A 54,040-nucleotide genomic window follows, 5' to 3' on the forward strand; every position below is an offset into this window, starting at 1 on the left:
TGAATAACAACATTTTGATTAATAAGAAACAGCCTGTTTCTCAACCAGTAATGCACTAAATAGAGGTTATATACCATGTCTATGTTAGATGACGATTTAAACAAGCTTGAAGAAGAAAAGAATGGCGAAGGCTACCTCATTTTTACGCTTGGTGAAGAAGAGTACGGAATCGAAATTTTAAAAGTGCAGGAAATTCGTGGTTATGAGCAAGTGACTCGTATCGCGAACACCCCTGACTTTATTAAAGGCGTCACCAACCTGCGTGGCGTCATTATTCCGATCATCGATCTGCGCATTAAATTTTCCCATGAAAACGTGGTTTACAACGACAACACCGTTGTCATCGTTGTTAACTTAAAAGACCGTGTTGTGGGAATTGTAGTTGATGGCGTTTCTGATGTGCTGGTGCTGCATGAAGAACAAATTGCACCACCGCCAGATTTCGCTGTGACATTATCCACTCAGTATCTGACCGGGCTGGGAACAGTTGGCGAACGTATGTTGATTCTGGTTGATATTGAAAAATTATTGACCAGTGAAGAGATGGCGTTAATCGACAATATCGCGGAGTAACGTGTCATTTGATGCGTTAAATACGCTGATAATTTGCTCAGAAATGGTAAGTGTCTGACTAAAGTTTTTGAGCAACTGTCCGATATCCAAACTACAACAACACTATGTTAGTAAAACACCATGTACAGTCGAATTAAAATCGTATCAGGACTTTTGTCCGTTATTTTTGTGTTTATTTTATTGCAGCTGGTATCGAGTGGTTTGATGTTTACCAAACTCGGCGATAACAGCGACAGTATTAATTATTTGAATTCTCTCCAACGCCAAAGACTCGTTCTGACTCAAAGCTGGGTCAATTTATTGCAAGCTCGTTCTGACTTAAACCGCGCAATTAACGCGTATTTATTAGAAGAGTTAAGCATTAAAGATGATGCTTCTGCTGCGGATCTGATTGCTTCAGCGAAAGGTAAATTCAAAGCTGCCGATGAAGCGTATGACAGCTACAGAAAGTTGATGGCAAACGCAGATGTGGATAAGGGGTTATTTGATAACTTACTGAAATCCTATGAGGATTATCGTGTTGCATTAACCAAACTGTCGGAATATGCAGAGAAGGGGGACTTAAACGGTTTCTATGCGCATAGAACGTCAGGGTTACAAGCCAAATTTGAAGAGCAATTTGGTCTCTATTTTGCTGAAATCTCCTCAGATTTTGAAAATGAAGTGGTGAATGCAGAATCCAATTACCGCCAATCTCTGTATTTGCTGGTTATTTTATCGGTACTGTTGGCGGTGATCAGCGTGATTAGCTATCGCTATGTGCGTAAAGGGATCACTGAGCCATTAAATACGCTGATCGAGCGCATTAAAGTGTTCGCTTCAGGGGATTTAACGCCAAAAATTGATACCTCAGCGAACAATGAAATTGGTGAGCTAGCGCGTGGTGCTCAGCATATGCAACAAGAGCTGATCAACACAGTTCGTGGTGTACTGGATGGTAGTGAAACTATCTATCAGGGTACCACTGAAATCGCGGCGGGTAACAATGACTTATCTTCGCGTACCGAGCAGCAAGTGGCTTGCTTAGAAGAAACGTCTGCTAGCATGAGTGAGCTGACAGCAACGGTCAAGCAAAACACCGAATATGCTCATCAAGCCAGTGAGTTTGCAAGCCAAGCTTCTGTTATCGCAAAAGAAGGTGGAAAAGTGGTGTCTAACGTGGTTCATACCATGCGCAACATCGCAGATAGCTCACAAAAAATCTCTGATATTACCGCTGTCATCGATAGCATTGCTTTCCAAACCAATATTCTTGCACTGAACGCTGCCGTTGAAGCTGCGCGTGCTGGTGAACATGGTCGTGGATTTGCCGTAGTTGCCGATGAAGTCCGTAGTCTTGCTCAACGCAGCGCAGATGCAGCAAAAGAGATCAAAGGCTTGATTGAAGACTCTGTTTCTAGAACAGACGTTGGGGCTCGACAAGCAGAAGATGCTGGCGAAACCATGACAAAAATTGTCGACTCAGTCACGCGAGTTACTGACATCATGACGCACATCGCAACCGCGTCTGATGAGCAGAGCAAAGGTATTTCTCAAGTGAGTATTGCCGTGGAAGAGATGGACAAAGTGACTCAGCAAAATGCCTCGTTAGTTGAGCAATCCGCCGTTGCTGCAAATGTACTGGAAGAGCAAGTCGCTAAGCTTTCCCAGTTGATCTCCATTTTCCGTTTACCTGCAATGGATCAAGCAAAAGTACGCAACGCACAACCTGCACCAAGAACAGTATCTAATATTGTTAAAACACCAGATTTATCCAAAATCGCATCGAAAAATCATAAAGATGACGATAACTGGGAAACCTTTTAAGGGTAAATCTATTCGAGCGCTGTGAGAGTTTCTCTTGCAGCGCTTTTATATGTTTAAGCTCGATAATTAAAAAAGAGCCAAATTTTTGGCTGGCATAAGTAGGGGATTAAATATGTTAGGAAAGAATATCCGAATTTCAGTGAGCTTATACTTACTCCTGATTTTGTTTTGTGGCATGCAGTTAACCTCAAGCGGCGTCTCTGTTGGCATCGTTAACAGCGAATTAAATGCGCTGGAAAGTATCGATCTAGGCTCTAAAAAACGCGCACTATTGGAAGAAACCAGTAAAAACTTAATGCAGGCGCGTAATAGCCTGACGCAAATTGCTTTACTGATGAAAGTGGGTGACCACGTTCCATTAATCGAAGAAACCCGTGTTATTTTCGATAATTACGTAGTTGCAGCGAACAAATCGTATAACGAATTCAAAACTCAGCCAGTGCTAAGCGAAAAAGAAAACTTAGCGGCATTGGAAGAGAAATTTAATGCCTTTGTCGTCACATTAAACGCATTGAAAGGTAATCTTGATAACAACGATGTTGCGGCTTATATCAATTTACCTGCACAACAAAACCAAGATGAATTAATCAGTGTTATTAATAACTACCTCTCGGTTTTAAACGATGAAAGTAATGCTTCTATTGCGGATGCAAGATTTTATAACCATTTTGCATGGGTCTCATTCTTCACCGTTATTGTCATTATTTTCGGTGTGATTGCCGTCGTACACCTGTGGTTAAAACGTAAAGTCATTTCGCCATTAAACAGCATGAGTGAACACTTTATGCACGTTGCGGAAGGAAAACTAAATCAGAATATTGAAATTAATTTCCGTGATGAAATCGGTGATGTATTCGAAAAATTAAAAGTTATGCAGCAGTCACTGGCAAAAACCGTCACCACTATTCGTTCTAATACAGACCAAATGTATACGGGTATTCGTGAGATTGCTTTAGGTAATAATAATTTATCATCAAGAACAGAGCAGCAGGCAGCCTCGTTAGAAGAGACGGCGGCAAGCATGGAAGAATTAACGGCGACAGTGAAACAAAACGCGGATAACGCGCGTCAAGCAAGCCAACTCGCCGTGAGTGCATCGCGCACCGCGACAAAAGGCGGCGAAATTACGGTAGGCGTGATTGACACAATGACCGCAATTTCTAACAGCTCTCAGAAAATTAGCGCCATTATCAGTGTTATTGATGGCATCGCTTTCCAGACTAACATTCTTGCATTAAATGCAGCAGTAGAAGCGGCGCGTGCGGGTGAACAAGGTCGTGGATTCTCGGTGGTTGCAGGTGAAGTTCGCGCATTAGCGCAGCGAAGCGCTGAAGCGGCGAAAGAGATCAAAGGCTTGATTGACGAGTCAGTTGGACGTGTGAACCAAGGCTCTCAGTTGGTGAATGAAGCAGGTCAAACCATGAATGAATTGGTTGCCGCGGTTAACCAGGTTACTGAATTGATGGGCAATATTGCATCTGCATCGAATGAACAAAGCCGAGGTATTGAGCAAGTCGCGATTGCGGTAAGCCAAATGGATTCTGTTACACAACAAAACGCCGCATTAGTAGAGCAATCAACCAGCGCGACAGCGGCACTTGAAGACCAAGCCAATAATCTGGTCGAGACTGTGGAATTTTTCGAATTACCAGAACAATCTAACCGAGTTAGACGGTGATGGGGATTCACGCAATAACGTGAATAATGAAGTCTCAATCTAGATAACTCAAATTAGGGAGAGACGGTTAGCTAGACAACGCACAAGTTAGACGATGATAGTTAGGCAGCCACTTTCGGCTGCCTCGCCGGTTTTTATTGAATAGGACGACAAGTACGATGCTATTAGTACCACAGATAGAACCTTTGACTGATGACGAATTTGGTCGGGTTTGTCGATTTATTCATAAAAAGTCTGGAATAGTCCTTACGATGAATAAGAAAAATATGGTCTATAACCGCTTATTAAAGCGTTTACGTGACTGTAATATCGACAATTTTTCTGACTACTTACGGATGTTAGAACGTGAACCGTTGAATGCGGAATGGCAAGCATTCATCAATGCACTGACCACAAACTTAACGGCATTCTTTCGAGAGCCTCACCACTTTGCGACATTGACAGATTTTTTAAAAAGCCGTCGAAATAGCAATATCAATATTTGGTGTTCGGCCTCTTCGACAGGGGAAGAACCTTACTCTATCGCCATGACAGTGAGTGATGTTCTGGGAGCCAACGCCGTCAATGCCAAGGTTGTTGCTAGTGATATTGACACGGAAGTATTAGAGAAAGCGAAGCAAGGGATCTATCGAGTCGAAGAACTCAAAACCCTGACGGCACTGCAACGGCAGCGCTACTTCATGAAAGGGGTGGGTGAGTACGAAGGTTTTGCTCGCGTAAAACCCGCACTTAGCAACATGATTGAGTTTCGTTATTTAAATCTGACGGAAGGCGATTGGCAATTACAACATCGCTTCGATGCGATTTTTTGTCGTAACGTCATGATTTATTTTGACAAGGAAATGCAGATAAAACTGCTAGAGCGCTTTGCGCCACTGCTCAAGCCCGATGGCTTATTGTTTATTGGTCACTCTGAAAATATTTCGCAATTGACAAAACAGTTCGTGATCAATGGGCAGACCGTCTACAGCTTAGCGTCGGCGAGGAGAGAATAATGAAAAAAATAAAAGTATTGTGCGTTGATGACTCTGCATTAATGCGCCAATTGATGCGTGAAATTATCAACAGTCACTCTGATATGGAGGTGGTTGACACTGCGCCAGATCCGTATGTTGCTCGGGATTTGATTAAGCAACTGGAGCCAGATGTTATCACCCTCGATGTTGAAATGCCGAGAATGGATGGTATTGATTTTTTAGAAAAATTGATGCGGCTACATCCAATTCCGGTCGTCATGGTATCCACATTAACCTCTAAAGGTTCTGAAGTGACATTAAAAGCACTGGAACTGGGCGCGGTGGATTTTGTGACAAAACCCCAGATTGGTATTCGCGAAACTATGATGAGTTATCGCGATATGATCGGAGAAAAAATTCGCGCCGCGGCGATGTCTAAAATGTCGCAACGTAATCGTTTTGCCCGAACAGAGAAAAAATCAGCTGAGCCGACAATACTCGCAAAACCATTGACACCCTATGTGTGTAATAACCGAGTGATAGCAGTGGGAGCTTCAACGGGTGGAACAGAAGCAATTCGTCAATTTCTGGAAATGCTGCCAAGAGAATGCCCGCCTGTGGTGATCACTCAGCATATGCCTGCAGGCTTCACCCGCTCTTTTGCTGAACGCTTAAATAAACTGTGTGCACTCACGGTTAAAGAGGCGGAGCACAACGAGATTTTGCAAAAAGGCTGCGCTTATATTGCGCCGGGTGATTCACACATGCTGATTGCCGATAAAGGAAAAGGTTATCAAGTGGTGTTGGAGCAGAGCGAGCCCGTTAACCGCCATCGTCCTTCCGTCGATGTGCTATTTGACTCAGTCGCTAAGCATGTCGGACGTAAATGTATTGGTATTTTGCTGACGGGGATGGGAATGGATGGAGCTAAAGGCTTACTTAACCTACGTCAACAAGGGGCTTTCACTTACGCTCAAAACGAAAGTAGCTGCGTAGTATTTGGCATGCCGCGTGCCGCAATCGAAATGAATGCCGCAGATGAAGTGCTGGATCTACTGAAAATTGCCCCAAGCGTATTAACAAAACTTTCTACTGTCACCGTTTAGTGGTGACAGTTTATTTATCATTGTATTTTTGAAGGAGTGGTTATGGCCGCTAAAGATCTGAGCTTTCTGGTTGTCGATGACTTTTCTACTATGCGTCGCATCGTCCGTAACTTATTAAAAGAACTTGGTTTTAATAAAATTGAAGAAGCGGAAGATGGCGTTGATGCCCTCGACAAAATCCGTGCTGGGAATATTGATTTTGTGGTTGCTGACTGGAATATGCCAAACATGGATGGTTTAGAGTTACTTAAAACCATTCGTGGTGATGATGCACTTAAACATATCCCTGTTTTAATGGTGACCGCAGAAGCGAAGAAAGAAAATATCATTGCAGCAGCACAAGCTGGTGCAAGCGGCTATGTTGTGAAACCGTTTACCGCCGCTATCCTCGAAGAAAAATTGAATAAAGTATTTGAAAAAATGGGGCTGCAATAATCGCGGGCGGTAAAGGAGACAGTAATGATTGAACAAGTAGCAATGAATGGCAGCCGTAATGGCACTGGCAACGAAGATCTAAAACACGTCATTACACGCATTGGAACTCTAATGAGAACCTTACGTGAAAGTATGCGTGAGTTGGGTTTAGAGAAAAGCGTTCAGCAGGCAGTCGCAAGTATTCCAGACGGTAAAGACCGGCTGCGTTATATTGCCCAAATGACAGCGCAAGCCGCAGAAAAAACACTCAACTGCATTGATGTTATCAAACCGCTACAAGTGGACATGAATAAGAATGCGTTAGCGTTACAGCAACAGTGGGAAGAGACAGCATCAAGTGAAGTCTCTGACGAGTTGCGTGGAGCCACTCAAACGTTTTTGGGGCAAGTGATTCAAGATAGTGAGACGACTAAATCTGAACTATTAGAAATTATGATGGCGCAAGACTTCCAAGATTTAACAGGGCAAGTTGTTAAAAAAATGATGGAAGTGGTTGAAGAAGCCGAAAAACAGCTATTAGCATTATTGATGGAAAATACACCACCAGAAATGCGAGCAAAAACGCAAAATGAAAGCTTGCTAAATGGCCCTCAAATTAATAAAGAAGGTGTGAATGTGATGGCATCACAGTCACAGGTGGATGATCTGTTAGATGAATTAGGTTTCTAATTGGCTCCTTCGTAATATTTTGAGCTATAGCGTTATTGGCCGCGTTTGCCTTCTTGCTATGGCTCAAACTATTTAGGGTAGTCGTGCATCATTATTTTATTAGCGATTTTTAATCAAAAGCCATCAAATAGCAGGTCGATTGCACTTTTGATTTTATCTCTTTGGTGCTCGATGCAAATAACCTCTTTTCCTAGCATTGATTTAGAGATCGCTGACATCAAATGAGTCATAAGAACAAAGGGTTGCCCTTCAATATCAATCATTGGGTTAAGTCGAATCGGCAGGGCAGCTTGCAGATGACGTGTATCAAATAAAGGAATGACAAGGCGTGTTGTTAAGTCATCAATAATGTCACTTTGTACATCCAAAAGATAAGGATAGTTGGTTGGCTCTTTTTTAGCTTGATAGACACAATATTGCATTAAAGCTCCTTATATTCCTCTGAAAAAATTCCATATTCTTCACTGATCCTATTGAGTTCCTGAAAACCATCTTGGTTATCCGCTTTCCATTTTAACGCCTCAAGTTTTTTGAGTTCAGCCAGTAAAGCATTGGATAACACGAGGGAGAAATTCAAATTGGCTTTTCTCGCTTGTTCATAAAGTTCAGGGGAGACTGTCACACTCACCGTCTTTTTCATTTTATTGGCTACCGTCATCGCAACTCCTTTTTGATATACATGCTACATTTACCGGGCACCTGATTACCCGTGCTTGAACACGGGTAAATGTAGCATATATTTTGAGTGACAAGTCAATTTGCTCCCACTTACTAAAAAATTCAGACACTCTATTTCTCTTTTTACATATCAAAAAGCGTTTCAATGGATTTTGTTGGATAAAAAAAGCTAGCAGCGTTTTCTCCTGTTAATTGGATAAAACCGAGTCCGAGATAAAATTGTTTAGCTTTATCATTTAAGGCCTCGACAAACAGCCCGTAAATACCCACTGCATGCGATGCTTGATAGACAACTCTCATTGCATGAACAACGAGTAACTCACCATAACCTTGTCGTTGAATACTTTTATCAATAGCTAAACGACCGAGTGTGACACTGGGTGCACTTTCGGAAGGCACCATTATCTGTCGCTGACGGCTTGGCAACGTTCTTTTTTCAAAACTACTTCCAGATAAGGTGTAGTAGCCCATCACACGCGGCTTTTCTTCTTTGGTTAACAGCATATACCCACGTAAAACTTGGTTTTTATGCTGCCGTTTTAAATGTTCGGTGAGAAACGTATTCATATAGGGCTCACCGCAATCAAAATGTGTTAAATCATAGTCGATTTCCTCTGAATACATCGCGATTTTAAAGTCCTTCACTTATTCCTCCGTGTCTTGTAGACGTTTGGCAGCTTGCTTCAAGCGGTTATTTACAGCTGGAGGGTTATTGATAGCATTTTGAACTAAATCCCATGAATTCTCGTTCAGGATGAGGCGTCGATGGTGATTGACAATTTCACTGGCTCGTTCTGATGCAATATTAATCATGAACTGAGATATAGACAGGTTGGTAATTGCGGCAGCTTCTTCAATCAAGTTTTTGTCCTCTTCATTAAGTCTTAAGTCGATTCGTTTGGTTTTGGGGGCTAACATGGTATTTCTCCTAGCCTAAAGAGCGGGCAGTTTTTCGTGTTAAAGCGTTCAATAACGCTTTATTGGATTATCATTCCATCGCACTTGCGTTGTACGGTTTTTTACCGTACCTGAATGATAAATGCACACTGAGGCAAGTTCAATTAGATTTTGAACATAAGGCCAGAAGAATTACGCAATGTAGTTTTATGCAGAGTCGCAAGCATATCGAATGGGTTTATTTGGTTTTGCGAAGCGTTTCGCAGAGGGTGTGTAATAAGCTGCAATTGCTAACGAATGGCTGGATAGCGTGCCGAGAAATGAAATTAGAATGCTGGAATAGAGAGACGAAGGCTGGAAAGGCAAGGGCAAACAGTCGGGAGAAACGCAGGCTTGAATAGCTTTCAAACCTGCGAGAACAAAATACGGATGCGATTATTTCTTTTTATTCAGCATCGCTTTTAAATCTGCAAACGGGTTATAAGTGGCTTCACCCACATCTTTTTGTGCATCTTCACCCGCAACCACATTCGTTCCGTACTGGTCGGCTTCTGTATACTTAGAATGTTCATGGTCATGACAAAATAGGCACAATAATTCCCAGTTACTGCCATCTTCAGGGTTATTGGTATGATCATGATCGATATGATGAACGGTTAATTCTCTTAGATTCGAATAAACGAATTCCCGTGTGCAGCGCCCGCATATCCATGGATAAATTTTAAGTGCTTTTTCACGGTAGCCACTTTCTAAGCGAGCATAGTTTTTGGGGATCAAAGCCATAACGAATATCACCTGCTATAAATAGAGTGTTTTATATTGATGTTGTCAATATACCCCATTTTACAGCGCGGGTATTATAGGAAGTGATTTTTTAGTTCATCCTTTTTGACTTTATCTCTTGTTACCTTTTATTTGCCTCTTTGCGAAGCGCTTCGCAAAGTTGTTGCCATATTGCTCAATAGCTTAAAAACCCCTGCGAAGTATGTCTATTTTCCACCATTGATTTTTTTACACTCTGTCATGCTATAGCGACTATGCGTATAGGCTAATTTTTTGGAAGTCACGTGTCCGACGAAAGTGATGTAGAAAAAACAGAAGAACCCACGCCCCATAAAAAGCAGAAAGCGAAAGATGATGGGCAAATTGTTCGCTCCAAAGAATTAAGCTCCCTCATGATGATGTTGGCTGGAGTCAGTTTACTGTGGCTAAGTGGTGGGCATTTGGCAAATCAGCTACGACAAATCATGCGCCAAGGATTTATCTTTGACGGGCATTACCTGCAAAACACTGGGCTGATGCTCAGTTATTTGGGAAGGGTAGTTAGTGAGGCGTTATTCGCCCTATTTCCAATTATCGGTGGGCTAGCGCTGGTGGGGATCTCTGCATCGTCACTGGTAGGTGGGCTGTTATTTAATAGCAAATTGATTAAGTTTGATTTGAAAAAATTAAACCCTATCAAAGGATTAAAACGAATTTTCTCCATGAATGCCTTATCTGAATTATTTAAGGCGATATTAAAATCACTGTTTGTGGGGTTAGGAGCATCCATTTTTCTCTGGCAAAGTTGGCCATCGTTACTCCATTTGGTGATGGAATCACCGACAACCGCGTTGGCGAATGCACTAGAGAAGGTGATTTTTGCGGGTTATTTAATTGTCTTTCTATTAATTCCGATGGTGGCATTTGATGTGTTTTATCAATTTCGCTCCCACTTGAAAAAGTTGCGAATGAGTCGCCAAGAAATTAAAGACGAATTTAAGCAACAAGAAGGTGATCCGCACATTAAAGCCAAAATTCGTCAGCAACAACGGGCGATTGCGCGTAACCGAATGATGTCAGATGTACCCAGTGCGGATGTGATTGTCACCAACCCGACTCACTACGCTGTAGCCCTAAAATATGACGATAAAAAAATGGGAGCGCCAAAAGTATTAGCAAAAGGGGCGGGTGTGATTGCCCAGCGTATAAAAGCGATTGGCGAAGAGCATCGAATTCTACAGCTTGAAGCACCACCGCTTGCGCGTGCCTTATATCGTCATGCGGAAATTGGGCAAAGTATCCCTGTTGCGCTGTATGCAGCGGTAGCAGAAGTTTTAGCATGGGTTTACCAATTGCGCCGTTGGCGTAAAGAGGGTGGCCTGAAACCAAAGAAACCGAAAAATTTACCAGTGCCACCGACGCTGGATTTTGCTGGAGATAACAATCGCGATGGCTAATTTGGCTGCACTTTTAAAATTGCCGAAAAACTTACAAGGAACTCAGTGGCAAATCCTCGCTGGGCCCGTGCTGATATTACTGATTTTGTCGATGATGGTTTTACCATTACCGGCATTTTTGCTTGATTTATTGTTCACCTTTAACATTGCTCTGTCCATTATGGTTCTGTTAGTGGCGATGTTCACCAAACGGACATTGGATTTTGCCGCATTCCCCACTATTTTGCTGTTCGCAACCTTATTGCGTCTATCTTTGAATATTGCTTCAACGCGTATCATCCTGTTGGATGGACACACTGGACCTGATGCAGCAGGACGAGTTGTCGAAGCCTTTGGTCACTTTCTGGTTGGCGGTAACTTTGCCATTGGTATCGTCGTTTTCATTATCTTGGTTCTGATTAACTTTATGGTTATCACCAAGGGGGCGGGGCGTATCGCTGAAGTGGGCGCTCGCTTTGTGCTTGATGGTATGCCGGGTAAGCAAATGGCCATCGATGCCGACTTAAACGCCGGTATCATTAATGATGATGAAGCGAAAAAACGCCGAGCAGAAGTGACCCAAGAGGCCGATTTTTACGGCTCAATGGACGGTGCAAGTAAATTCGTCCGTGGTGATGCCGTCGCCGGGATTATGATCATGGTGATAAACGTCATCGGTGGCCTGATTATCGGTGTGGGTCAGCACCATATGACCCTCGGTGATGCAACGAGCGCTTATACCTTATTAACCATCGGTGATGGTCTAGTTGCACAAATTCCAGCATTGATCATCTCAACGGCGGCAGGGGTTATCGTCACTCGTGTTGCAACCGATGAAGATGTTGGTGAGCAGATGGTCACTCAACTGTTTAATAACCCGCGCGTAATGTGGCTCAGTGCTGGGGTATTAGGGTTGATAGGCCTTATTCCGGGGATGCCTAACTTTGTTTTCCTACTGTTCACTGCGGCATTGGCTGCATTAGGGTGGTATCTGGTAAAACGCGATCGCAATCCTGAAAAAGCGATGGATGATAGCCAAGCGCAACATTTCCAAGAAGCCAATAAAGTGGTCGAAGCTACATGGGATGATGTGCAGTTAGAAGATTTACTGGCAATGGAAGTCGGTTATCGCTTAATTCCATTGGTGGATAACGATCAACAAGGGGAGCTATTGGGTCGACTTCGTGGGCTACGTAAGAAATTTGCTCAGGAAGTTGGGTACTTACCTCCGGTGGTACATATTTGCGACAACCTAGAACTATCCCCGTGTGAATATCGCATTCTTATCAAAGGGGCTGAGGTGGGGCGCGGAGAAGCTCAACCTGGACGCAACTTAGCGATTGATCCGGGCAATGCGGCGGGAACCTTACAAGGGGATATCACTAAAGAACCTGCGTTTGGCCTACCGGCTGTATGGATCGATGACGACTTACGTGAACAAGCACAAATCCAAGGTTATACCGTCGTTTCCGCAAGTACCGCGGTAGCAACACACTTTAACCAAATCTTACTGCAATACTCAAGCACTCTGTTCGGTCGTCAAGAAGCCCAAATGTTGTATGACCGAGTGAAAAAAGAGATGCCAAAACTGGCGGATGATTTGATCCCTGACACTATTTCATTGACTATCTTGCATCGCGTTTTACAAAACCTACTCATGGAAGATGTGGTGATACGTGACATGCGTACCATTATTGAAACGCTGGCTGAAATGGCGGGTGAGAATGGTGAACAAAAAGATACCGATTACCTCACTTCTCAGGTACGTATTGCTCTGGGACGTTCCATTACCCAGCAATGGTTTGGTAGCGCTGAAGAGATTCAAGTGATTGGGTTGGATGCGAAGTTGGAGCAAATCCTGCTACAAGCCGCGAAGAATGGTGGTGGTTTAGAGCCAAACTTAGCGCAGTTTATTCAAACTCAAGCAGAAGAAGCGGTGGGGCATCAAGAAGCGATGGGCGCACCAACCGTATTGTTAGTGAATCATGCACTGAGATTGATTTTATCCCGCTTCCTGCGTCGTAGCTTGCCGCAGTTAGTGGTGATGTCAAATTTAGAAATGACAGATCACCGTAAGATTAGAATGACATCGATGATCAGTGGGTCATAAATAGTCGATTGATTTCAAGTTAACGAAACGCAAATAAGTATCACAATAGGCAGTGTAGTGAGATGAGCATCATAACCCCTCACTCACTGCCTATTTTTTCGCCCGTTAGTTTTATATAAAAGCACAGTTAAGGTCTTTGTGGACTTTAAACCGAATGGTGCGAACGGCATCAAGTCTTACGAACATGAGACAAAAAATACTAGATATTAATCATTAAAGTGCATCGATACCTTATACATAATCATGGTGTAAATAACATCGCAGACACATTGAAAGAATTACTGCGATTTGCTAAAGGATTGGAAAAAATTGGGGTTACAGATGGAGAGGTTGTGAAGCGTATTGAGACGAGAATAAAAGCAAGAAAGGCGAAATTTAATCGGCCAAAAGACTAAGTTTAATAAACCAATAGACTAAATTTAATAAACAAAAAGACTCTGATCATTTAACCAGATAAAAATAGGGGGCGAGGAAAATAGGTTTAGCCAGAAATCTAAATTGAAATTTTCTTTCCTAACGCAGGGCGTTTAGATTCTAAGCCATCGGCACCGTAAGTTGACTGATTATTATGCTTTTTCACAAAATTTAGACGTTGTGCATTCAGCTCAATATGCAGTTGAAGCATTTGGTGATTACGATAATTCAAATCTTTTAGCTGGGTCGTCAGGTCTTTAATTGTATTCCAAGTGTGGTTGAGTGCTGGGTTACCGTCATAAGGTGCAACGATTTTTGCTTGCTCTTCCAGTTGTAAACGGTGGTTCTCGCCATGACTGATAGCGGCAACTAAAAAACGCTTTTGCTCCGTCGTTTCCTGAAATGGAGAGGGTGGCACACGATGGTAACCCAGTAATAACTCTTCATTCTTCATCACAATTTCCAGTGATTGCAAATGACCAAGCTGCTGTTCTAATAGGAGTAATAATTCGTCGTTCATAGTCGTTCAGTTTATTTCATAGAAAGCATGCATTCATGGGCGTCACGTAAAATGCCATCAGCGATTTTACCTGCATCCATAGTTAGTGTGCCGTCTTTGATGGCTTGTTTGATTTTTTCAACTTTAGCGACATCAATATCAGAAGCTTGAGGCTGAAGTAATTTTTTTTGTAACTCACTCGGTGCAAAAGTGCTTTCTTTAACGGCTTCATTTGCAGAGACTTTTTTCTCACGAACCAGCGCTGCGGTTTCTTGTGGATCGCGAGTGGTTACCTGAGTCAAGGCAGAGATTGCAGATGTTTGCTCAATAGCCATAGTATTTTTCCTGTTCCCGATATTTTTGATATAGAAGGTTATCGGCAGATATTAGTGAACCTTTAATATTCGGTTAGCTTTCAAATTACAAGTGTGATAAGTAATTTTACTTAAATCACGATGTAAATCCTGATAATTAACTGCATATTTAACTACTTCAGACGAATTGCAAAAATTATACCTGTAATTCGCTTCAAAAACAGAAAATTATCATGCTATAACTTTATGATTTAATTTTAAATTAAGCTAGTTAAGCGCCACTTGAACACTGCCATTTTCTTGAGCTTCGCCATTAACCACCTGCCCATTGATAAGTCGAACCCGAATATTCTCACCCATCGCGGCATTATTAATGGCTCTACCTTCATACTTAACGGAAAAGTTATTTCCAGTGGCAAATACATACACGGTTTGACCTGCCTTAATCGCCCAAGGGCGTCTAACCATTGAGTTAGTAAATGTCTGTCCTGCGGTAATATTGCGAAGGGCTAACGTACCACGCAGTGCCACCTTGTCGGTAGATGCCCCTGATGGCAATTGATGAATAACCCCTTTTTTGGTGCCAATATCCACAAATTCAATGGTTTCTCCCCGTTGAATATTGCGGGTGGCCACATAATATTGCCCAGTGACATTCACCGTCAGCTGTAAATACTGTTTTTTCTTATCGCACTGCACAGGAAGTGAAATGTTCCCCATATTACGGCCACCACTTGGTAAGCCAATTTGCGGCTTATCACAATTTGGCCATTTATCAATTGGGGTTTTTATTTCAATTGAAACGCTATTTTGTTTTCCATGAATTTTACGGAAATACTGGTCAATATCTTGAGGGAGAGAGGCTTGCACAGAAAAAGAAAATAGGTTTAATATACTGATATATAAAATATATTTAATTGAAGAAATAGTTTTTATCATCCCGTTTCCTTTTTCATCTCATACCTTTTCACCCTTGAAGTTTACCTACATCGTCAATAATGAATGAGGCAAATAGGTCAATTATTTTGCCTTTATCTCGCCATTAGATTTTTTATCTGCCAGCTAATATGAGCATCGAATTTCTATATTCAGATTTTGTGCGGATAAAAACTGCAATTACAAAATTCTTAATTTTCGTTTTAGCTGATTAGGAATTAACTGAAATCCATTGAGGAAACCATGATTGATAAATTAGATGCCACCTTTGCTTTCCAGCAACGGGCTTTGTCCATAAGAGAAGCAAGACAGACTGTTTTGGCTTCTAACATCGCCAATGCGGATACTCCCGGTTATCAAGCTCGTGATATTGATTTTAACCGTCAGTTACAGCAAGCGATGGATAAAGGTGTGGTGAAAGGAAAGGGTATTTCACTGGCAGTGACAGCGAAAGGACACATTGAAGGGCACGATATGAAGCCCGCTGCAATGGATCTGAAATACCGCGTACCTTATCAAACTTCAATGGATGGAAACACGGTTGATATGGATGTTGAGCGCAGCCAATTTGCTGATAATACATTGAAATATCAAGCCGATCTTACATTCATCAATAGCCAAGTCAAAAGTATGTTGGCCGTTCTACAACAAGGGTAAGGGTTATGGGTTTACTCAGTATTTTTGATATCTCCTCTTCTGCATTAACCGCGCAATCTCAGCGTTTAAACGTTAGCGCGAGTAACATGGCGAACGCAGAAAGTGTGGTGGGTCCTGATGGTGAACCATACCGCGCGAAGCAAGTGGTTTTTCAAATGGCTCCACAAGGCCGCAACCAAGTCGGTGGCGTTCGAGTGAGTGAATTAATCGAAGATCCCGCTCCCCCGCGTATGGAATACAAGCCAGGTCATCCTCTTGCTGATGAAAAAGGCTATGTAAAGATGCCTAACGTCGATACCGTGGGTGAAATGATCAACACCATCTCCGCATCGCGTAGCTATCAAGCTAACTTAGAAGTAATGAATACCGCTAAAACATTGCTACAGAAAACCTTAACGCTAGGTCAGTAACGGAGACGCGCAATGGGAATTTCTGCCTCAATGAATGATTCTTTGGATAACTCGGTTGCAGGACCTGCAGCCGCAGCGAGTAATATTCCAAAGAAAAGTCAAAGTGATGATATGCGTGACACATTTTTAACCATGATTGTCACGCAGATGAAAAACCAAGACCCGACCAAACCAATGGACAATGCGGATTTAACGGGGCAACTGGCTCAAATCGCAACACTTGAGAGCATGAATAAGCTCAGCGATAGCGTCACCGGAATTTCACAACAAATTGGATCTGGACAGTCATTACAGGCGACACAATTAGTGGGCAAAGGGGTGCTTATCCCGCGCAATGAAATTGTGCTTGCGCCCCTGAAAAAAGAGAGCAATGGCGAAAAGAGCAATGTGGCTAAGCCGGCTAACCCGTTACCTGATGATGTGATTAGCGCTAATAGCCCATCTAATTTTGGGCTCAGTAATTTTGGCGCAACAGAAGGTAATGAAGGCGGGGAAGGCACTGAAGAACCGCAAACCGATTACATTTCATCGCCATTTGGTTTCTTCCTACCGAAGATGGCCGATCGCGTTGAGATTACCATTCGAGACAAAAACCGCACCGTAGTCCGCACCATCACCTATGACTCAGAAGTGAAACCCGATATTTACGATATGGCATGGGATGGTCGCGATAACAACGGCAATGTGGTTGCCGATCCGAAAGGTAAATATTTCTTTGATGTGAAAGCCGTCAGGATGGGGTCTGAAATTGAGGTCACCAAACTCGGTTATACCCGTGTCAATGGTGTCACACCTGGCTCAGATGCACCATTACTGGATGTTGGAATAGGGCAAAGCGTGCCACTAAGCAGCATCTTTAAAGTGTATCCCGCATCTTAATTTTATTCCCCAAACTTTTATTCCCCAAATATTCATGGAGAAAATATGTCTTTTTCACAAGCAGTCAGTGGCTTAAATGCAGCATCAGCGGGGCTAGACTCGATTGGTAACAACATTGCTAACTCCGCAACTAACGGTTTTAAAGGGGCGACAACCTCGTTTGCTGATATGTTTGCCGGCTCTGGTGTTGGGTTAGGTGTTAACGTCGCAGCCGTCACTCAAAACTTCAAAGATGGCCCAATTACCCGTACTGATAGAGCAACCGATGTTGCAATTTCCGGTAACGGGTTTTTCCGTGTTCAAGACCAAAACGGTGATGTTTATTACAGCCGTGACGGCCAATTCCTGCGTGATAAAAGCGGTAACTTAGTCAACAACCAAGGCATGGTAGTGACAGGATACCCGGCAAGCGTGGATGACAAAGGTAACATCACAGTACAAAGCGGTGGTGTTCCGGCTGGGATGAATATTCCAACGGATATGATGGACGCGAAACAATCTGATTTAGCTAAGTTAACGATTAACTTGAACTCAGAAGATAAAGTTAAAGCAAAAGCGTTTGATCCAAACAACCCAGACGATATTGCAACGTATAACTTCAGCACTACCATGACGGCCTATGACAGCCAAGGTAACACCCATGAAATTTCTGTTTATTTTGTAAAGAAAGACGATAACAAATGGGAGGTTCATGCCAAAGACGCGAATGAAACTGTCGCGAAAAAGCTGGGTGAATTAGAGTTTGACGGCAACGGTAAATTACTGACTGAAAAAGTAGTAAAAGGTCCAAACCCAGGTGATCCAGACACTACGGTTCAATTGCCAACGACCTTTGATTTCCCATTTAAAGGCTTAAATGGCGCGAATGATGGTACTTTAAAAGTTGATCTTGGCAAAACTCGTCAACAAAAAGTGAGCGAATCTTCAGTCAGTGCTATCGATGTTAACGGCTACCCAGCGGGTGAATACACCACCTTCAAAATCGAAGATAACGGTTTGATTGTTGCTAACTACTCCAACCAACAAAAACGCGTTGTGGGTCAAATTGCGTTATCCGCATTTGCTAACCCGAACGGTTTAGTCTCCCAAGGCGGTAACGTCTGGGCAGCGTCTAATGCTTCTGGTAACCCGATGGACGGCGTTCCGGGTGTAGGTCAATTCGGTAAATTGACCAGTGGTGCACTGGAATCGTCTAACGTGGATATGAGCCAAGAACTGATCAGCATGATTGTGATGCAGCGTAACTATCAGTCCAACGCCCAAACTATTAAGACACAAGACCAGATGTTACAAACACTGGTTAACTTACGTTAATCCTAGAGGCTGGCGATGGATCATGTCATTTATACCGCAATGGGCGGGGCGCGTCATGCGCTTGAAAACCAAAGTATTGTTTCGAATAACATTGCGAACGTTTCAACAGCGGGCTTTAAAGCCCAACTGTCAGCGATGCGCGCGGTGCCTATTCACGGTGATACTGAGCAGACGCGTACGCTAGTTGTCGCATCAACACCCGGTGCGGATATGAGCCAAGGTCAACTGAACTATACCGGTAGACCGATGGATGTTGCGTTGAATGATAAACACTTTTTGGCAGTCGCTTTAGGCGATGGCACGGAAGCGTATACCCGCAACGGTAACATTCAAATTTCGCCAGACGGTGAATTGATGATTGGTGAGCGTGTGTTGCAAGGTGATGGTGGCGCTATCAACGTGCCACCTAACGCGGAATTAACCATCGGTAACGATGGCACTATTACGGCGTTGCTGGCAACCGATCCACCAACCATGTTGGGACAGATTGGTCGTCTCAAAGTGGTTGAAGCGCAGCCGCAAGACTTAGTCCGTGGCGAGGATGGTTTATTCCATTTATCAACTCAGGCGCAAGCGGCAAATGGTAACGGATTACCAATGAGTGAGCGTGCTGTCGTGACTTCGGGGGTGATTGAGGGCAGTAATGTCAATGCCGCTGAAGCCATGGTCTCCATGATTGCCAATGCTCGCCATTTTGAGATGCAAATGAAAGTGATCCACAGCGCAGACGAAAATGCGCAGCGTGCCAATCAACTACTTACGATCAGCTAATCACTAACAGCTAGCCGCTAGCCGGCAATTGTTAGTAAGGAATGACTATGATCCGTTCTTTATGGATTGCAAAAACAGGGCTTGATGCTCAACAAACTAACCTTGACGTAATTTCCAATAACTTGGCAAACGTCAGCACCAACGGTTTTAAACGCCAGCGTGCGGTATTTGAAGATTTGCTGTACCAAAACATCCGTCAGCCGGGTGCGATGAGTTCGGAACAAACCTCATTACCATCAGGTTTACAAATGGGTACCGGTGCGCGTCCCGTTGCAACGGTACGTATTCATAGCCAAGGTAACTTGAACCAAACCGGTACGACCACGGATATTGCTATCAAAGGTCAAGGTTTTTTACACGTTCAGATGCCAGATGGTAACGATGCTTACACCCGTGATGGTGCTTTGCAGCGTAACCAAGATGGCCAGTTAGTCACATCGAGCGGCTATCAAGTGGTTCCGGCGATTATGATCCCAGAAAACGCCAACAGCTTGAGTATTGCCCGTGACGGTACCGTCTCAGTTACTGTGTATGGGGACAACCAACCACAGCAAGTCGGTCAAATTACGTTAACCACCTTTATTAACGATGCTGGCTTAGAAAGCATGGGTGAAAACCTGTATATGGAAACCGCAAGTTCAGGCGCACCAAATGAGAGTGCTCCGGGCACTAACGGCGCAGGGTTGTTGTATCAAGGCATGTTAGAAACCTCAAACGTTAACGTTGCTGAAGAGTTGGTGAACATGATCCAAACTCAACGAGCATACGAAATTAACAGTAAGGCAGTTTCTGCATCAGACCAAATGCTGCAACGTCTGACACAGCTGTAAGTAAGGATGGCAGTTCATGAATAGAATCGTGAACTGCTTTTCGTGATGACAAAGGTATCCAGTAGCAAAAGAGTCGCATGATGATTGAAAACGGTATTGTTCCTAAGCGGAGAAAAACAGTGTTACAGACTACAAAATCCGTCTGTTTGGTTGCGGCAGTGGCGGTCACATTAAATGGCTGTGCACATATTAAGCCACGCCCGCTGGTGGACACACAAACCAGTGCAGTACCGACTGCACCCACTGCACCTGCTCCTAACGGTGCCATTTTTCAAAGTGCTCAACCTGCTTACTACGGCTACCAGCCGCTATTTGAAGACAGAAGACCACGTAACGTTGGTGACATCTTAACGATCAACCTACAAGAAAACGTGAGTGCGAGTAAAAACTCGTCTGCAAATGCAAACCGTAGTGGAAAAACTGGATTTTTGGCAGCGATCCTGCCCGGTTTTATGCAAGGTTGGTTAGGCGGTAGCAACACAGAAATTGATGTGAAAGGAAACAGCGACTTTAACGGCAAAGGCGGCGCAAATGCCAACAATACCTTTAAAGGCACCATTACCGTAACTGTTGACCAGTTATTAGCAAATGGCAATTTGCATGTCGTGGGTGAAAAACGCATTGCGATTAATCAGGGAACGGAATCTATTCGTTTCTCCGGCGTGGTCAACCCGCGCACGATTGGTGCAGATAACAATGTAAGTTCCACGCAAGTGGCTGATGCACGGATTGAATACGTTGGTGATGGCTATATCAACGAGTCCCAAACAATGGGGTGGTTACAGCGTTTCTTCTTAAATGTATCCCCTTACTAAGTGAATATCCGTCAGCTAATAGCCGAGAAAAATCAATGAAAAACAAATTATTCGTTCTCATTTCATTTGTTTGCCTTTTCGGGAGCCTATTTGTTGCTCCTGCCTACAGCGAACGAATTAAAGACCTCACCACGGTTCAAGGGGTGAGGGATAACCCATTAATTGGTTATGGCTTAGTGGTCGGATTGGATGGAACGGGTGACCAAACCATGCAAACGCCATTTACCACTCAAAGCTTAAATAACATGTTGTCCCAAATGGGCATTACCGTTCCACCTGGCACTAACATGCAGCTGAAAAACGTTGCAGCAGTTATGGTCACGGCGAGAATGCCGCCATTTGGTCGCTCAGGTCAATCGGTGGATGTTGTTGTTTCCTCGATGGGTAACGCAAAAAGCTTACGTGGTGGTACCTTGCTGATGACCCCATTAAAAGGCGTTGATGGGCAAATTTACGCAATGGCGCAAGGTAACGTTTTAGTTGGCGGAGCAGGGGCTAGCGCGGGTGGAAGCAGTATAAAAGTCAACCAGCTAAATGGTGGGCGCATTACTGATGGTGCTACGATTGAACGTGAACTGGCCAGTAGCTTTGGCCAAAGTGGTGCTATCAACCTGCAACTTAACGAAGACAGCTTCGCATTAGCGCAAGACATTTCAGATGCGATTAACCGTCTGGGTGGAATGGGTTCTGCACGAGCATTAGATTCACGAACTGTTCAATTACTTGTTCCTGCAAATAATACGGACCAAGTTCGCTTTTTATCACGAGTTCAAGAGCTAAATGTCCGTACTCCGCTGGCAGAAGCCAAAGTTATCCTGAATTCACGCACCGGCTCAGTAGTGATCAACCGCAGTGTCACCTTAGACAGCTGCGCGGTCGCGCACGGTAGCTTAGCCGTGACGGTTGACCGTCAAACCCAAGTTAACCAACCGAATACGCCATTTGCTGGTGGGCAAACAGTGGTCACTCGTAACACCAATATTGGCGTGAAAGAGCAAGGCGGGGCGCTGCAGAAAGTGAATGCAAGCGTGCAGCTTAACCAAGTTATCCAAGCGCTCAATACTTTAGGGGCAACGCCAACAGATTTGATGTCTATCTTGCAAGCGATGGAAAGTGCGGGTTGCTTACGTGCGAAACTGGAGATCATCTAATGAGCGATATGCAGTTATTACAAGGGGCTGCGTATGATGTCCAGTCGTTAACCAGTTTAAAAGGCGAGTTAAATAAATCGCCAGAACAAGGGCTGCGTCAAGTGACGCAGCAACTGGAAGCGACATTTGTGGAAATGATGCTCAAAAGTATGCGTTCTGCATTACCGCAAGATGGCATGTTCTCTAGCGACCAAACGCGCATGATGACCAGTATGTATGACCAACAAATTGCCCAAGACCTTTCCCAAAAAGGGCTCGGTTTTGGGGAGATGATGTATCAGCAATTGACCCATGCTCAATCACCAAGCTCACCCGCACAAGGTGCATTTATGCCACTCAATGAGCAGGCATTGCAATCGTTGCCACCGTTCGCTTTAGAGCAAATGGTACGACGATTTGCCCCTGCTATGGGTGATGCACTGGCTTCACCTTTCAAGCAAATCAAATCCTTGTCACTCAATAGCAGCAATTTTATCAATCAATTGATTGAGCCTGCTAAAAATGCCAGTGAAAAAAGCGGTATTTCCCATTTCTTAATTTTGGCACAAGCGGCATTAGAAAGTGGTTGGGGAAAACGAGAAATTCTGACTGCGGAAGGCAAAACCAGCCATAACTTATTTGGTATTAAAGCAGGCAAAAATTGGCAAGGACCGGTCACGAATATTATGACCACGGAAGTGATCAACGGCAAAACTATTAAAATGCGCGATGATTTCCGTGTGTATGGCTCGTATGAAGAGGCAATTTCCGACTATATCAGCCTGTTAACGGAGAATCCTCGCTATAAAGACGTTAAACACGCCGCAACCCCTGAAATTGCTGCACGTCGCCTCCATAAAGCGGGGTATGCGACCGACCCAGGATATTCAGACAAATTGATCACGTTAATTAACCAGATCCGTGGTTCGGGCAGTGTGGCGAATACCTCGGCATCACGGGCTATTCAAGCTTATAACATCGACTTAAACGATATCTTTTAACGCGTCTCAATAAATCAAAGTTTGCGCTAAACATTTGCGCAAACTTTCCGATAAATGAATAAGTGAAAAATTTTGAGTGGCTAGCGCTGAGATTGAGTCAGCCAATCAAAGCGCTCAGTCCCAAGAATAGGAAAAGCTTATGCTGAACAATGTAATGAATAATGCGCTCAGTGGTGTGAACGCTGCGCAAGGCGGGCTAAGTGTTATTTCTAACAACTTAGCGAACGCTGGCGTGGGTTACTATCACCGCCAAAGTGCTGTTTTCGGGGAGAATCCCGGTACGATGACACCTAATGGTTATTTTGGTAACGGCACCTATTTCAGCCATGTTCGCCGTGAGTTTGATGAATTTGTTAATGCGCAATACAGCCAATCCCGAGCACGTAGCGGTGATTTCGAAGCGTATGTGAAAAACTGCAACAAAGTTGATGACCTGCTGACAAACGATGTCGAAGACTTGTCTGGTAGCATCGGAAGCTTCTTTACTGCGCTGGATACAGCCAGCAGTGACGCGAGCGACAAAACGCTGCTTGACGTTTTTTTAGGGCAATCTAACGCGTTAGTTTCTCAATTCAAAGAAGCTGATAAGCAACTGCAAGAGATGGAACGTGATATCAACCGCCAAATTGAAAATAAGGTGAAAGATATCAACATCTACGCAGAAAAAATTGCGGGTTTAAACCAACAAATCGCGCGCGTACGCTCCGTCAGTGGTTCAGAACCTAATGACCTGCTGGATGTCCGTGATCGCTTAGTGAATGAAGTTAACTCGTTGGTCGGCGTCAAAGTTATCGAACAAAACGGCAACTATAACGTGACCTTTGCGAGCGGTTTGCCGCTAGTTACTGGCGAAAAAGCTAACCGATTAGAAGCGGTGCCATCCTCAAAAGATGACAGCCGTTTTAGCATTGGCTTTGTGGGCGCGAATGACCAAGTTCGTGAAATCCCTGACGAAGTTTTCAAAGGTGGCGAATTGAGCGGTATTTTGCGTTCACGCCAAGAAGTGCTCGACCCTGCTTATCAAAAAATCAATAAATTAGCGTTAGTTTTCGCGACTAAATTTAATGAAATTCATCAAAAAGGATTTGATTCTAATGGTGAAACTGGCAAAGACTTTTTCGCGATTGGTAAAGGCACCGTGGTCAGCAATACCTTCAATACGGGTAAAACTGACTTTGATTTGAGTTACAGCGATGTTTCTCAAGTCACGGGCAAAAACTATGAAATGCGTTTTGATGGCGGAAAATGGAATGTGACCCGTTTACCGGATGGCGTTGACGTTAAAGTTGATACAACCACTCCAGGATCACTGAAATTTGAAGGTATTGAACTCAAAATTACGACTAATACTCCTGCACAAGGAGATACTTTCGTCGTTAAACCGATGAATGGCGTGATTAACAGTATGTCAACGCTGGTAACCGAGTCTTCGCAGTTTGCAAAAGCAGGCAGTAAAGATGGTGGCCCGGGTGACAACGAAAACATCAAAGAGTTAGTTAAGCTGCAAGATCAAAAACTGATTGATGGTGGCTCGACGTTCTCTGATTTCTACGCAACATTAGTTAATGATGTGGGAAGTCGTACTAAGCAAGCGCAAATTGATTCTGAAACCCAGAATAAAATGACCGAAAGTTTCTATCGCCAAGAGCAAGAAATTTCGGGGGTTAACATGAATGAAGAGAGCATTCAGATGCAAAAAATCCAACAATTCTTTAATGCCAATGCTCAGGTGTTAAAGACGGTTGATGATTTATTCAATGCATTAATGCGTGCGTTCTAATTGATTAAAAATACTGGGTTTTAATCAGAAATTAATAAGGATTTAAGCGATGCGTTTAAGTACTAATATGATTTTCCACCAACGTTTACAGGACATGAATGGCGCTCAATCCCGTTGGATGGATGCAGGTAGTCAATTGGCTTCCGGGCAGCGTGTAAACAAGCCTTCAGATGACCCGCAGGCGTCATCTCAAGCGGTGCGTATTAACCAGTCTGAAAACCGTAACCAACAGTATGTGACCAGCCGTGGTTTCGCGAAAACTGGCATGACGTTGCAAATGAGTATCCTAACTCAAATGACGGATGTGACAACGCAAATCGATACCACCATCATTCAGGCCTCTAACCAAGGTGCCCTGAGCGATAAAGACCGAAATTCACTGGCTGAGCAACTGACTGGCCTGAAAGATCAATTGGTTGCACTGGGGAACACCACTGACGGTAATGGCCGCTATATTTTCGCGGGCTTTAAATCCGATAAGCCACCATTTGAAATTGATGCTGCTGGTGAAGTGCTGTACCACGGTGGCGATAAACCAATCACTCAGAACGTCGCGAGTGAGCGTGAAATGACTACCTATTTCACAGGCGCGCAAGTGTTTGAAACCGATGGTGCGGGTATGGTCAATGTATTTAAAGCATTGAACGAAGGCATCAAAGCGCTGGGTATTCCACAAGAAAATGCACCGCAAGCAGATTTAGACAGAGCGCAAGCGGGTATGGATACGGCTAACCGTGGTATCAAAGCGGCATTGGATCAAATCTCCAATATCGAAGCGAAGCAAGGTTTACAGCTGCAAGAGATTGATAAACTTGATTTCTTAGCAGATACCCGTTCTATCCAAAATGCGGCGCGTAAAAGTGAGTTGTTAGAGACTAACTGGACAGCGACGACAACGGATTATTATAAAGAGAAGGCGATGTTCCAAGCTTCTCAAGATATTTTCAAAGATCTCAACAGCATGTCATTATTTGGCGGCCGTTAATTGATTTTTACCGCATCCTGTAGCAGTGGCATGTGTATTGGATGCGGGTTTTCTTCTGAGATTATTTCCAATTTTCCCTTCTGATTTTTCTCGCACGATTTTCACATTCCAATCTGTATTTTCGTTTTTCTCGTTCGAGATAACTGAGTTTATTTTTCTATTGTTGGCTTGTAGTATTTGTCACGATGAATTTGACCTTTGTTTTATGCTCTTTAATTAATAACCTATTGTTGTTCACTGCCGTATAGGTAGCTTAGAAATATCTCTTGAGCATATGAATAAGTTAGCAAAAGTTTACAAAAGTTCACTGCCGCATAGGCAGCTTAGAAAATGATTAATAGTTTAAGAAAAATAATTATAATGTTCACTGCCGTACAGGCAGATTAGAAGTATAAATATAAGAATATAGAGAGTATCTCTGGTTCATTACCTTGTATAGCTCTTTTATATTTATCTCCATAGAGCGTGTTTTATCCCTAGCGAAGGATATTTTTGGTTTATCCCCTTTAGGGTATAAAAGAAATGACAATTGTCGGAGGTTAAATGAAAGTTACAACGCCCCTTATACTATCTACCACAATTCGTGAATATCGTAAGAAAAGTAAATTGACTCAAGCAGAAACTGCTGAACTAATCGGTATTAAGCAGGCTACGGTCTCTGATTTTGAGAAAAAACCGGGGTCAACAAAACTTAGAACATTATTCAAAATTCTTGCCTCCTTAGAGTTGGAGCTTCATGTAGTAAAGCGAGGTTCAACATTAGGTGAGGTTAAAGGCTGGGATAAGGAGTGGTGAGTGTCGAGAATTCAAACATTGTTGCTATGAATGGCGACTTGATAGGAATAGGGTAAAACGGACTGAAATTAATATTCCCTCAGTAATTGATGATGAAGTAATTTAATAATTATTAACAATATAGTTAATATATAGAAAATAAATGTTTTTTGATGAAAGATTAAATGGATTTTAATTTTTATTAAGCTATGAAATTCTGGCTTGTCTTATTTTCCAACATATTGTTAAAGTTAGAAAACTCATCAGCATTTTCTTCATAATCTTCAATGAGAGTACACATGATTTCTACTAGTGGATTGTCAGGATCGTTTTCAATTAAATATTCTATTAACTTGATTGTATGCTCGTAATTCTGGCGAGAATGACTTGTACCAATAACAGGGTAAATTAATTGGTTAACAAAGATGGTAATTCTATTTGGTATCATAAATATTCTTCCTAATTTAATGGTTACATCGGAAAGAACTAATTTTAATCACCAGAAATTTAGCAATGTTTATTGTTTTTTTCAAACTAAAATTTCAGATTAGTTTTTTATATTTAAATTGAAGGTGATTTAATATTATTTCATTTTAAATAAAGCTCAAATTTTATCGAACTAACTAATTATGTTTTATTTCAATATGTTGGGAGGAAGAAATGAAAACGCATGCTGAGTTACATAGTGAATGGATACAAGATCCAGAATATCGCAGAGCTTATGAAATAGAAGAACGAAATAATATGTCATCTGAGATAGTTATATTAGAGTTAGAAGACAAAAATGACTCTTTTGAGAATTCGGAAGCTGAGTAAAATGAATGGCTCACATTCCTTGGGTGACCTACGGCTTACAAGTCCGTAGGTCATATCAAATCCACAAGTTAAACATCAACGACAGCTGCTCAAACGCTTGATGGATCAGGCGTTCTGTATAGCGCGGTAGGATAGAAATAATCAATCCCAACATACTGATACCAATAGTTAATGTAAGGGGGAAACCCACCACAAACACCGACAGCTGTGGCGTCATTCGGTTTAGAATACCGAGGGATAAGTTGAGGATTAAAAACAGCGTAATAAAGGGCAGGGCGAGCATTAATCCATTAATAAAAATGGTATTGGCAAATTGCAAAAATACCCAAAAACCATCACGGTGCAGGGGCGCGGTTTGGATAGGGATCAGCTCAAACGAGTTCGTCAGAATATAAATTAGCCACAAATGCCCATCGAACGACAAAAACAGCAATAGTGTGATTAAGTTTAAAATTCGTCCGAGTATCGGCATATTGGGGCCGCCGGTCGGGTCAAAGAACGTCGCGAATGACAATCCCATCTGTAGGCCAATCACTTCCCCCGCATGACGTACTGCGGCAAACGCCATCTGCATGGTCAATCCCATGGCGGCACCAATCACAATTTGTTGTACACAAACCCATAATCCCATCGCTGAAAATAGAGGAATGGTGGCGACAGGTAATTGTGGGGAAATGACTAAAACGGTAAAAAACGCGAGGGCGATACGTACCTTACTGATAGCCTGTTTTTCATTAAAAAACGGGGCGGTACCAAACAGGGCTAACAGGCGAACAAAAGGATAAAAACCTTGGCTTAACCATAGCGTGAGCGTTTCGCTGGTAATGGTTAACATGATCAGCCAATGATAAACGGTAAGTTACTAAACAACGTGCGAATATAGTCCGTAAGCAGGTTCAGCATCCATGGCCCCGCGATGATTAATACCGCAATTACCGATAAAATCTTAGGAATAAACGACAATGTCATTTCGTTCACTTGGGTGGCTGCTTGCAGCAGGCTGATAATTAAACCCGCTGCCAGTGCAGCTAACAGCAAAGGTGCTGCCAGCATTAAGGCGATTTTCATCGCTTCCGTTCCCATTGCCATTACAGATTCAGGTGTCATATGTGCTCCTAATTAAAAAAGCTTTGGGAAAGGGAACCGAGTAGCAACTGCCAGCCATCGACTAGCACAAATAGCATTAGCTTAAACGGCAATGAAACCGTTGCAGGTGGCACCATCATCATCCCCAGCGCCATCAATACGCTGGCAACCACTAAGTCGATAATCAAAAATGGGATAAAGATAGTAAAACCAATCTGGAACGCCGTTTTTAGCTCACTGGTAATAAACGCCGGAATTAAAATGCGCATCGGCACATCTTTGGCTTCTTGGATATCACCCACTTTGGCGATGCGGGCAAACAGCGCTAAATCAGATTCACGGGTTTGTCCTAGCATAAAGGTACGCAGTGGCGCAGTGCCTTTTTCTAATGCGGTTTCTAGGCTAATTTTATCTTCGCTAAAAGGCTGATATGCCTCGCGATAAACCTGATCGGCAACCGGGGACATTACAAAAAATGTGAGGAATAAGGCTAAGCCCAGTAAGACTTGGTTTGGTGGTGCTGACGGCGTACCGAGGGCGTTACGGAGTAGCCCTAATACGATGATAATACGGGTAAAACTGGTCATCATCAGCAACATTGCGGGGATAAAGCCCAGCAAGGTTAAAAACAGTAAAGTTTGAACGGGTAATGACCAAGATTGACCACCATCGGCTAATGTATGGCTGATCACGGCAGGTAATGCCGCAGAGGCAGATTGTGGTAGAACAAGTAACAGAGCGCTGATAATGGCAGCAGGTTTTAAAGGTGACATGGGCGCTTCCGGTTACTGTTTTTCAGGTGCCACAGCGTTAGCAGCATCCTGTTTTTTCTTGAAAATCGACTGAAACGTTAACGGTTCAGAGGCAAAGTTCACAACATCGCTTTCTTGTGGGGCTGGGTACTGGTGCAGTAAATTCACGGATTGTGATGTGACGCCCAGCACTAAATATTCGTTATTCACTTCCACCACGACGACGCGCTCTTTGCCACCGAGGGTACAACGACCTTTCACATTAATCAGTTGATGCTTAACAAGCGGATTACGTCCAAACCCAAATGTCTTAAACAGCCATGCACCTAGCAAGATCAGTAAAATGATCCCACCAAGCGCACCTGAAATCTGCGCTAAGCTATCATTTTGATTGATAGCTTGTGCGGAATTACCTTCGCCGCTGACGGTGCTAGTCAAAAAAGGCTTTTGAGTGTGCGCCGAATCAATCTGTGAAGGTGGTGTCTGCAAGGACGCTTCGGTTTCGTCAGACATATTTAGCGGCTCAAGCGGCGCATACGTTCTGATGGCGTGATGATGTCAGTGATACGAATACCATAATTGTCAGACACCACGACCACTTCACCTTGGGCAATCAAATAACCGTTGATCAGGATATCCAGTGGTTCACCGGCTAAGCCATCTAAAGAAACCACAGAGCCTTGAGACAGGCTCAGTAATTTTTTAATTGTCATTTTGGTGCGACCCAGTTCTACCGATAGGCGAACCGGAATATCCATGATCATATCGACATCAGATAACTGATTTAATGGATTTTGTCCGTCGAAATTATCGAAATTTTGCATACCTGCGGAGGCGGATTCCGCTTGTTTTTGCTGTTCCAGCGCCTCAGCCCACAGATCCTCTTCATTGTGGTTGGTTGATGCATCAAGAGAATTCTTCGCCTCACTCATTGGTACTTTCCTCATCTAGAGTGTTTAAAACAGGATTAATCAAATGTTCCACACGCAGCGCATACTGACCGTTTTGGGTGCCGTATTGACTGGTTAATACTGGCACGCCATCAACATTGACGATAAGACGGTCAGGTTTCTCGATAGGGAGCACATCCCCTTTTTGCAATTGCAGTAAACGAGAAATACGCAGCGGGATCTCAACCAAATTGGCAATCAGTTCAAGTTCTGAACGTTTTACTTGCGTGACTAAGTTAGTTACCCACGCTTCATTTTCTTGATGCCCTTGCTCCATTGGTGGGTTAATTAACCGCTCACGCAATGGCTCAATCATGGCAATAGGGATACAGATACTGAATTCACCAATGGTATTACCAATTTCCACTAAGAACGGCGTCGTGACCACGATATCGTTCGGGGATGTGGTGATGTTGGTGAATTTAACTTGGATTTCAGAACGCACATATTCGACTTCAACGTCAGCAATCGGCTTCCAAGCATCACGATAAGCGCCTAAAGCCAGCTTTAGCATACGGTTGATAATACGTTGTTCTGTATTGGTAAACTCTTTGCCTTCTGAACGAACAGGGAATCGACCATCTCCTCCAAACAGGTTATCCACAGCGATGTACACTAACGCTGGCTCGAAAGTGAACAGTGCGGTACCGCGAAGCGGTGGCATGTGGATCAAGTTCAGGTTGGTTGGAACTGGCAAGTTACGCGCAAATTCATGATAAGGTTCGATTTTGATGGCACCAACCGTGATATCCGGGCTGCGGCGCAACATGTTAAACAACCCCATACGAAACTGACGGGCAAAACGCTCATTAATAATTTCCAAGGACTGCATACGTTCACGAAATACCCGACGTTGAGTATTCGGGTCATAAGGGCGAACGTTGTCTTTGCCTTGGAGATCCGTTGATGGCTGGTCGCTTGATGGCGCATCATCATTGAGTAGCGCATCAATTTCAGCCTGAGATAAAATATTATCGCTCATGGGTCTTACCGCAGAATAAAAGTAGTAAATAACACGTCTGAAATATCCTGGTCGGTATCTCCCGGGATCAGGGTAGGGGTAAGAGTCCCCTTAATATCTTTCATTAACTGCAACTTACCCTCGTGGGTACCCATGTTTTTAGATTGCTGTTCTGACAGTAATAACAGTAGGCGGCTACGCACTTCTGGCAGATATTCATGAAGTTGCTTACGCGATTTTTCATTCGCTAGACGTAAGGTGATGTGGATATAGAGCACGCGATCCGCCGCATTATTTAACCCAGGAAGGTTAACGGTAAACGGTTCTAACTCCATAAAAATAGGCTGAGGCATATTTGGGCGTTTTTCTTCCCCATTCGCGGTGTTTTGCGCCTCTTGTTTTGTCGTCCACCAGCTGTAACCACCAAAACCTGCACCGGCTAAGGCGATGAGGGCAAACAGCAGAATTAACCCTTTGTTCGAACGTTTAGATTGATTGCGTGAAGACGACATGTTGCAAAATTCCTGTTGTAAATGCCAAACCCATATGGAGTTTTATACTTTATGATCTCTAGCATTATCCCTAGATTGGGAAGAGTTAAAGGAGTGAAAAACGAAACAAAAAGGCGGTAACTCGACGCTTTAGACTTGAAATTACCGCCATTAGATTATTTCTTAGGCAAAGGTGTTAATTCCACCTTGATGTGTTGGCAATTTCACCCCACTCACGCTGGCATGAGATTCACTGATACCAGCCGCGCCCATTGATGGATGGGTTGGTTGAATTTGCCCATCATGTTGGCGAGATTGCTGATCAGCATTTGATTGACCGCTAAAGTTATCTTGCCCCACTGAGCCTTGGGCCAAATGAATACCACTTTCCTGCAGCGCACTGCGCAGGATCGGCATCATGCTTTCCATCGCAGCACGAACATGGCTATGTGGAGAAACAAAGTGCATCACGGCTTGATTATCTTCGATACGCAAATGCACATTTAGGGAACCTAACTCTTCAGGATGTAAGCGAATTTGTGCTTGAGAAACCCCTTGGCGAGAGAAAAACAGCATTTGTTGGCTAAGTTGTTGCTGCCAAGCTTCAGTACCAAATGGCGTAGCAAAGTTCATGGTTGGCGTTGGCACCGCAGGTGTTGCTGTTGGCATTGGTGTGGCAGATGGTGTCGCCATAATACCGGCCACATGTGTTACTGAAGGCGTCGCTGTATTGCTAAATGCGCCATTTTCAGTTTGAACACTAAAAGCCCCTTTAGCGCTGTTTTGCAGATTCTGAGTATTTTCAGCTGTCGCATTGGCGATTTGTGACAGTGATTCTGTGCTCGGTGCTTTCTTACCTAGCGATATTGCATCTTGATTCAGATCTTTCGTTGGGATTGCGCGTGGATTATCCAACGCAAATAGAGCCTGATCACGACGCTCGCCAACCTCTTTCTTGCCCATTAAAGCAAGTGTAGGTTCATCGGCTTCCCCTGCAAGCTGGGATTGTGCGCCCTCTAAGGTCTTGTCATCAAACGGCGTCACGTTACGCGCGACATCCGTCAGTTGTTGCAGCGTTTGAGTGAACGGAGTTGCTGAAGGTTTCTCCGCACTGGCTTGCGGGTTAGCTGCCGCTTGAATACGCGAATCCATTGCTTGTTTTAATTGGCTGATTAAGGCGTGTTCCTCGCCTTGTTTACCCGTTAATAGCTCCGCTTGCAGTGGTGATTGTGCATTAAGATCACGACGGAAATTCAGCTGCGCTAAGGTATTTTCAGCTTGTTGTTTTTGAACTAACTGATTTTGAACTGACTGTTTTTCAGCTAATTGATTTTCTGTGGTCGCGATTTTGTCTGTTGTTAATGGCGCGTCAGTGGGTTTCTCTGAGGCGGCAGTGGCAGCATCGGATTGTTTTTGCTCACTGATCTGTTGATTCAAAGGCGTTTCGCTAGCACTACCATTGAGAGTCGGAGTGTTATCGCTATTTTTTTCTGGCAATTGTTGGTTTTCAAGTACGGCCTGAAAGGGGACGGCAGGCGCTTGGTTTTCATCAATTTGCTTGTCTCGCGGCTGCTCCTTTGCGGTATTAGCGGCAGGGGTGACCGGCAACAGGTTTGCATTGACGTCCATTTATTGGGTTCTCCGTAAAGTCGCGCGTTGAGCAAATTCATCCATCTGTTTCTGCTCTAAGCGATTTTGACGTTGGCTTTGAGTGTGCTCTGCTCGCTGGATCAAGGTATCGAACGCATTGACGCGTTGCTGTTTTTCTTGCCAATGACGATTAGCGTCACTGACGCGTTGTTCCCAGAGCGTTAATTGTTGCTGCTGTTGTTCGATAGTCAGTTCTAAAGTCACAAGAAATTGCTGATAGTTTTGCCATTTGTCTGAGTCCATGCCCGTGTGCAACGTTTGATTTAGTTTCTGCCGATATTCCGACTGATAGTTCTCTAACATATGCAGCTGATCGGCCATTTGCGTGTGGGTTTGACGCACTTGTGCAAGGACTTTAGCCGCTTCCTCTGAGGCATCTTCTGCTAAGCTCAGTAAGGTCGCTAATGCATGACTATTGGACATCACATTCCTCGTTATTCATTGGGAACAACATGAGCCAGTTGTTCGCAAGCGGTTTGATAATCACAACGTTCATCAATATCTTGCTGTAAAAACTTCGACATTCTTGGGTAATACTGAATTGCGGTATCGAGCATTGGGTCGCTACCCATTGCGTAAGCACCGACGTTAATCAGATCACGGTTGCGTTGATAGCTGGATGTGAGCTGTTTAAAGCGCTGGATCTTACGATAGTGTTCTTTGGCGATGAGCTCCGTCATTGCACGGCTAATGGACGCTTCAATATCAATGGCAGGGTAGTGTCCAGATTCTGCCAATGACCGCGACAGAACAATATGCCCATCTAAAATGGCGCGCGCGGAGTCTGCAATCGGGTCTTGTTGGTCATCCCCTTCGGTCAATACAGTATAAAAGGCGGTAATCGAGCCGCCGTTTTTACCGTTACCAGCACGCTCAACCAATGCCGGTAATTTCGCAAAAACTGACGGTGGATAGCCTTTGGTCGCTGGGGGTTCACCGACAGCAAGTGCGATTTCACGCTGTGCCATACTGTAGCGAGTGAGTGAATCCATGATAAGCAATACGCTTTTGCCTTGGTCACGGAAATATTCCGCGATGCGGGTAGCGTAAGAGGCACCTTGCATCCGTAGTAACGGCGAAACATCCGCCGGTGCAGCGACAACAACGGCACGGCGTAACCCTTCGGCACCTAGGATATTTTCAATAAAGTCTTTAACTTCTCGTCCACGCTCACCTATCAACCCGACGACAATAATGTCCGCCTGAGTGAAACGTGCCATCATGCCAAGTAAGACACTTTTACCGACGCCGGAACCTGCAAACAGTCCCATACGTTGACCACGGCCTACGGTTAACAGTGAGTTAATCGCTCGCACGCCCACATCTAAAATATCGTGAATTGGGGTACGTTCCAGCGGGTTGATGGAGGGCGTGATCAATGGCGCTCGTTGTTTGGTTTCCAGCGGTCCTTTGCCATCTAACGGAGTCCCTTGAGCATCTAGAACGCGCCCAAGTAATTCATTGCCGAGTGGGAGCAGGCGACTCGTTTGCCCATCGTCCCCTGAAGTCTGCGCATACACGCGTGCACCAGGAGAAATACCTTCGAGGTCGGAGAGCGGCATCAACAGCATGCGAGGCCCGTTAAAGCCAACCACTTCGCAGACAACTTCGTCAGTGCCACCATTAATAATGCGTTCGATATAGCAGGTGGCACCTAAAGGCATTTTAATGCCTTCGGCTTCCATCACGAGACCGGTAATTTTGGTTAAACGTCCGTAGCGGCGTACCATCGGAATGCCTTTCATGCGTGACTCTAAGCCATCAAGAGACGCTATCCAACGGCCGAGTCTCGCAGTCATGACAAACTCTCCGGTGCATACAGACGGCATAATTCTTGCCAGCGAGTAGCTACCGTCATATCAATTTCACCATCTTCAGCGACTACGCGACAACCGCCCATATGCAGACTTGGATCGGCGACTAAACGCCAGCCGTTCAAGTCTAACAGTGAGCCTAAATGTTGCTCGATAAGTGCCACATGATTCGGATTCACATGCAGTTCAGGCTGGCTCGCAAATATTGGTTTTTGTTGCATCAAACGGCTAATTTCTTCTAACAGCGCGGTACCATCGCATACGGTAGATTGCCCTAACACTTGCTTCGCAGCGGTTAGCGCGATTTGCAGCAATTTGGTAGTGACGACTGTATCAAAGGTATCCAGCGAGTAGTGAAATTCTGATAACAGTTTTTGCCATGTTTCAATCACGGGTTGCTGAAGGGCGAGAGCTTGCTCGCTCCCTTGCTGCTCACCGGAACGTAAACCTTCCGTAAAACCGGCTTGATAACCCTCTTTTTGACCTTTTTCAAAGCCTTGTTGGAAGCCCGTTTTCTGGGCATCCTCTTTGATGTTATCCAGCAAGTTGATCTGTTCGAGCACTTCTTTTGGCTCTAAGCAGGGGACTTTCGGTACGCTTGGCTCAGGAACTTCACCTAATGGCGGGATAGCCGATGAATTCAGATCCCATTGATTAAGTTCCCGTAACTGCCAAGGCTGCCACTGCTGATTATTTTTGGATGTATTAGACATACACGTCGTCTCCACCACCAATCGCTATTTCGCCTTTTTCCATTAAGCGGCGAACGATCATCAGGATAGCCTTCTGCTCGGTTTCCACTTGTGACATACGAACTGGCGCTCGAGATTCCAGGTCGTCGCGAACAATCTCGGCTGCACGCGCTGCCATATTGTTGAGGAAATGGTCTCGCAGTGCTTGGTTGCTGCCTTTGAGGGCAATAACCAGCGAGTCGGTAGACACGTCTTGCAAAATGCGCTGAATGCTGCGGTTGTCCACTTCGATAAGATTTTCGAACAGGAACATTTCGTCGATAATGCGCTGAGCCAGCTCACCATCGTAATCACGCATAGCATCGATAACGCTTTCTTCTTGCTGATTTTTCATCAGGTTGATAATTTCTGCCGCGGTTCTTATGCCACCCATTTTGCTGCGCTTGAGGTTCTGACCGTCTAGCAGGTTGTTCAGAACTTCGGTCAGTTCAGCTAATGCGGCAGGCTGAACACCACCAAATGTTGCGATACGCAGCATAATGTCGTTACGCTGACGCTCTTCGAACAGTTCTAAAACATCGGCCGCTAAGTTGCGTTTTAAGTGAACCAAAATCGTGGCGATGATTTGAGGATGTTCGTCGCGAATAATATCGGCAACCGTTTGTGGCTCCATGTAGTTGAGGCTTTCGATGCCTGAGGTAGTCTCTTGCTTCTCGAAAATATCTTCCAACAGGCTGGCAGCACGCTCTTCCCCAAGGGCTTTGACCAACACCGAACGCAGGTAGTCGTTGGTGTTGATATTTAAGGCGGCAAACTGAATTGCCGACTCTTCAAACTCGGTGAGCACTTCTGCCAGTTCGTTGTTGGAGATTTGGCGCATGTTGGACACTGCCATACTCAATTGCTGAACTTCTTTGGGATTCAGGTGCTTAAACACTTCCGCCGCCTGATCCTCGCCGAGTGTCATCAACATCACGGCGCTTTTTTCTGTTCCACTTAAACTCATTGGGATTTTCCTAACCACTGACGGATAACCATTGCGACGACTTGTGGGTCTTTCTCTGCCATTTCACGAATACGCTGGCTTTGAATTTCAGCACTAACACGTTGACGAGTAAGACGGCGACGGGTTTTCTCGTCCATATCTTCACTAATTTCTTCTTCCACCACGAACGGCGCTTTAACTTGAGATGCATTCGCAATAGACATTTCAGCATCAATTTGCGCTTGTTGTGTTTTGCGGTATTTCACCCACTGAGGCTTGATACCGAAGCGCCACATAAACCAAGCAATCAACGCAATTAGCAAGATTTTGCCGTAATCTAAGGCTTGACCAATCACCTGTGGGTTATTCAATAACGATGGCTCTTCAACCACTGGCGTATCGTCAGTAAATAAGGAATTGGTGATATTGATGGAGTCGCCACGCTGCGCGGAATAGCCCATCGCTTCACGGGTTAATGCATCAATTTGTTGCAATATTTCCGGTGGGAGCGGCTTCATTTCTGGGCCTTTCTCACCTTCTTGGGATTGGTAATTGACGATCACCGCAACAGACAGTCGGTCAACGACACCAATTTGGCGCTGTGTATGACTGATTTTGCGATCCACTTCGTAGTTTGTGGTTTCATCACGCTGGGTATTGAGGGTGCCATTACGGGTATTCCCGGCCGTTTTCCCATCGGTGCTTTCTTTATTAGCATCAATAGGTGCGCTTGGTGCGCTAACTGGCTGGTTAGATAACGCGCCCGGTACGCCACTTGGACCACCATTGCTGTTTTGCAGGCTTTCGCTGTTCTGGCGAGAACGTACTGCAGCCGCATCGGGTGTTTGGTTTGGTTTGTACTCTTCAGACGTTTGCTCAACTTTTGAGAAATCCATCTGAGCGGTGACTTGCGCATGAATATTGGCACGACCGACTAATGGCGACAGAATATCTTCAATGCGCTCTTTAAGATGGGCTTCCATCTCTTTGGTCATTTTGATTTGTGCACTATTGGCAGATTGCTGGCTGTTATCATTATTGGTCAGCAGGCGACCCGTTTGGTCGACAATGATCACGTTGGCGGCGGTTAAGCCTGTCACGCTGCTTGAAACCATATGGACGATAGCGCTAATTTGCCCTTCATCCAACATTCTGCCCGGCAATAAACCGACAGTGACCGAGGCAGTCGGCAGTTTTTGTTCACGGACAAATAAGGTCGGTTTAGGAATAGCCAAATGGACTCGAGCGCTTTGAACTGGGCTGAGGGATTCGATGGTACGAGATAGCTCGCCTTCAAGGGCGCGCTGATAGTTGATTTGCTCGCTAAATTGGCTGATACCAAATTGTTCTTTATCAAGCAGTTCAAAACCGGTATTGCCACCTTTCGGTAAGCCTGATTGCGCCAGTTTCAAACGTAATTCATGGACTTTATCAGCAGGCACAAGAATAGCGCTGCCGTTATCCGCGATTTGATAAGGGACGTTCATCTGGGTCAATTGACCGACAATATCGCCACCATCTTTTGCGCTCAGGTTACTCAGTAGCACACGGTAGTCAGGGCTACGGAACCAGAGGAGCAGGGCGACAATAATAGATATCGCAGCAGCACCGGCAATAATTAATGGTATTTTCGGGTCGGCTTTGATGCTTTCGATCAGTGAGGCAAAACCTTTTTTGGCCTCCCCCGTATCTTTAGATGCGGTACTCATAAATATTCCCTGCTATGCAAACTAAACGGATGAATATACGTTTGGTGAAACAATCTTATTTCCCTCTTCGTAACCTCATTTTTTTACGCTGCTATTATTTATTGTCTTGATGCAATCTAATGACGGAATCAGCCTATAATTTTGGTGTTATTTATCGGCTTCAAGTAAAAAACGGTGTGGTAGGGTAGGCAAACTAAAATTCGTGACGGCAATTTTTTGCTTAACTTATCGACTAACTGAAGAGAACAGAATGACGATTCAAGCGATTGAAGGGGTGGTTTCCCAATTAAATGTGGTGGCAACTCAAGCGGCACATAACGCCAAGCCCGTTGTAGAGCCGGTAGGTTTTGCCGATCATTTAGTGGCATCCGTGAACCAAATCAATGAAACCCGTGTGCAATCTGCACAAAAAGTACAGGATTTCACTCTCGGTAAACCTGACGTTGCATTAAATGATGTGATGGTTGATATGCAAAAAGCCAGCTTGAGCCTACAAATGGGTATTCAGGTACGTAATAAGCTGGTGGCGGCGTATCAAGAAATTATGTCAATGCCAGTGTGATTGGTTTATCTATTTGAATATTATGAATTAACTGCCTTATCATTACCTTTACGGGGCAGTGATGGGGCATTTCTATTCAAAATATCAATTTGGCTAGCATCATTTTCTGTCATCCATGCGCCATATACATCATGAACCATTTTTGATGATGCGTGTCCCATTTGCGTTGCAATGAATGCAGGGTTGGCTCCGGCCGATAGCATCCAGCATGCGTATGTGTGCCTTGTCTGATATGCTTTTCTGTGTCTAATTCCTGACTTTCTTACCAGATAGTTCCATATTTGACCAAATCCACCCGGAGAGTAGAATTTTGTTTTCAACCCATTAGCTGCAACGATGTTTGGTTGAAAAACAAAAGTGCACGTATCCTCTCTTGATTTACCGAATTCCCTTGTTGATACATTAACAATCTCTGGTTGGGTCATTCTAGTTAAGACCATTTGAGATTTTAAGCACTCAATAACAGGGTCAAGCATATAAATAACCCTATCTGTTCCTGCCTGAGTTTTTGGAAATGTAAATTCACCTACAATCGATAGATTCCTTCTTACTGTTAGTGTTTTCTCAGTGAAATCTATATCTTCCCAAGCAAGCGAGCAAAGCTCACCCGGTCTCAATCCTGTATACACAGATGTAATTAACATATTTCTTGACTGTTCATTGTTAGTGGCGCTCAGAAGTCTAGGAAACTCATTTTGTGTTATTGGGTCTGGCTTTGGTCTATCTTTTTTCAATGGCTTTATTGATGAGAATATATTTGTGTTTATATATCCATTATCAAAAGCAAAATTAAAAATATGTCGAAGCAATCCAATATAATTATTTACTGTTGGAACTGTTCTACCTATTTTGTTTGTTTTATGCCCTCTATCCAAAGTTGGCGATGTTAATAAATTATTTCGTATTAATAAAATATCCTCAGTTTTAAATGTTGATACGTTTCTTTTTGTATTAATAAAATTAGATACTGCATTTAAAATAGTGATGTATTTTTTTAATGTGCTTGACGATATTTCAACGCTTTTAATTCCTATCCATTTGTTAGCCAATTCACCATAGGTTATCACTCTATCTCCAGAGCTATATGTGCTGATGTTTTTTGACTCAGGGAATTCAACCGAGTAATCAAAAGCGCCAGTTTTTATTTTGTAGCAGATGGCTGTCCTTAGCTCACCTGCTAACTTTCTGTTTTTGGGTGTATCAGGTATTCCAAGAGTTTCCCTCACTCTCTTTCCTTTGTATGTAAATGATATACGAAGGCTTTTACCATGCACTTCAACACCTGTTGGGTATTTTATTTTCATAATGCACCTATTGAGGTTGTGAATTTCTTTGCTTCTCGATCCAGTTTATGATCGCCTCATGATTGTACATGCATTCTGAATTTTCTTTAGGGCTTCCGTCCGGTGAAATGTGTAGATATTCTCTGCCAGCAGCCCAAGACTTTTTCCTTGCAGATTTGATTGTTCCTGAGCGCATGCCAGTAATCATCATAAGCACATCTTCAGTAACCCACTTACTCGGATTTAGAAGAACAACATTATCCATTATTAATCTCCTTATCTATCGTTCGCACGTAGTAATTCAGCCACATATTAGCCGGGCATTTTGCTAAGTGTTCTTTGGTTAGGGTGAGGGTAAAGGTTGGTAGAAATGATTTGAGTATTGCGGTGCTTTGTTTATCGCTGAGTTTCTTGAGTTGCTTTAATTTGTCACGGCATTCACGAGCTATCTTTCTGCGTCCGTTCTCTAATATCTGCTCATTCATTATCAACTCAACTTGTATTGCTTATAACAAGCAATCATTGTTTCTACGCCATGCTCATTTTTATAATGTCTTTGATGAGATCTGGAAAATGCATTTACTCTGTTATTTATTAATGCAACACATGGAAAACAGATATTCACATCATCATTTATTGAAATAATATTTTCACTGAATGATTTTCCGCAGTCACAGCATTTAAATTCTTCCATGTTATCATCCATTCTTCCGCTTATATTGCTCATCATCATCTCCGCAATCTTTGCTGAAATATGCGCTATTTTGTGCTGCTGGCATTTCTTCACACCAGATGCACATTCCGTTTATTGATTTAATTACTGGCTGGCGATTTGATAATGCTGCTTGAATGTGTAATTGTTCTAGTTCGTTTGCTGAGTCGATAATATCCATAATTCACCTATGCTATTTTCAGTGCGTTATTAAATTGAATATTGCTTTCTACCTGGTCCCCGAACACATCCCAATCACCAAATTTCTCACGAGCGAATAATTCGATGCGTGGCACGTCTCCATATAGCTCCTCAAGTCTGTGATGTACTTCCTTTGGCTTTTCACTGTGCTCACCAAGGCACGAGTAAATCACTTGCCGAACACTGGCAGATTGGCGAGGCAAGCCATTACCACGAACAGCGATCAAGCATATTTCCGCATTTGCTCTAGTGTAATTACCGCCATTAATTTTCGTTTCGTTATTTAAAATATCCATGTAATCGTAGGCATCGAATAACTCACCGTTTTGAATTTGCTTTGTTATTCTTTCCATTGCCAATTTATTTAATTTAATCCAAACAAAACCAAGCATAGTTTTAACTTTAAAACCCCATGCTTCTGATAGTTTAATTGCTTCAAGTGCAAAGTTACCCGTGTACCACATGCACAGTACTGAGTTTTCAGAGGTTATAGTTTCTATGGGTAATCGAGTGAGGGAATATATATCGGTGGTGTTGTAATGATTGGTTGCTGCGCCGTTTGATGCTTTATTATTATATTGCCAAGGTGGATCGGCTAATATAAGGTCATACTTTTTCATTCTCAGTATCCTTTCCATAATTAATATTAAAAGGCATACCTTCGGCTTTCATTGGCTGTAAATTTGCAAAGTCACATTTCACCAATCGACCATCGAATTCGGTAGCCATCATTAATGCTTGCTTAGCCTGTAGCGCGACAATGTTGTTAGGCATGGCTATTTGATATGTAACACCATCAATTAAAACTAGCGTCGTCATTGCTTGAACTTGATTCATTAATTAACTCCCAATATTCACAAGTATTTTTCTTAATAATCCCACCCGCTTCCAAGTGACCAATCACACAACCAACCTGACTCCTTGAATAATCAGGGCTGCATAAGTGATATAGCTCGTCTGTGGTAAGCTGATTGCATTGAAGAACTCCTATTATTCTCTCTCTTAATTTATCCATTCTCTCATCACCTCCACACAAACTATCTCAACATCCCGCACCTGCATTATTTGCATAGCACGGCTCTCGCATTCTTGCTGTGTGTATATTTGCTCAGATACAGGCACAGCAGAGCCCTGTATTAGCATGAGTAATACATATCCGATTATTTGCATTGTTATTTAATATTGAATGTAGACAGGAATATTTCGTTTATCGTCTGATTCTTCATGCACGGTAGAGCTGCCGCAATCATGAATATTTTCAACGCCAGTTACTGACATGTAACCAATAGGTTTTAAACTATTGATTCGTTCTATTTCATTGCATATTGACAATAACTCGTTATTTGGAATGCATGTATTAGCACTTCCTTGATTTGATTTGACGCTAGATTTTATTTTGTTAGCTAATTCCAATATCACTTCATTCATTTTTTATTTCCACTCCGTTGCTGATTAATGCGTCTTTAACTCGATTGATAGCATTGTTAAATCCTATTTCATACGCATCTAATATTTTTTACTCCTTCGGCAATTCAACTTCCAAACTCTCGCGTGATGCTTGCCATACATCGAATAGATTTATCGTTGATGATTTATTCTTACTGCGCCACTCTTCAAATTGCTGCCTTGATTTATCCATCACTCCACCTTTTCAATATTTGCAATTGCTAATTCCATTTTATGCCGCGCTGATGAATTAGATGAATGAACAATAATTTCAGGCGCTTTAAATCCGTTTAAATAAACCTGTTCTTCTATCCACAATAAAACGTCGTAGCCTGTGCCGCGCTCATCATCACCTAAATCATGATCTAGGCTAATTAGCTCAACCTCGCCAGTTTCCAGTAATTTAATTGCCTCATCAGGCCAGTAAACACGAACAAATCCATCTGGAGTTTGGCGCTCGTCGTCGAGATAGACTTTCATATTCATTCCTCTTCATTGCATCCCTGCGAGTTAAATTAGTCCTTATCCCAGTCTGGATATAGCTTTACCAGTTCACGAATTAATGGTCTGGCATATTGGTTTGGGATGTTTATATAATCAAAGTTAGGGTTTCCTGTGTTCTCTCCTATTTCCAGAACATCACTAAACCTTCCGATTCTTATTTCTTTTGCTTCACCTTCAAATTCTATATCAATATGGCTATTTAATTTCATATCTATCTCCTGTTTGCATCCTTGCAAATATATCCTTTGGTTAAATCACATAGGGAAGGGTTAGAGGTGGTTATTTTGTAGTTAGCGCCTGATATATTGCTGAAACATATTTAGCTTGATGAATTGCATCAGCTACTGCCGTATGTCTAACGCCATCAAATGGCATATCGCGCTTCGGATCCATTCCGATAACTTTACCCATCTCAACAACCGTTCTAACATCCCGGTCATTCCACCACTGCCAAGGTGGAGTTAAGCCCGCCAATTGATATGAGTTACGCAGAATCACACAATCAAAAGATGCGCCATTCCCCCATACCTTAACGTAATTTGCATTTACTTTTTCACTGACGAATAAATGAAACTCTCTAAGTGGGCTTTCTAGTGTTTTAGTTGCATCTGAAACAGATAGGCGAGCATCATCACTTTGCTTCATCCACCACATGATTGTGCTCGCATCAGGTATCGCGCCATATTGCATTGATGATTCTAGGGAAATATTAATTTCGGTACTTGCGCCTAAATCACCAGTTTTTGGGTCGAAAAATACAGCCCCAATTGAAATTACTGGCGAGTTAGGGGTGTTGCCCATTGTTTCTAGGTCTAGCATTAAGTTATTCATGGATTTTACTCTGCTTTAAAATTTAAATAGTAAGCCCGAATTAACGGGCTTTGATCAGAATGGCGCGTCATTATCGTTAGTGGTTTGCTGGTATCCGTAACCTTGGCTTGATTGACCTCGCTGTTTGCGATCATCCTTGTCTTTCAATGTCGAAAGAATGTTATCGATAGCTACTGGCGCGGTTCCGTCAACCTTTTCCTGTAGCGTTTGACGTGTATCGGCAAAGAACGGAATTCGAATATCAAAACTGTATGTATCACTGCCGTTTGACTTTGTTTTAAGAGTCTTTTGCAGCACTAATCCAACGCGTTTACCAGTGAATTCAGGGGTGATAAAGTGGCTAACAGAAATCATCTTCTCAGTTAGCTGTATAACACCAGCGCATCCCATGATTGCGTTAATCATGTTGCACCCGAATTTATTTAGCTCCCCATCTTTTTTGGTACTGTAAACACTAAGATAGTTTATTTTACGCCCATCATCAGTTTCGCCAGAGAATTCCATAAAACAAGCACCAGACTCTGATGTCCCTAGCTTTGCTTCTGCGATAGTAATCACATACGCGCCAGATTCGTTAATAAATCCACTTTGACCTGCTGCCAATGCATCTTCTTGATTATAGGTAAAAATTACACGTTCATTCATGCTGCTTTCTCCATTTCTTTAGTTTTTTCAATTCCGTAGTATTCGCAAATTGCAGCGTCAACGGCTTCTAAGTTATTTTCAATTTCATGGGATTCGAACATTCCCATTGGTGATTTAACCGTGTCGTTACCGCTATTCTGTGTTGAGAATAGATACTGACCATCCTTGACTAGTGTTTTCAGTACGATAGTAAACATCCCTTCCACGGTTATTTTTTCATCTAGCATCCTGCCGATAGTTTTCATTTTTACTTTGCCCATCTGAGTTTCTTCGGTGTGGGCTAAAAAGTAAACGCGCACATCATCAGGTGTATTACCGATGGCTGCGTTAATCACATTCCATGTGTGAGCGCCAATTTCTGTGAACTTATCAAACGATTTTTCATCAGAACGGCGCATGAATTCGTTAGCCATCAAATACTGAAAGTCATCAATGACTATTATTTTTTTGCCATACTCGGCTGCTTTTGAGATGAATGACGCTATTGCATCCCATCTATCACAAACAAATATTGATGTATTTGGGTCGCTCTTATTCCACTGCTTCCATGCTTTCGACCGAAACGGCAACGGCTTCCTTACCGTCTGAATTAATAGCGTTTCTTTTGGTTTTATATTGCGTAGGCTGGTACTTTTCCCTGTGCCAGACTCACCAATAATTAACGTTGCTGTTCCCATAATTACCTCCTACAAAAAACCGCCAAACTAGGCGGTCAATTGAAATGTCATGCGTTTGTGAATATCTCGAGCCCGATCAACATCACCTTTGCAGTACTCGGCGACTACTGAAATCTTGCCATCCTTAACAAAATCCCAAACCTTACTGCCGTCGATATCCTCGCCAGTTTCAGAGCCCTTAGCATTCAATCCAAGCACAGAGCAAAGTTTATCTAGTGACACGCGCCCATTGTGACCAGCCCACACTGTCATTGTGTCAAACAGTGATTTATCCCAAGGTCTAGCGCCGAATGGAATTACTTTTGGTGGCTTAACACTAAGAACTACCGCGCGCTGGAACAAGAATTTAAGGTCAAACTCTGCGATGTTATGCCCAATAAAAACAGGTGGAATATTTTTTGATGGGTCGTAGTTAGCATCAATCAACTCGAATAAGTCAGTGATAATTTTCTTTTCATTAGCCAAGTAATCTTCTGCGTAGAAAGTTTTTGTTTCTCCATCATTAATTGCTACGCCAATCACGCAAACATGACCTAACCCACCATCGAAACTGGTTTTTTTCCAGTTTTCTTCACCTACTGCTTCGCGATTTTCAGCTAGCCATGTATCAATAGAGTCTTGCTTTTTGTATTGACCAGGAGCGGTGACCTCATCTAAAAACTTCTGCTTAATGGCTGGGTCTTGTGATGGGATTGTTTCGATATCAATATAAATATTCATAATTTTTCTCTTGTTAAATTAATTTAAAAATCACCCTTAAAGTGACTGTCTGGTATTTTTTCTGGCGTCAATCCTAGACTTTCCAGCCAGTAGTAATGATCCACTTCCTCTCGCTCCCTGCGTCTCTTCTCGGCATCCTGCCTTTGCTTGAGTTCATACTCTGAAATTCTCATACTGCGTCCTTACGTGAATGCATACGCTCCACGAGCATTAACCTGACGTAAAATGCGATTTGTCTTCTCGCATTGCTGTTTAAATTTCCAGTCAGCAAACAATAATTCGACTTGTTGCTCAGTCATTTCAGACTCGCGAAGTAGGGTGAATATTTGCTGTTTTGCGTGTTTCTGCTTTGCGTTCATGTTGTACTCCGTATGCTGTTTTTAATGTTTCGTTTGCTTCGCTCCATCCATTCTCATCCTTGAGATAGCGTGCAATTCCAGCTTTGCTTTGAGCTACACGTAATTTATATTTATCAATATTCATGCTTACCTCTGGATGTGCGAAACTCTCACTTATCGATTGATAGCGGTTGTTACTGAAAGTGTTCTGGTGTTGGTGCGGTGAGTATTAGTAATTCATTGTCATGTGGGGGATTTGGCTACTAGCAACTAGCTTAATAAATTCAGTTGCTAATTTTTCGTCAAATCCATTACTGACCAATGCCTGTAATGTTTCTTGGTTGTACTTGCGGCGATGTTCTTTATCTTCTTGACGCTTCGCATCTTCCTGACGCTTACGTTCTTCTTCTGCTAATCGTGCTTGTTCAGCTTCAAGAGCTTTCTTGCGCTCAGCTTCGATAGCTGTTTGTTTCTCGCGTTCGGCTCGTTCCTGAGCTTCCTTCGCTGCCTGCTCTGCACGTTGAATAGCTTCCTGCTTTTCACGCTCTGCGCGTTCAGCGGCTTCTTTTGCTTCGCGTTCTCGCTGTGTTGCTGCTTCGATTTCTTGCTGTGCTTTTTGTTCGGCTGCTAATCTTGCCTGTTCCGCAGCTTGTTTCTTCAACTCTTCTTCGTGAGCAATACGCTGGCGCTCAGCTTCGGCTTTAGCCTCTGCTAAATCACGATCGAATTTCTCATTCATGAGCAGGGCGATTTCATGGTCTGACTCGATGCGCTCAGCAAGTGCCTTATCGAATGTGGCATTCATTTCTAGCGCTTCTTCGTGCCACGCTAACATTTGCCTTTCTGCTTCGATTCGCTCTTGCTCGGCTTCCCACTCAGTTAATGGCTGTCGAACTTTATCGCGCAATGTATCAAAACGCTCTCGTACAGTTCGGCGATTAGCATCGATTAGCTTTGGTATTTCTTTTAACTCTGCGACCAAGTCTTTACCGAGCCCATCAAGGTAAGTTTTTGATTGAGCGACTTTGTAGGCCAGTGAAGCAATTTCCTTGCGACCTTTGGCAGTGCTAACATCTGGAATAAAAGAATTAACTTCTTGCTCTACTTTACGAATGATATCTTCGACACTGTCTGATGACTTGAAAACATCAAGCGCCTTAGATTTCTCAATTACGACTAATTCATTTGCCATTTCCTATGTTCCTTATGTGCGTATTCCTCACTATTAATAGCGATATGAAATGTGTTTTGGTGGGTTACTGCTGACCGAGGGCTTTTGCGATTGCTACTGCCTGAGTAATGTAAATCCTAGTTTTTTCAGAAGGATGTCTACATCGACACTAGTAGAATTATTTTCTAACTCATTGATGTTTAGGCATTCCATCAGAGCTTCTATTTCTTCCTCTGTCAGCATGTCGTCGTTATAATCACGAAAGCCAGCTTCTATTACCTTGCCGCCAAATATTTCCATGTTGAAGCTTATAGGTGGCTCCTTGCCATCTTCATACTCAACTACGAATGTCATTTTCCCCATGTCATACTCCCTCCGTTATTAACTAAACACGATGCTAGTCTTTAACCTCATCCCATACACACCAAGCGCACTCGCCATCTGCCTCAATAACGCCAGTGTGACCACAGTTTTCACAAGTAACTTTGTCGCCATCATAAAACCAGTCTTCATTGCCTTTTTCTGTCTGTACCGTTGCCTGCTCCGCATCACATTTAGTACAACAGTTAACCCAAGGTACATTTTTGAATGTTTTCACTCTCTATCTCCTATCTATTAATCAACTCACCAGCTATTATTCTTCGCTATCTGGAGCATTCAGCCACTCTGGATGCTCACCTTTTCCTAGGTAAAAATCAGCAATATCCAATAGACGAGTGTAGAATTTAAGAGCCGTCTTTCCGTCCATTTCGGCTATTTCACGCTTAGTGAATTTACGCCAGTCTTCAATGGTGTGGTTTTGGCAGCCAGCGCGAAGATATTCACCGTTTGTGATAGTGATAGGGTATTTTTCACCCATGATTACGTAGGTTTGATCTGGCAGTTTAGCGCCTCTCAGGTTAGCGCCTCTCAGGTTAGCGTCTATCAGGTTAGCGCCTCTCAGGTCAGCGTCTATCAGGTTAGCGCCTCTCAGGTTAGCGTCTATCAGGTCAGCGCCTCTCAGGTTAGCGCCTCTCAGGTTAGCGTCTCTCAGGTAAGCGCCTCTCAGGTTAGCGCCTCTCAGGTCAGCGCCTCTCAGGTTAGCGCCTCTCAGGTAAGCCTTAGATCCGCGTTCACCAAATGACTCTACATAGACCTTGTGTTCATCAAGAATCTTTCTTAATTCATCGGTATTCATGTTTATTTTCCTATATTTAGGCAATAAAAAAGACCTGCGAGAGGTCTTGTGATTTATGTGTTAATCAACTCACCACAGCCCACTAAGTAATGAACTCTGGTAATTGCCTAGATATCGCTCTAGGCTGCGCTTAATGAATACCTAAACATCTACCATTGTTCAGTAACCACAGTCATGCTGTGTTCTTTGCGTTACTGCCTGCATAGGATTTACTTGCCTACCTATGGTCTAAGGTGCTAACAATGCGCCGTGGTGTTCAGCCATGACGGATATATATTTCTCCTTGTGAAGTTATCTCACCACAGCCCACAGAATGGACTGTAATTAGTTAACTCATAGCTGCCCATTCACGAGCGTGTCGGCGCATCATTAATGCAAGTTTCACCCAATTTTCGCGAACTTCTGGATATTCGCGATCTGACTTTGCATACGCCATATATTTGCGCTGAGATTGTTTGCACTCAATTTGCACTTCTTGTGAAAATGTCATATCTATCCCCTTACTGTGATACTTCCATCACTCATAATCGGCTTGCGTAGTCGTTGTTGCTTGCGTTGTACATCGGGCATGTCTTTTATCCCGATCATTAAACTCGCCAGTACATCGGTTTCGTCTACTGGTTTGATAATCGAATCCCATATTTCCTCAGTAGTGCGCCCGCTGTTTGCTGCCTCAGCTGCTTTACGTGCCATTAATTCACCTCTGGCTGCATAACGACGCATCTTTGAATTTGTCTTACCAGTGCGCGGTAAGTAAGTGATCTGTTGCATGGTTTACCCTCGGTTAGTAAGTATTGGTGATTGGTGGTAGGCACTGAACTCCTACATAGGTCTGTTGCGGCCGGGTTTTCACCGACTGGCGACAGCGCATTTTGATAGCCAATCAGCCTTAGCATTCACCAATCCCAATACTCACTTGGAGTTTTGAAACTTTCCCACAATGGCGGGAGTTAATTTGTAAAAGAGCGAACATCCTGTTTATCCATGGCTCCTTGCCTTCGATGGATAGTATATTCACAAATTGTGATTTTAATGTCAACCACAAAATGTGTTTATTTGATTGTTGTTGAATTAACGTGATGATTTGAAATGGAAAATATTTTATTTATAGACACGATTTGTGGCAGGAGTCACACTGGAAGGGAGTTACGAGCACAAAAAAGCCCTCGTGGGGAGGGCTCTGTTGTTTAGTTTAGTTGATTCTTATCTGTAGGGGCTTCAATCTCATCTAATAGATTTAATTTGAATTGATCTGATAAAGGTATGGGTTGAATCTCTGAAATAGATTTAACATCAATCCCAACCTCCCTTCCTTTTTTAATGACTTCACCATCAGAACTCCAGATTTCATTGATTCCATTAGCCTTAGCTATGGCTATGATTTGTCTATCAAATCTAACTTTATTCGCGGTCTCATTGGAGTTTATTTGTTTGATAAATTGCTTAAATTCTTGCTTTGATGGAAGCATGGAGCACTCAACAGAAGCCAGTTCCTCAAAGGGAAGTATTTCAAAACAGTTCATGCTAGAAATTAGATTAACATGAGCATGCTTATTTGCTTCTCCATCAATGCCTAATAAGTATTCTGCAAGTACAGGGGTAGGTATCACAATTGTTCCGCCGCTTCTCTCTATGTGGTCAAGCAGCGCTTTAGACCTTAACTCTAAGTCATCAACAGAGGAGAATCCGTCAGTCCCCAGCTTGTTTGCATTATTGGAACTTTTCTTCATTAAACTGATGAGGATATTGGTGTCCACTATTATTTTTTTCAACTGAAACTCCTGTATTTCAGTATTAGCTCTTCCTGATCGTCTATTTCATCCCACCTATTTGATGGGTCTGATGACAGTTTTTCGAGACCATCTGAAATGGCAATATCTTGTAGCTCAACAAACTTTTCTATTTTTAAGTTTTTGAGTTTCCAGACACCGTCTTTCTTTTCGTGTTGTGACTCGCCATACACTCTTATTTTTTTAAATAAATATTTTGCAAGTCTAACTGCATCTGGTTTTGTGGCAGTGCATATTAGGATTTCGCCACCATTACCTCTAAGCCTTACTGATACAGAATCTTTGCCTTTTTCAACAATGTGGTATAGCTCACCTTGAATACTTGTATTCTTTTTTGTAATTACAATGGGCTTTGCTTCTGCTGCAGGTCTTATTGTGTGAAGTAACTCATTATTTGAATATATTTCAGCGGAGTAATTATCCTTTGAAATCCTTTTTGCGAACTTACTATTCTCTGTATTTTCAATAATATTCGCACAGATAATATTGTGAGAACTAGCATTAGTAGAGTATGCATGAATCTCAATGCAACCATCATTGACTGATTTGAATCTAACTTCCTTTTCTTCACCGTATAGAATGGCGAGATCGGCAAGATAACCAGCAAGCTTATTCATAGGAATTTCGCTAGGGCTAGTGCCATTAATTACTATTTTTAAATTAAGTAACTCGCTCATAAAAAATTGCTCATAAAAAGGAAACTAGGTGCTACTATAAAGTATAGGTCATCTTTGTAAATCAGACAGTGATAAAAATGTCAATAATTACCGTTCTATTAACCACACCCTAAAACGTGTCGTCAGGCCACTGAGACTTAACCACTTTGCCTATAATCTGGCAGTTGCCATTGATTGGGATAAGGTCAAACCGTGGGTTTAACGGCTCCAGATAATCTTGACCTGACTCTCTAATCAATCGCTTAAATGTGAACTCATCACCGTGTAATCTCGCTATGCAAAAATCACCAAAGTCTACATCCTGGTCAGGGTCAACAAGTATCAGCATCCCTTCAGGGAAGCTCGGACGCCCGCCTTGCGGGGCTGTCATGGAATGACCTTCGACCTCTAACCAGAATGCGCTATCGCTTGCTTTCTTGGCAGTTGGTATCCATGCAATGGCATCGCTTCTAGTGTATGCATTGCTATTTTCAGTAAACGCACCTGCTTGCACCTTGGAAAATAGAGGGTACTCATAGTTGCTAACAACCTGATCGCTCCTATCACCAAACATCAACTCAGCAGGTGAAACGCCTAAAGCCTCGCTGATAACTAAAGCATCATCAGCACTTATCTTTCTTTCCCCGAGTTCATAATTTCCAATTCTAGAGGCTGCGGAATATCCGCACAGCTTTGCAAGTTGCGCTTGGCTTAATCCTCTAGATTCACGAATAGACTTTAGTCTCTCGCCAATAATTTCATTTATTTTTTTCATAGCTATCTTTTAACACAAAACGTGATGTAAGTATTTAAACGATTCGTGATTGACAGTTAATCACATATTGTGTGTAATAGGGGTGTAGACATGGAGGATACACACAATGAATAACATCGCAGAACAGCGAAAAAAATTAGGAATTTCTCAGGCTGTTTTGGCTTCATCAATCGGATGGGGTCAATCTCGTATTGCAAACTACGAGCTAAATATTAGAACGCCTAGCCTTAATGATTGTCGAGTAATCGTTGAGGCATTACAAAAACTTGGTGCAAAATGTTCATTAGATGACGTTTTCCCGCCGCAAGCTGCATAACCTTACCGTTCTTTCAAAATTTAAGCTCTGCCATTGTAGAGCACTGCAATACACACTCACAGGATCGTGAGCAACGGACTAACTGTTTTTCTATGAAGGAATATAAACAATGGACTACGCAACAACACGCAAAAACTTCAATCAATTCGTATCAAATCATCTAATCGCTACGGCATTACAAGCATTGAGAGCTAAGTCTCAGTCAGTAGTGGCTAAAACATTAGGCGTCCATGACTCAACCATTTTACGCAGAACTGACAAATTTCCTGAGCTATGCGAAACGCTAGCAGCTTCGGGGATTAAAGATTTTGTGCTGGAAGGTGAGAGAAAAATATCTGAGGAAGAATATCGCTTTTTGTGGAAACAAATCGGTGAGCTTTCTTTGATGAGAACAAAAGAAAACGCCCCATCAGCGGTAACTGTTGAGGCGCATTAATCAAAACTGTTTAACGAGGTAATTATGGCAAAAAATACAAGAAATTACCAGCGTATTGTACATAAAAACATCGTGCGTGACGAAGTTAACCGCTCGGTCACTGAGCAGGGAGCTAAGGCGCTCAGGTCAGCATTGGAAGATGCAAAATTACGGCTTGAGCATCGTCAGGAAGTCACTGGAGGGAAACGGCATGAGTAACGTTGCATACGCTGATTTTAGCAACAAGAACCACACTAGGAGTTCTCGTATGGATAACTCTAAGCTTGGTCATGTCGCGATATTCAGGAGCCTACTTAACGCAAGCTGGGCTGAAGATACAGTGAAGCTTGCACTATGGGTAAGATTGTTAGGGCAGGCAAGACATAAACCGACGACGGTTGAGTTTGGCGGTGTATCTTGGGATCTTCGGACTGGTCAACTGGTAACAAAAGCAAAAGTTTTAGCTCGAAAACTGAAAGATGCAAAGGGAAAGGAAAAGACTGAAAAACAAATCAGGGACATGTTGGATTTTTTTGAACAGGAAGGGATGATAACCCGTACTGGCACACGGCATGGAACAATAATTACAATCACAAATTACCTTGAATATCAGTGGAATGACGAGGTGACAAAGCAAGTTACTAATGAGGTGACAATCAAACGTAGTGATACCATCGCTTCAAGCGTAGTTGAGGTTACTAACCTAGTAACAAAAGAAGTGAAACAGAATAAGAATGTACTTGAACAAGAAATAAATACTCCCCTAACCCCTCAAGAGGGGGACTGTGAAAAGTTAATTTCAACTAATCGAAAAAATAACATTCCCTACATCGAAATTATGAATGCGTTCAACGAAGCAGCAGGAGATAGATTGCCAAATGCTGAATCGCTGAATGACAAAAGAAAACGAGCTATCTCAAAATTCCTGAAAGAACTCAAAGAGCCAACGGTCGAAGCGGCTAAAAACTATTTTGAATATTTCATGAGCTCAGCCAAGGAGTTTTATTTTGGCGAAAACGATTCTGGTTGGAGAGCGAATTTCGATTACCTGTTAAGACCAGCGACAGTATTAAAAACTAGGGAAGGTTCATTATGAGTTACCAAGTACCACGCAGCATAGAGACCGAGCAGAGTGTTATCGGATCCCTACTGATTGACCCAAACAGCGACAATGCTCAGCGTGTATTTTCCGTGTTGAAGCCAGATGATTTCTACGGCACCCACCACAAGATTATCTTTGAGCAAATGCGGTCAATGGCTAGCAAGCATCAACCGATTGATATCTTAACCGTGTCTGACA

At 43.1% G+C, this 54,040-nt stretch carries 75 protein-coding genes (2 of these 75 only partly in view); 29 read left to right on the top strand and 46 right to left on the bottom strand.

The genetic code is table 11. The features are described from left to right. The 8 genes from cheA to LDO73_RS06375 all read left to right on the top strand — a co-directional run. A protein-coding gene (gene cheA / locus LDO73_RS06340) for a chemotaxis protein CheA (protein ID WP_224060676.1) crosses the window boundary here: on the top strand, positions 1-59 show its end. It extends 2,125 nt beyond the left edge of the window; 59 of the gene's 2,184 nt are visible here — the last part of the coding sequence; the start codon falls outside the window, past its left edge; it ends in the stop codon at positions 57-59. Positions 60-75: 16 nt separating this feature from the next. Then, positions 76-573 (top strand): chemotaxis protein CheW, encoded by a 498-nt coding sequence (gene cheW / locus LDO73_RS06345; RefSeq protein WP_006662059.1) that lies wholly within the window; start codon positions 76-78, stop codon positions 571-573. A gap of 120 nt (positions 574-693) precedes the next feature. After that, positions 694-2,379: a methyl-accepting chemotaxis protein gene (locus LDO73_RS06350; protein ID WP_224060677.1), complete on the top strand. Its 1,686-nt coding sequence runs from the start codon at positions 694-696 to the stop codon at positions 2,377-2,379. Positions 2,380-2,491: 112 nt separating this feature from the next. Beyond that, positions 2,492-4,057 carry a methyl-accepting chemotaxis protein gene (locus LDO73_RS06355; protein WP_224060678.1) on the top strand — a complete coding sequence of 522 codons (1,566 nt, stop codon included), beginning with the start codon at positions 2,492-2,494 and terminating at the stop codon, positions 4,055-4,057. A gap of 158 nt (positions 4,058-4,215) precedes the next feature. Continuing rightward, positions 4,216-5,052, top strand: coding sequence for a CheR family methyltransferase (locus LDO73_RS06360; protein ID WP_224060679.1), 837 nt, complete (start codon positions 4,216-4,218; stop codon positions 5,050-5,052). Beyond that, complete coding sequence (locus LDO73_RS06365) at positions 5,052-6,119, top strand: protein-glutamate methylesterase/protein-glutamine glutaminase (protein ID WP_224060680.1); 1,068 nt, start codon at positions 5,052-5,054, stop codon at positions 6,117-6,119. Before LDO73_RS06360 ends, LDO73_RS06365 begins: the two co-directional genes overlap by 1 nt. A 42-nt stretch (positions 6,120-6,161) precedes the next feature. Beyond that, entirely contained in the window at positions 6,162-6,554 is a 393-nt protein-coding gene (gene cheY, locus LDO73_RS06370; protein ID WP_224060681.1) for a chemotaxis response regulator CheY, read from the top strand. A 24-nt stretch (positions 6,555-6,578) separates the two neighbouring features. Continuing rightward, the gene (locus LDO73_RS06375) at positions 6,579-7,223 is read left to right on the top strand and encodes a protein phosphatase CheZ (RefSeq protein WP_224060682.1); all 645 of its coding nucleotides are present in this window, start codon (positions 6,579-6,581) and stop codon (positions 7,221-7,223) included. 113 nt (positions 7,224-7,336) lie between these two features. Here the strand turns inward: LDO73_RS06375 and LDO73_RS06380 are convergent, their stop codons facing one another. From LDO73_RS06380 to yajD, 5 genes are all read right to left on the bottom strand, one after another. Further along, entirely contained in the window at positions 7,337-7,645 is a 309-nt protein-coding gene (locus tag LDO73_RS06380; RefSeq protein ID WP_224060683.1) for a CcdB family protein, read from the bottom strand. Further along, positions 7,645-7,881 carry a type II toxin-antitoxin system CcdA family antitoxin gene (locus tag LDO73_RS06385; RefSeq protein ID WP_154604175.1) on the bottom strand — a complete coding sequence of 79 codons (237 nt, stop codon included), beginning with the start codon at positions 7,879-7,881 and terminating at the stop codon, positions 7,645-7,647. The genes LDO73_RS06380 and LDO73_RS06385 overlap by 1 nt, the downstream gene beginning before the upstream one ends. A 143-nt stretch (positions 7,882-8,024) precedes the next feature. Then, the gene (locus LDO73_RS06390; protein WP_224061143.1) at positions 8,025-8,525 is read right to left on the bottom strand and encodes a GNAT family N-acetyltransferase; all 501 of its coding nucleotides are present in this window, start codon (positions 8,523-8,525) and stop codon (positions 8,025-8,027) included. 21 nt (positions 8,526-8,546) lie between these two features. Next, entirely contained in the window at positions 8,547-8,819 is a 273-nt protein-coding gene (locus LDO73_RS06395) for a DUF1778 domain-containing protein (protein WP_224060684.1), read from the bottom strand. A gap of 414 nt (positions 8,820-9,233) precedes the next feature. Beyond that, on the bottom strand, positions 9,234-9,581 hold the full coding sequence (gene yajD / locus LDO73_RS06400) for an HNH nuclease YajD (RefSeq protein WP_006657500.1): 348 nt from the start codon (positions 9,579-9,581) through the stop codon (positions 9,234-9,236). A 284-nt stretch (positions 9,582-9,865) separates the two neighbouring features. On the opposite strand from yajD, the gene flhB reads away from it, so the two are divergent. Together flhB and flhA are read left to right on the top strand one after the other, a co-directional pair. Then, positions 9,866-11,017 carry a flagellar biosynthesis protein FlhB gene (flhB, locus tag LDO73_RS06405; RefSeq protein ID WP_224060685.1) on the top strand — a complete coding sequence of 384 codons (1,152 nt, stop codon included), beginning with the start codon at positions 9,866-9,868 and terminating at the stop codon, positions 11,015-11,017. After that, on the top strand, positions 11,010-13,106 hold the full coding sequence (flhA, locus tag LDO73_RS06410; protein ID WP_224060686.1) for a flagellar biosynthesis protein FlhA: 2,097 nt from the start codon (positions 11,010-11,012) through the stop codon (positions 13,104-13,106). The genes flhB and flhA overlap by 8 nt, the downstream gene beginning before the upstream one ends. Positions 13,107-13,599: 493 nt before the next feature. Here the strand turns inward: flhA and LDO73_RS06415 are convergent, their stop codons facing one another. From LDO73_RS06415 to flgA, 3 genes are all read right to left on the bottom strand, one after another. After that, complete coding sequence (locus LDO73_RS06415) at positions 13,600-14,040, bottom strand: flagella synthesis protein FlgN (RefSeq protein WP_224060687.1); 441 nt, start codon at positions 14,038-14,040, stop codon at positions 13,600-13,602. 11 nt (positions 14,041-14,051) lie between these two features. After that, positions 14,052-14,354 (bottom strand): flagellar biosynthesis anti-sigma factor FlgM, encoded by a 303-nt coding sequence (gene flgM, locus LDO73_RS06420; protein WP_154604169.1) that lies wholly within the window; start codon positions 14,352-14,354, stop codon positions 14,052-14,054. Positions 14,355-14,600: 246 nt separating this feature from the next. Then, the gene (gene flgA / locus LDO73_RS06425) at positions 14,601-15,272 is read right to left on the bottom strand and encodes a flagellar basal body P-ring formation chaperone FlgA (protein WP_224060688.1); all 672 of its coding nucleotides are present in this window, start codon (positions 15,270-15,272) and stop codon (positions 14,601-14,603) included. A gap of 240 nt (positions 15,273-15,512) precedes the next feature. On the opposite strand from flgA, the gene flgB reads away from it, so the two are divergent. From flgB to LDO73_RS06485, 12 genes are all read left to right on the top strand, one after another. Then, the gene (gene flgB / locus LDO73_RS06430) at positions 15,513-15,926 is read left to right on the top strand and encodes a flagellar basal body rod protein FlgB (RefSeq protein WP_224060689.1); all 414 of its coding nucleotides are present in this window, start codon (positions 15,513-15,515) and stop codon (positions 15,924-15,926) included. Between the two features lie 5 nt (positions 15,927-15,931). Beyond that, complete coding sequence (gene flgC, locus LDO73_RS06435; RefSeq protein WP_036951457.1) at positions 15,932-16,336, top strand: flagellar basal body rod protein FlgC; 405 nt, start codon at positions 15,932-15,934, stop codon at positions 16,334-16,336. Positions 16,337-16,348: 12 nt separating this feature from the next. Next, positions 16,349-17,215, top strand: a complete 867-nt coding sequence (locus LDO73_RS06440; protein WP_224060690.1) for a flagellar hook assembly protein FlgD — start codon at positions 16,349-16,351, stop codon at positions 17,213-17,215. Between the two features lie 45 nt (positions 17,216-17,260). After that, positions 17,261-18,529 carry a flagellar hook protein FlgE gene (gene flgE, locus LDO73_RS06445; RefSeq protein ID WP_224060691.1) on the top strand — a complete coding sequence of 423 codons (1,269 nt, stop codon included), beginning with the start codon at positions 17,261-17,263 and terminating at the stop codon, positions 18,527-18,529. A gap of 15 nt (positions 18,530-18,544) precedes the next feature. Beyond that, positions 18,545-19,300: a flagellar basal body rod protein FlgF gene (locus LDO73_RS06450; RefSeq protein ID WP_224060692.1), complete on the top strand. Its 756-nt coding sequence runs from the start codon at positions 18,545-18,547 to the stop codon at positions 19,298-19,300. 47 nt (positions 19,301-19,347) lie between these two features. Next, positions 19,348-20,130 (top strand): flagellar basal-body rod protein FlgG, encoded by a 783-nt coding sequence (gene flgG / locus LDO73_RS06455; RefSeq protein WP_224060693.1) that lies wholly within the window; start codon positions 19,348-19,350, stop codon positions 20,128-20,130. An 80-nt stretch (positions 20,131-20,210) separates the two neighbouring features. Next, positions 20,211-20,945, top strand: a complete 735-nt coding sequence (locus tag LDO73_RS06460; RefSeq protein WP_154628524.1) for a flagellar basal body L-ring protein FlgH — start codon at positions 20,211-20,213, stop codon at positions 20,943-20,945. 35 nt (positions 20,946-20,980) lie between these two features. Then, positions 20,981-22,096, top strand: a complete 1,116-nt coding sequence (locus LDO73_RS06465) for a flagellar basal body P-ring protein FlgI (protein WP_224060694.1) — start codon at positions 20,981-20,983, stop codon at positions 22,094-22,096. After that, on the top strand, positions 22,096-23,076 hold the full coding sequence (gene flgJ / locus LDO73_RS06470; RefSeq protein WP_224060695.1) for a flagellar assembly peptidoglycan hydrolase FlgJ: 981 nt from the start codon (positions 22,096-22,098) through the stop codon (positions 23,074-23,076). The genes LDO73_RS06465 and flgJ overlap by 1 nt, the downstream gene beginning before the upstream one ends. A 139-nt stretch (positions 23,077-23,215) precedes the next feature. Then, a complete protein-coding gene (flgK, locus tag LDO73_RS06475) occupies positions 23,216-24,856 on the top strand; it encodes a flagellar hook-associated protein FlgK (protein ID WP_224060696.1) in 1,641 nt (546 codons plus the stop codon). A gap of 49 nt (positions 24,857-24,905) precedes the next feature. Next, the gene (gene flgL / locus LDO73_RS06480; protein ID WP_224060697.1) at positions 24,906-25,841 is read left to right on the top strand and encodes a flagellar hook-associated protein FlgL; all 936 of its coding nucleotides are present in this window, start codon (positions 24,906-24,908) and stop codon (positions 25,839-25,841) included. A 543-nt stretch (positions 25,842-26,384) separates the two neighbouring features. After that, positions 26,385-26,636 (top strand): helix-turn-helix domain-containing protein, encoded by a 252-nt coding sequence (locus LDO73_RS06485; RefSeq protein ID WP_224060698.1) that lies wholly within the window; start codon positions 26,385-26,387, stop codon positions 26,634-26,636. Between the two features lie 181 nt (positions 26,637-26,817). Here LDO73_RS06485 and LDO73_RS06490 read toward each other — a convergent pair whose 3' ends face one another. Then, positions 26,818-27,063 carry a hypothetical protein gene (locus LDO73_RS06490; RefSeq protein WP_224060699.1) on the bottom strand — a complete coding sequence of 82 codons (246 nt, stop codon included), beginning with the start codon at positions 27,061-27,063 and terminating at the stop codon, positions 26,818-26,820. 212 nt (positions 27,064-27,275) lie between these two features. Here LDO73_RS06490 and LDO73_RS06495 point away from each other — a divergent pair, with 212 nt between their 5' ends. Beyond that, positions 27,276-27,431: a hypothetical protein gene (locus LDO73_RS06495; RefSeq protein WP_224060700.1), complete on the top strand. Its 156-nt coding sequence runs from the start codon at positions 27,276-27,278 to the stop codon at positions 27,429-27,431. Between the two features lie 55 nt (positions 27,432-27,486). Here the strand turns inward: LDO73_RS06495 and fliR are convergent, their stop codons facing one another. From fliR to fliF, 13 genes are all read right to left on the bottom strand, one after another. Next, complete coding sequence (fliR, locus tag LDO73_RS06500) at positions 27,487-28,266, bottom strand: flagellar biosynthetic protein FliR (protein ID WP_224060701.1); 780 nt, start codon at positions 28,264-28,266, stop codon at positions 27,487-27,489. A 2-nt stretch (positions 28,267-28,268) separates the two neighbouring features. Then, the gene (gene fliQ / locus LDO73_RS06505; protein ID WP_036951410.1) at positions 28,269-28,538 is read right to left on the bottom strand and encodes a flagellar biosynthesis protein FliQ; all 270 of its coding nucleotides are present in this window, start codon (positions 28,536-28,538) and stop codon (positions 28,269-28,271) included. Positions 28,539-28,546: 8 nt separating this feature from the next. Continuing rightward, positions 28,547-29,290, bottom strand: a complete 744-nt coding sequence (gene fliP / locus LDO73_RS06510) for a flagellar type III secretion system pore protein FliP (RefSeq protein WP_132494659.1) — start codon at positions 29,288-29,290, stop codon at positions 28,547-28,549. A 12-nt stretch (positions 29,291-29,302) separates the two neighbouring features. Next, complete coding sequence (fliO, locus tag LDO73_RS06515) at positions 29,303-29,782, bottom strand: flagellar biosynthetic protein FliO (protein WP_224060702.1); 480 nt, start codon at positions 29,780-29,782, stop codon at positions 29,303-29,305. Positions 29,783-29,784: 2 nt separating this feature from the next. Further along, complete coding sequence (fliN, locus tag LDO73_RS06520; RefSeq protein ID WP_036951399.1) at positions 29,785-30,201, bottom strand: flagellar motor switch protein FliN; 417 nt, start codon at positions 30,199-30,201, stop codon at positions 29,785-29,787. After that, a complete protein-coding gene (gene fliM / locus LDO73_RS06525) occupies positions 30,194-31,201 on the bottom strand; it encodes a flagellar motor switch protein FliM (protein ID WP_224060703.1) in 1,008 nt (335 codons plus the stop codon). The genes fliN and fliM overlap by 8 nt, the downstream gene beginning before the upstream one ends. 5 nt (positions 31,202-31,206) lie before the next feature. Then, complete coding sequence (gene fliL / locus LDO73_RS06530; protein WP_224060704.1) at positions 31,207-31,692, bottom strand: flagellar basal body-associated protein FliL; 486 nt, start codon at positions 31,690-31,692, stop codon at positions 31,207-31,209. 162 nt (positions 31,693-31,854) lie between these two features. Further along, on the bottom strand, positions 31,855-33,300 hold the full coding sequence (locus tag LDO73_RS06535) for a flagellar hook-length control protein FliK (protein ID WP_224060705.1): 1,446 nt from the start codon (positions 33,298-33,300) through the stop codon (positions 31,855-31,857). After that, positions 33,301-33,744 carry a flagellar export protein FliJ gene (gene fliJ, locus LDO73_RS06540; protein ID WP_224060706.1) on the bottom strand — a complete coding sequence of 148 codons (444 nt, stop codon included), beginning with the start codon at positions 33,742-33,744 and terminating at the stop codon, positions 33,301-33,303. It abuts the gene before it with no gap. A gap of 11 nt (positions 33,745-33,755) precedes the next feature. Beyond that, a complete protein-coding gene (gene fliI, locus LDO73_RS06545; protein WP_224060707.1) occupies positions 33,756-35,120 on the bottom strand; it encodes a flagellar protein export ATPase FliI in 1,365 nt (454 codons plus the stop codon). Beyond that, entirely contained in the window at positions 35,117-35,848 is a 732-nt protein-coding gene (gene fliH / locus LDO73_RS06550; RefSeq protein ID WP_224060708.1) for a flagellar assembly protein FliH, read from the bottom strand. Before fliH ends, fliI begins: the two co-directional genes overlap by 4 nt. Beyond that, positions 35,841-36,833, bottom strand: a complete 993-nt coding sequence (fliG, locus tag LDO73_RS06555; protein WP_224060709.1) for a flagellar motor switch protein FliG — start codon at positions 36,831-36,833, stop codon at positions 35,841-35,843. Before fliG ends, fliH begins: the two co-directional genes overlap by 8 nt. Continuing rightward, the gene (gene fliF / locus LDO73_RS06560; RefSeq protein ID WP_224060710.1) at positions 36,830-38,521 is read right to left on the bottom strand and encodes a flagellar basal-body MS-ring/collar protein FliF; all 1,692 of its coding nucleotides are present in this window, start codon (positions 38,519-38,521) and stop codon (positions 36,830-36,832) included. Before fliF ends, fliG begins: the two co-directional genes overlap by 4 nt. Positions 38,522-38,771: 250 nt before the next feature. Between fliF and fliE the strand changes: the two genes are divergently transcribed. Then, positions 38,772-39,083: a flagellar hook-basal body complex protein FliE gene (gene fliE, locus LDO73_RS06565; RefSeq protein WP_224060711.1), complete on the top strand. Its 312-nt coding sequence runs from the start codon at positions 38,772-38,774 to the stop codon at positions 39,081-39,083. A 20-nt stretch (positions 39,084-39,103) separates the two neighbouring features. On the opposite strand, the gene LDO73_RS06570 is transcribed toward fliE, so the two are convergent. From LDO73_RS06570 to LDO73_RS06685, 24 genes are all read right to left on the bottom strand, one after another. Beyond that, positions 39,104-40,387: a site-specific integrase gene (locus LDO73_RS06570; RefSeq protein ID WP_224060712.1), complete on the bottom strand. Its 1,284-nt coding sequence runs from the start codon at positions 40,385-40,387 to the stop codon at positions 39,104-39,106. A 7-nt stretch (positions 40,388-40,394) separates the two neighbouring features. Continuing rightward, positions 40,395-40,631, bottom strand: coding sequence for an excisionase family protein (xisR, locus tag LDO73_RS06575; protein WP_006659470.1), 237 nt, complete (start codon positions 40,629-40,631; stop codon positions 40,395-40,397). Next, a complete protein-coding gene (locus tag LDO73_RS06580; RefSeq protein ID WP_224060713.1) occupies positions 40,624-40,851 on the bottom strand; it encodes a hypothetical protein in 228 nt (75 codons plus the stop codon). The genes xisR and LDO73_RS06580 overlap by 8 nt, the downstream gene beginning before the upstream one ends. A 213-nt stretch (positions 40,852-41,064) precedes the next feature. Further along, entirely contained in the window at positions 41,065-41,259 is a 195-nt protein-coding gene (locus tag LDO73_RS06585) for a hypothetical protein (protein ID WP_224060714.1), read from the bottom strand. 7 nt (positions 41,260-41,266) lie between these two features. Beyond that, complete coding sequence (locus LDO73_RS06590) at positions 41,267-41,899, bottom strand: MT-A70 family methyltransferase (protein WP_224060715.1); 633 nt, start codon at positions 41,897-41,899, stop codon at positions 41,267-41,269. Then, positions 41,886-42,116, bottom strand: a complete 231-nt coding sequence (locus tag LDO73_RS06595) for a hypothetical protein (RefSeq protein ID WP_224060716.1) — start codon at positions 42,114-42,116, stop codon at positions 41,886-41,888. Before LDO73_RS06595 ends, LDO73_RS06590 begins: the two co-directional genes overlap by 14 nt. Before the next feature lie 339 nt (positions 42,117-42,455). Then, the gene (locus LDO73_RS06600) at positions 42,456-42,707 is read right to left on the bottom strand and encodes a hypothetical protein (protein ID WP_224060717.1); all 252 of its coding nucleotides are present in this window, start codon (positions 42,705-42,707) and stop codon (positions 42,456-42,458) included. A 210-nt stretch (positions 42,708-42,917) separates the two neighbouring features. Next, a complete protein-coding gene (locus LDO73_RS06605; protein ID WP_224060718.1) occupies positions 42,918-43,205 on the bottom strand; it encodes a cyclic-phosphate processing receiver domain-containing protein in 288 nt (95 codons plus the stop codon). Positions 43,206-43,240: 35 nt separating this feature from the next. Further along, a complete protein-coding gene (locus tag LDO73_RS06610; protein WP_224060719.1) occupies positions 43,241-43,438 on the bottom strand; it encodes a hypothetical protein in 198 nt (65 codons plus the stop codon). Between the two features lie 70 nt (positions 43,439-43,508). Next, on the bottom strand, positions 43,509-44,060 hold the full coding sequence (locus tag LDO73_RS06615) for a 3'-5' exonuclease (protein ID WP_224060720.1): 552 nt from the start codon (positions 44,058-44,060) through the stop codon (positions 43,509-43,511). Positions 44,061-44,114: 54 nt separating this feature from the next. Continuing rightward, positions 44,115-44,705, bottom strand: a complete 591-nt coding sequence (locus LDO73_RS06620) for a DUF669 domain-containing protein (RefSeq protein ID WP_224060721.1) — start codon at positions 44,703-44,705, stop codon at positions 44,115-44,117. Further along, on the bottom strand, positions 44,702-45,382 hold the full coding sequence (locus LDO73_RS06625; protein WP_224060722.1) for an AAA family ATPase: 681 nt from the start codon (positions 45,380-45,382) through the stop codon (positions 44,702-44,704). Before LDO73_RS06625 ends, LDO73_RS06620 begins: the two co-directional genes overlap by 4 nt. Before the next feature lie 27 nt (positions 45,383-45,409). Beyond that, complete coding sequence (locus LDO73_RS06630; protein WP_224060723.1) at positions 45,410-46,102, bottom strand: hypothetical protein; 693 nt, start codon at positions 46,100-46,102, stop codon at positions 45,410-45,412. 23 nt (positions 46,103-46,125) lie between these two features. Then, positions 46,126-46,275 carry a hypothetical protein gene (locus LDO73_RS18100; RefSeq protein ID WP_224060724.1) on the bottom strand — a complete coding sequence of 50 codons (150 nt, stop codon included), beginning with the start codon at positions 46,273-46,275 and terminating at the stop codon, positions 46,126-46,128. Positions 46,276-46,284: 9 nt separating this feature from the next. Further along, on the bottom strand, positions 46,285-46,461 hold the full coding sequence (locus LDO73_RS06640; protein WP_168697649.1) for a hypothetical protein: 177 nt from the start codon (positions 46,459-46,461) through the stop codon (positions 46,285-46,287). A 208-nt stretch (positions 46,462-46,669) separates the two neighbouring features. Beyond that, positions 46,670-47,632 carry a cell envelope biogenesis protein TolA gene (locus LDO73_RS06645; RefSeq protein ID WP_224060725.1) on the bottom strand — a complete coding sequence of 321 codons (963 nt, stop codon included), beginning with the start codon at positions 47,630-47,632 and terminating at the stop codon, positions 46,670-46,672. A 93-nt stretch (positions 47,633-47,725) separates the two neighbouring features. Next, complete coding sequence (locus LDO73_RS06650) at positions 47,726-47,974, bottom strand: hypothetical protein (RefSeq protein ID WP_224060726.1); 249 nt, start codon at positions 47,972-47,974, stop codon at positions 47,726-47,728. Positions 47,975-48,008: 34 nt separating this feature from the next. Further along, positions 48,009-48,209, bottom strand: a complete 201-nt coding sequence (locus tag LDO73_RS06655) for a hypothetical protein (RefSeq protein WP_224060727.1) — start codon at positions 48,207-48,209, stop codon at positions 48,009-48,011. 36 nt (positions 48,210-48,245) lie between these two features. Continuing rightward, the gene (locus LDO73_RS06660; protein ID WP_224060728.1) at positions 48,246-48,788 is read right to left on the bottom strand and encodes a pentapeptide repeat-containing protein; all 543 of its coding nucleotides are present in this window, start codon (positions 48,786-48,788) and stop codon (positions 48,246-48,248) included. Between the two features lie 328 nt (positions 48,789-49,116). Then, positions 49,117-49,278, bottom strand: a complete 162-nt coding sequence (locus LDO73_RS06665; RefSeq protein ID WP_155250240.1) for a hypothetical protein — start codon at positions 49,276-49,278, stop codon at positions 49,117-49,119. Positions 49,279-49,280: 2 nt separating this feature from the next. Continuing rightward, positions 49,281-49,559 carry a hypothetical protein gene (locus LDO73_RS06670; protein ID WP_224060729.1) on the bottom strand — a complete coding sequence of 93 codons (279 nt, stop codon included), beginning with the start codon at positions 49,557-49,559 and terminating at the stop codon, positions 49,281-49,283. A 416-nt stretch (positions 49,560-49,975) separates the two neighbouring features. Continuing rightward, the gene (locus LDO73_RS06675; protein ID WP_224060730.1) at positions 49,976-50,560 is read right to left on the bottom strand and encodes a type II toxin-antitoxin system VapC family toxin; all 585 of its coding nucleotides are present in this window, start codon (positions 50,558-50,560) and stop codon (positions 49,976-49,978) included. Beyond that, positions 50,557-51,255: a hypothetical protein gene (locus LDO73_RS06680; RefSeq protein WP_224060731.1), complete on the bottom strand. Its 699-nt coding sequence runs from the start codon at positions 51,253-51,255 to the stop codon at positions 50,557-50,559. The genes LDO73_RS06675 and LDO73_RS06680 overlap by 4 nt, the downstream gene beginning before the upstream one ends. A gap of 109 nt (positions 51,256-51,364) precedes the next feature. After that, positions 51,365-52,009 carry a LexA family protein gene (locus tag LDO73_RS06685; RefSeq protein WP_140180826.1) on the bottom strand — a complete coding sequence of 215 codons (645 nt, stop codon included), beginning with the start codon at positions 52,007-52,009 and terminating at the stop codon, positions 51,365-51,367. A gap of 106 nt (positions 52,010-52,115) precedes the next feature. Between LDO73_RS06685 and LDO73_RS06690 the strand changes: the two genes are divergently transcribed. The 5 genes from LDO73_RS06690 to LDO73_RS06710 form a co-directional block, all read left to right on the top strand. Further along, positions 52,116-52,325, top strand: coding sequence for a helix-turn-helix transcriptional regulator (locus tag LDO73_RS06690; RefSeq protein WP_224060732.1), 210 nt, complete (start codon positions 52,116-52,118; stop codon positions 52,323-52,325). A gap of 109 nt (positions 52,326-52,434) precedes the next feature. Next, a complete protein-coding gene (locus LDO73_RS06695) occupies positions 52,435-52,761 on the top strand; it encodes a hypothetical protein (protein ID WP_196731863.1) in 327 nt (108 codons plus the stop codon). A gap of 24 nt (positions 52,762-52,785) precedes the next feature. After that, complete coding sequence (locus LDO73_RS06700) at positions 52,786-52,959, top strand: hypothetical protein (RefSeq protein ID WP_196731864.1); 174 nt, start codon at positions 52,786-52,788, stop codon at positions 52,957-52,959. 49 nt (positions 52,960-53,008) lie between these two features. After that, a complete protein-coding gene (locus LDO73_RS06705; protein WP_224060733.1) occupies positions 53,009-53,836 on the top strand; it encodes a replication protein in 828 nt (275 codons plus the stop codon). After that, positions 53,833-54,040: the 5' portion of a replicative DNA helicase gene (locus tag LDO73_RS06710; RefSeq protein WP_224060734.1), read on the top strand. 1,187 nt of this gene lie beyond the right edge of the window; the window shows 208 of its 1,395 coding nt (coding positions 1-208); it begins with the start codon at positions 53,833-53,835; the stop codon falls past the right edge of the window. Before LDO73_RS06705 ends, LDO73_RS06710 begins: the two co-directional genes overlap by 4 nt.

The sequence above is a fragment of the Providencia alcalifaciens genome (genome assembly GCF_915403165.1).
Classification (GTDB): Bacteria; Pseudomonadota; Gammaproteobacteria; order Enterobacterales; family Enterobacteriaceae; genus Providencia; species Providencia alcalifaciens_C.

Coding starts and splice junctions, on each gene's coding strand:
- LDO73_RS06650 (WP_224060726.1), bottom strand. CDS start 47,974: ATGGGGAAAATGACATTCGTAGTTGAGTATGAAGATGGCAAGGAGCCA.
- LDO73_RS06360 (WP_224060679.1), top strand. CDS start 4,216: ATGCTATTAGTACCACAGATAGAACCTTTGACTGATGACGAATTTGGT.
- flgE (WP_224060691.1), top strand. CDS start 17,261: ATGTCTTTTTCACAAGCAGTCAGTGGCTTAAATGCAGCATCAGCGGGG.
- flgA (WP_224060688.1), bottom strand. CDS start 15,272: ATGATAAAAACTATTTCTTCAATTAAATATATTTTATATATCAGTATA.
- LDO73_RS06670 (WP_224060729.1), bottom strand. CDS start 49,559: ATGCAACAGATCACTTACTTACCGCGCACTGGTAAGACAAATTCAAAG.
- LDO73_RS06620 (WP_224060721.1), bottom strand. CDS start 44,705: ATGAATGAACGTGTAATTTTTACCTATAATCAAGAAGATGCATTGGCA.
- LDO73_RS06645 (WP_224060725.1), bottom strand. CDS start 47,632: ATGGCAAATGAATTAGTCGTAATTGAGAAATCTAAGGCGCTTGATGTT.
- LDO73_RS06695 (WP_196731863.1), top strand. CDS start 52,435: ATGGACTACGCAACAACACGCAAAAACTTCAATCAATTCGTATCAAAT.
- LDO73_RS06375 (WP_224060682.1), top strand. CDS start 6,579: ATGATTGAACAAGTAGCAATGAATGGCAGCCGTAATGGCACTGGCAAC.
- LDO73_RS06685 (WP_140180826.1), bottom strand. CDS start 52,009: ATGAAAAAAATAAATGAAATTATTGGCGAGAGACTAAAGTCTATTCGT.
- yajD (WP_006657500.1), bottom strand. CDS start 9,581: ATGGCTTTGATCCCCAAAAACTATGCTCGCTTAGAAAGTGGCTACCGT.
- LDO73_RS06595 (WP_224060716.1), bottom strand. CDS start 42,116: ATGAATCAAGTTCAAGCAATGACGACGCTAGTTTTAATTGATGGTGTT.
- fliJ (WP_224060706.1), bottom strand. CDS start 33,744: ATGTCCAATAGTCATGCATTAGCGACCTTACTGAGCTTAGCAGAAGAT.
- LDO73_RS06585 (WP_224060714.1), bottom strand. CDS start 41,259: ATGGATATTATCGACTCAGCAAACGAACTAGAACAATTACACATTCAA.
- LDO73_RS06605 (WP_224060718.1), bottom strand. CDS start 43,205: ATGAAAGTCTATCTCGACGACGAGCGCCAAACTCCAGATGGATTTGTT.
- LDO73_RS06450 (WP_224060692.1), top strand. CDS start 18,545: ATGGATCATGTCATTTATACCGCAATGGGCGGGGCGCGTCATGCGCTT.
- LDO73_RS06615 (WP_224060720.1), bottom strand. CDS start 44,060: ATGAATAACTTAATGCTAGACCTAGAAACAATGGGCAACACCCCTAAC.
- LDO73_RS06590 (WP_224060715.1), bottom strand. CDS start 41,899: ATGAAAAAGTATGACCTTATATTAGCCGATCCACCTTGGCAATATAAT.
- LDO73_RS06580 (WP_224060713.1), bottom strand. CDS start 40,851: ATGAATGAGCAGATATTAGAGAACGGACGCAGAAAGATAGCTCGTGAA.
- LDO73_RS06390 (WP_224061143.1), bottom strand. CDS start 8,525: ATGTATTCAGAGGAAATCGACTATGATTTAACACATTTTGATTGCGGT.
- LDO73_RS06700 (WP_196731864.1), top strand. CDS start 52,786: ATGGCAAAAAATACAAGAAATTACCAGCGTATTGTACATAAAAACATC.
- LDO73_RS06705 (WP_224060733.1), top strand. CDS start 53,009: ATGGATAACTCTAAGCTTGGTCATGTCGCGATATTCAGGAGCCTACTT.
- LDO73_RS06535 (WP_224060705.1), bottom strand. CDS start 33,300: ATGGACGTCAATGCAAACCTGTTGCCGGTCACCCCTGCCGCTAATACC.
- LDO73_RS06680 (WP_224060731.1), bottom strand. CDS start 51,255: ATGAGCGAGTTACTTAATTTAAAAATAGTAATTAATGGCACTAGCCCT.
- LDO73_RS06350 (WP_224060677.1), top strand. CDS start 694: ATGTACAGTCGAATTAAAATCGTATCAGGACTTTTGTCCGTTATTTTT.
- flgL (WP_224060697.1), top strand. CDS start 24,906: ATGCGTTTAAGTACTAATATGATTTTCCACCAACGTTTACAGGACATG.
- LDO73_RS06485 (WP_224060698.1), top strand. CDS start 26,385: ATGAAAGTTACAACGCCCCTTATACTATCTACCACAATTCGTGAATAT.
- fliE (WP_224060711.1), top strand. CDS start 38,772: ATGACGATTCAAGCGATTGAAGGGGTGGTTTCCCAATTAAATGTGGTG.
- fliF (WP_224060710.1), bottom strand. CDS start 38,521: ATGAGTACCGCATCTAAAGATACGGGGGAGGCCAAAAAAGGTTTTGCC.
- flhA (WP_224060686.1), top strand. CDS start 11,010: ATGGCTAATTTGGCTGCACTTTTAAAATTGCCGAAAAACTTACAAGGA.
- LDO73_RS06570 (WP_224060712.1), bottom strand. CDS start 40,387: ATGAAAATAAAATACCCAACAGGTGTTGAAGTGCATGGTAAAAGCCTT.
- LDO73_RS06365 (WP_224060680.1), top strand. CDS start 5,052: ATGAAAAAAATAAAAGTATTGTGCGTTGATGACTCTGCATTAATGCGC.
- fliQ (WP_036951410.1), bottom strand. CDS start 28,538: ATGACACCTGAATCTGTAATGGCAATGGGAACGGAAGCGATGAAAATC.
- flgK (WP_224060696.1), top strand. CDS start 23,216: ATGCTGAACAATGTAATGAATAATGCGCTCAGTGGTGTGAACGCTGCG.
- LDO73_RS06415 (WP_224060687.1), bottom strand. CDS start 14,040: ATGAACGACGAATTATTACTCCTATTAGAACAGCAGCTTGGTCATTTG.
- fliO (WP_224060702.1), bottom strand. CDS start 29,782: ATGTCTGACGAAACCGAAGCGTCCTTGCAGACACCACCTTCACAGATT.
- LDO73_RS06600 (WP_224060717.1), bottom strand. CDS start 42,707: ATGAATGAAGTGATATTGGAATTAGCTAACAAAATAAAATCTAGCGTC.
- LDO73_RS06640 (WP_168697649.1), bottom strand. CDS start 46,461: ATGAACGCAAAGCAGAAACACGCAAAACAGCAAATATTCACCCTACTT.
- LDO73_RS06395 (WP_224060684.1), bottom strand. CDS start 8,819: ATGTTAGCCCCCAAAACCAAACGAATCGACTTAAGACTTAATGAAGAG.
- flgB (WP_224060689.1), top strand. CDS start 15,513: ATGATTGATAAATTAGATGCCACCTTTGCTTTCCAGCAACGGGCTTTG.
- fliR (WP_224060701.1), bottom strand. CDS start 28,266: ATGTTAACCATTACCAGCGAAACGCTCACGCTATGGTTAAGCCAAGGT.
- LDO73_RS06660 (WP_224060728.1), bottom strand. CDS start 48,788: ATGAATACCGATGAATTAAGAAAGATTCTTGATGAACACAAGGTCTAT.
- LDO73_RS06460 (WP_154628524.1), top strand. CDS start 20,211: ATGATTGAAAACGGTATTGTTCCTAAGCGGAGAAAAACAGTGTTACAG.
- LDO73_RS06385 (WP_154604175.1), bottom strand. CDS start 7,881: ATGACGGTAGCCAATAAAATGAAAAAGACGGTGAGTGTGACAGTCTCC.
- fliP (WP_132494659.1), bottom strand. CDS start 29,290: ATGTCACCTTTAAAACCTGCTGCCATTATCAGCGCTCTGTTACTTGTT.
- LDO73_RS06665 (WP_155250240.1), bottom strand. CDS start 49,278: ATGACATTTTCACAAGAAGTGCAAATTGAGTGCAAACAATCTCAGCGC.
- LDO73_RS06380 (WP_224060683.1), bottom strand. CDS start 7,645: ATGCAATATTGTGTCTATCAAGCTAAAAAAGAGCCAACCAACTATCCT.
- fliG (WP_224060709.1), bottom strand. CDS start 36,833: ATGAGTTTAAGTGGAACAGAAAAAAGCGCCGTGATGTTGATGACACTC.
- flgC (WP_036951457.1), top strand. CDS start 15,932: ATGGGTTTACTCAGTATTTTTGATATCTCCTCTTCTGCATTAACCGCG.
- flgG (WP_224060693.1), top strand. CDS start 19,348: ATGATCCGTTCTTTATGGATTGCAAAAACAGGGCTTGATGCTCAACAA.
- LDO73_RS06355 (WP_224060678.1), top strand. CDS start 2,492: ATGTTAGGAAAGAATATCCGAATTTCAGTGAGCTTATACTTACTCCTG.
- LDO73_RS06690 (WP_224060732.1), top strand. CDS start 52,116: ATGAATAACATCGCAGAACAGCGAAAAAAATTAGGAATTTCTCAGGCT.
- cheW (WP_006662059.1), top strand. CDS start 76: ATGTCTATGTTAGATGACGATTTAAACAAGCTTGAAGAAGAAAAGAAT.
- fliH (WP_224060708.1), bottom strand. CDS start 35,848: ATGTCTAATACATCCAAAAATAATCAGCAGTGGCAGCCTTGGCAGTTA.
- LDO73_RS06440 (WP_224060690.1), top strand. CDS start 16,349: ATGGGAATTTCTGCCTCAATGAATGATTCTTTGGATAACTCGGTTGCA.
- LDO73_RS06495 (WP_224060700.1), top strand. CDS start 27,276: ATGAAAACGCATGCTGAGTTACATAGTGAATGGATACAAGATCCAGAA.
- xisR (WP_006659470.1), bottom strand. CDS start 40,631: ATGGATAATGTTGTTCTTCTAAATCCGAGTAAGTGGGTTACTGAAGAT.
- LDO73_RS06490 (WP_224060699.1), bottom strand. CDS start 27,063: ATGATACCAAATAGAATTACCATCTTTGTTAACCAATTAATTTACCCT.
- LDO73_RS18100 (WP_224060724.1), bottom strand. CDS start 46,275: ATGAGAATTTCAGAGTATGAACTCAAGCAAAGGCAGGATGCCGAGAAG.
- LDO73_RS06630 (WP_224060723.1), bottom strand. CDS start 46,102: ATGAATATTTATATTGATATCGAAACAATCCCATCACAAGACCCAGCC.
- fliI (WP_224060707.1), bottom strand. CDS start 35,120: ATGACTGCGAGACTCGGCCGTTGGATAGCGTCTCTTGATGGCTTAGAG.
- flgM (WP_154604169.1), bottom strand. CDS start 14,354: ATGGCTATTGAGCAAACATCTGCAATCTCTGCCTTGACTCAGGTAACC.
- LDO73_RS06465 (WP_224060694.1), top strand. CDS start 20,981: ATGAAAAACAAATTATTCGTTCTCATTTCATTTGTTTGCCTTTTCGGG.
- LDO73_RS06610 (WP_224060719.1), bottom strand. CDS start 43,438: ATGAAATTAAATAGCCATATTGATATAGAATTTGAAGGTGAAGCAAAA.
- fliN (WP_036951399.1), bottom strand. CDS start 30,201: ATGAGTGAGGCGAAGAATTCTCTTGATGCATCAACCAACCACAATGAA.
- cheY (WP_224060681.1), top strand. CDS start 6,162: ATGGCCGCTAAAGATCTGAGCTTTCTGGTTGTCGATGACTTTTCTACT.
- flgJ (WP_224060695.1), top strand. CDS start 22,096: ATGAGCGATATGCAGTTATTACAAGGGGCTGCGTATGATGTCCAGTCG.
- LDO73_RS06625 (WP_224060722.1), bottom strand. CDS start 45,382: ATGGGAACAGCAACGTTAATTATTGGTGAGTCTGGCACAGGGAAAAGT.
- fliM (WP_224060703.1), bottom strand. CDS start 31,201: ATGAGCGATAATATTTTATCTCAGGCTGAAATTGATGCGCTACTCAAT.
- fliL (WP_224060704.1), bottom strand. CDS start 31,692: ATGTCGTCTTCACGCAATCAATCTAAACGTTCGAACAAAGGGTTAATT.